The organism is Streptomyces sp. adm13(2018) (assembly GCF_008042145.1).
Taxonomy (GTDB): Bacteria; Actinomycetota; Actinomycetes; order Streptomycetales; family Streptomycetaceae; genus Streptomyces.
In genome coordinates, this window is record NZ_RDBH01000129.1 from 567,501 (window position 1) to 610,329 (window position 42,829).

Below are 42,829 nucleotides of genomic sequence, written 5' to 3' on the forward strand. Positions count from 1 at the left end.
GTAGCCGCCGGGGCCCTGGGGGGCGCCGTACTGCGGCTGCTGGCCGTACGGGCCGGGCTGCTGGGGCTGCTGCGGGTAGCCGTAGGGGGGCTGCTGCGGCGGGACGCCCTGCGGGGCCTGCTGGGGGTAGCCGTAGCCGGGCTGCGCGCCGTACGGGCCCGGCTGCTGCGGCTGCTGGCCGTACGGTCCCGGCTGCTGGCCGTAGGGCCCGGGCTGCTGCGGCTGCTGGCCGTACGGGCCCGGCTGGTTGTAGCTCATCGACTGGTTCCCCTCACAGGATGTTTATGCCTCCGAACATCCTGGCGGAACGTCGGGGGCCTCAGTGCGGCGGGGGCCACACCGTTACCGAACCAAAGCGTTTCAGGACAAGGCGAAGACACCCCTAAACTGGGCCCGTGACCGAGAACACTCAGCAGCAGACAGCGCCCACCACCGAACTGCCGACCCAGTACGCGCCGGCCGAGGTAGAGGGGCCGCTGTACGAGCGCTGGGTAGACCGGGGGTACTTCGAGGCGGACGCGAAGAGCGAGAAGCCGGCGTACACCATCGTCATCCCGCCGCCGAACGTCACCGGGTCGCTCCACCTGGGCCACGCCTTCGAGCACACCCTGATCGACGCCCTCACCCGCCGCAAGCGCATGCAGGGCTTCGAGACGCTGTGGCAGCCCGGCATGGACCACGCCGGCATCGCCACCCAGAACGTCGTCGAGCGCGAACTCGCCAAGGAGGGCAAGTCCCGGCACGACCTGGGCCGCGAGGCCTTCGTCGAGCGCGTCTGGGAGTGGAAGGCCGAGTCCGGCGGTCAGATCGCCGGTCAGATGCGCCGCCTCGGCGAGGGCCTGGCGTGGAGCCGGGACCGCTTCACCATGGACGAGGGCCTGTCCCGCGCCGTCCAGACCGTCTTCAAGAAGATGTTCGACGACGGCCTGATCTACCGCGCCGAGCGCATCATCAACTGGTGCCCGCGCTGTCTGACGGCCATCTCCGACATCGAGGTCGACTACCAGGACGACGACGGCGAGCTCGTCTCCATGCAGTACGGGGAGGGCGAGGACACCATCGTCGTCGCCACCACCCGCGCCGAGACGATGCTCGGTGACACCGCCGTCGCCGTCCACCCGGACGACGAGCGCTACGCGCACCTGATCGGCAGGCGGATCAAGCTGCCGCTGACCGACCGGACCATCCCGGTCGTCGCCGACACCCACGTCGACCCGGAGTTCGGCACGGGCGCGGTCAAGGTGACCCCCGCCCACGACCCGAACGACTTCGCGATCGGCCAGCGCCACGACCTGGAGTCCATCGAGGTCCTCGACGAGCGCGGTGTCATCACCGTCCACGGCCCCTTCCAGGGCCTGGACCGCTTCGAGGCCCGCTCCGCCATCGTCGCCGCCCTGCGGGCCGAGGGCCGGATCGTCGCCGAGAAGCGTCCGTACTCCCACTCCGTCGGGCACTGCTCGCGCTGCAAGACGACGCTGGAGCCCCGGCTGTCCCTCCAGTGGTGGGTCAAGGTCGAGACGCTGGCCAAGGCCGCCGGTGACGCGGTCCGCGACGGCCGGGTCGACATCCACCCGGCGGACATGTCGCAGCGCTACTTCGACTGGGTCGACAACCTCAACGACTGGTGCATCTCGCGCCAGCTGTGGTGGGGCCACCGCATCCCCGTCTGGCACGGCCCCGACGGCGAGCTGGTCTGCGTCGGCCCCGACGACGAGCCGCCGACGGGCGAGGGCTGGACGCAGGACACCGACGTCCTCGACACCTGGTTCTCGTCCGGCCTGTGGCCGTTCTCCACGATGGGCTGGCCCGAACAGACGCCGGACCTGGAGAAGTTCTACCCGAACTCCGTCCTGGTCACGGGCTACGACCTGATGTTCTTCTGGGTCGCCCGCATGATGATGTTCGGTCTGTACGCGATGGACGGCCAGCCGCCGTTCCGCACGATCGCGTTCCACGGCATGGTCCGCGACGAGTTCGGCAAGAAGATGTCGAAGTCCTTCGGGAACACCGTCAATCCGCTGGACTGGATGGACAAGTACGGCTCGGACGCCCTGCGGTTCACCCTGGCCAAGGGTGCCAACCCGGGCGTCGACGTCCCGATCGGCGAGGACTGGGTCCAGGCCTCCCGGAACTTCGCCAACAAGATCTGGAACGCGACCCGCTTCGCCATGATGAACGGCGCCACGGTCGAGGGCCCGCTGCCGGCCGTCGAGGACATGTCGGCGACCGACCGCTGGATCCTGTCGCGGCTCAACAAGGTCGTCTCCGAGGCCGACGCCTTCTACGACGACTACCAGTTCGCGAAGCTCGCCGACGCCCTCTACCACTTCGCGTGGGACGAGGTCTTCGACTGGTACGTCGAGCTGTCCAAGACGACCTTCTTCGACGGCGGCGAGCAGGCCAAGGTCTCGGCCCGGGTCCTCGGCGAGGTCCTCGACGTGACCCTGCGCCTGCTGCACCCGATCGTCCCCTTCGTCACCGACACCCTGTGGACCACCCTCACCGGCGGCGAGTCCCTCGTCGTCGCGGAGTGGCCGAAGGACAGTGGCTTCCGCGACGAGGCCGCCGAGAAGGAGATCGAGCTCGTCCAGCGGGTCGTCACCGAGGTCCGCCGGTTCCGTTCCGACCAGGGCCTCCAGCCCGGCCAGAAGGTCCCGGCCCGCCTCGACGTGACCGGCACGGCGCTGGCCCCGCACGAGGCCGCCATCCGCCAGCTGCTGCGCCTCCAGCCGGAGGGCGAGGGCTTCTCCGCCACCGCCTCCCTGCCGGTCGCCGGCGCCACCGTCGCGCTCGACCTGTCGGGCACGATCGACGTCGCCGCCGAGCGCAAGCGCCTCGCGAAGGACCTCGCGGCGGCGGAGAAGGAGAAGGCCCAGGCCAACGGGAAGCTCGGCAACGAGGCGTTCCTGGCCAAGGCCCCGGACAACGTGGTCGACAAGATCCGCGGCCGCCTCGCCAAGGCGGACGAGGACATCGCCCGCATCCAGACGCAGCTGGCGAACCTGCCGCAGGCGTAGCCCGCACGGAGGGGCCCGGAACCGCAGGTCGGTTCCGGGCCCCTCCGCGTATCCGCCGGGGACGGGGACTTCGCGCCCGGCCGGACCCGCCCCGGGGCAGATACGGACGAAGTGCCCGATGTCACATCAGACGGGACTTCAGGTCCCCGTCGTCGGGACGAAAGACCCTGGATGATGGAACGCATGCTCCGCCTCCCCACCGTCCCCGCGTTCCGCCGTTGCGTGGACCGGTGGGCGGGGTCGGCCCGCGCCCTCGACGTCGTCGCCGCGCTCAGCGCCTTCGGCCTCATGTGCCTGGACGTGCCGGGGCTCGCCCGCGCCGACAACTCCCTGACCGGCGTCACCGCCACCCTGGTCCTCGCGGCCGGCGCCGCCACCCTGGTGCTCCGCCGCCGGCTGCCCTGGGTCCCGTACCTGGTGGCGCTCGTGCTGATGGGCTGGCTGCACGAACTCACCATGATCCAGTTCGCGCTGTACTCGATCGGCCGGTACCGGGGCCGGCGCGCCGCCGTCCTCGCCACCCTGCTGTACGTCGGTGTCGCCTACGGACTGTTCCAGACGCCCGGCTGGCCGGCCCGGCACGGCGACACCCTCAGCGACTTCCTGAGCCTGGTGGTCCCGATCGGGGTCCTCGCCGCGGGCGTCGGCATCGCCGCGTACCGGCAGGACCTCGTCCGGGCCCTGGAGGCCCAGCGGCGCGAGGCGGCCGCCTCGCAGGCCGTCCAGGAGGAGCGGATCTCCGTCGGCCGGGACGTCCACGACCTGGTCGGCCGTGAGCTGACGGTGCTCGCGGTGCGCGCCGAGGTCCTCGCCGTACGGGCCAGGGGAGAGGCCCACCGGAAGGACTTCGAGGAGCTGGCGGACACCGCCCGGCGCGCCCATCTGATGCTGAACGAGACGATCGTGCGCCGTGCCGACCGGGACGCGGCCACCCCGGGTCTCGAAGGGCTCGCCGAACTCGCCCGGGAGAGCGAGCGGATGGGCAGCGCCGTCGAGCTGGCCGTGGCCGTGGAGGCCAAGGCCCTCTCGCCGCTGCGGCAGGCGGCCGTCCACCGGGTCGTACGGGAGTGCCTGACGAACGCGGCGAAGCACGCCCCTGGGCTGCCCGTGACGGTCGCGATCACGGTGGAGGGGCCCGATCTGCGGATCGAGGTCCGCAACCCGCTGCCGAAGAGCCCGCCGGACCCGGCACCGGTGTCCACCGGCACCGGTCTGTTCTCGATGGGGGAGCGGGTCACCAGCATGGGCGGCACCCTGGAGGCCCGCCGCGAGAACGGGACCTACCGGGTGACAGCCCTGCTGCCGGCCGGCCTGCCGCACTGAGTCCGCCGCGCCTACGCCCTGCCGGGAGCCCCCGCCGCGCCGACGCCCCGCCGGGAGCCCGCGCGCCCGCGCGAGAGCCGCGTCACCCGGCCCGGGGCCCTCCGCCCTCGGTCCGGGACCCGCGCCCCCGCGGAGCCCGCGCCGTCGGCCCGGGCGCCTGGGTCCCGCCCCTCACCGCACCGTCTCCGCCTTGCCCAGGATCCGCTGCAGGCCGTCGAAGTCCTCCACGCAGCGGCCCGATCCCAGGACCACGCAGTCCAGCGGACGGTCCGCGACGAAGACCGGGATGCCCGTCGCCGAGGCCAGCCGCAGGTCCAGCCCCGGCAGCAGCGCCCCGCCGCCGGTCAGCACGATCCCGCGTTCCATGACGTCGCCGGACAGCTCGGGCGGGCACTCCTCCAGCGTGGCCCGTACCGCCGCGATGATCGCCTCGACCGGTTCGTCGAGCGCCTCCCGCACCTCCGGCACGGTCAGCTCCACCGTCCGGGGCAGCCCGCCGACCCGCTCCCGCCCTCGCACGGTGAAGGTCCGGCCCTCCCGCTCCTCCTCGCCCGGCACCGGCCAGGCCGTGCCGATCGCGATCTTGACGTCCTCGGCGGTGCGCTCGCCGACGAGCAGCCCGTACTCACGGCGGACGAAGTCGGTGACGGCCGCGTCGAACCGGTCGCCACCCACCCGCAAGGACTGMGCCGTGACGATRCCMCCGAGCGAGATSACGGCSACCTCGGTGGTACCGCCGCCGATGTCGACGACCATCGAGCCGCGCGGGTCGGAGACCGGCAGCCCGGCCCCGATCGCCGCCGCCATCGGTTCCTCGATCAGATGGACCGCCCGCGCGCCCGCCGCGAGGGAGGCGTGCACGATGGCCCGCCGCTCGACCTGGGTCACCCCGCTCGGCACGCACACCACCATCCGGGTGCGGGGCCGCCGCCGGCCCGGGACGGCCTTGCGCACGAAGTGCCGGATCATCTCCTCGGCCGCCTCGTAGTCGCTGATCACCCCGTCCCGCAGCGGACGGATCGCGGTGATCGAACCCGGCGTGCGTCCGATGGTCTCCTTCGCCTCCGTGCCGACCGCGAGCGCCTGCCGCGAGCCCTCCTGGACCGCCACCACGGACGGTTCGTCGAGCACGATGCCCTGGCCCTGCGCGTAGAGGAGCGTGTTGGCCGTGCCGAGGTCGATCCCTATGTCCATGATCGCCAAGTTTGCCCGGCCGGTACCGCGGACGGTGGACCGAAGGTCCCGAAAGGGCGGGTCCATGGTCCTGTCGGTCGTGGCGCCGGAGGCCGTCCGTAGACTGGGCCCGTGAGTGAGCCGAGCGACCAGAGCGACGAACAGTTCGACGAGATCGTCGACACCGAGACCCAGCGCGACCCCGACCTGGCGGTGATCGAGGCCGGCAGCCGCACCCTGCGCACCCAGGGCGGCCGGCCCCAGGGCGACCCGGTGCCGAGCCGCCCGGAGGACCCCGAGCTCGACAAGGCGCTGCGCGAGGTCGAGACGGAGCTGTCCACCCGCTGGGGCGAGACCAAACTGGAGCCCTCGGTCGCCCGGATCGCGGCCCTGATGGACGTCCTCGGCGAGCCGCAGCGCGCGTACCCCTCGATCCACGTCACCGGCACCAACGGCAAGACGTCGACGTCCCGCATGATCGAGGCCCTGCTCGGCGCCTTCGAGCTGCGCACCGGCCGGTACACCTCGCCGCACGTGCAGACCATCACCGAGCGCATCAGCCTGGACGGCGCCCCGATCTCCGCCGAGCGGTTCATCGAGACGTACCGGGACATCGCGCCGTACGTCGAACTGGTCGACGCCCGCGAGGAGTACCGGCTCTCCTTCTTCGAGGTCCTCACCGGAATGGCGTACGCGGCCTTCGCCGACGCCCCGGTGGACGTGGCCGTCGTCGAGGTCGGCATGGGCGGCACCTGGGACGCCACGAACGTCATCGACGGCTCCGTCGCCGTCGTCACCCCGATCGACCTGGACCACACGGACCGGCTCGGCGGGACGCCCGCCGAGATCGCCGGGGAGAAGTCCGGCATCATCAAGCAGGGCGCGACCGTGATCCTGGCCCAGCAGCCGGTGGACGCGGCGCAGGTCCTGCTGAAGAAGGCCGTCGAGGCCGACGCCACCGTGGCCCGCGAGGGCATGGAGTTCGGCATCGTCGCCCGCGAGGTCGCGGTCGGCGGCCAGCTCCTCACTCTGCGGGGCCTGGGCGGCGAGTACGACAACATCTTCCTGCCGCTGCACGGCGCCTACCAGGCGCACAACGCGGTCGTGGCGCTGGCGGCCGTCGAGGCCTTCTTCGGCATCGGCTCGGAGCACGCCCGCACCCTGGACCTCGACACGGTCCGGCAGGCGTTCGCCCAGGTGGCCTCACCCGGTCGGCTGGAGATCGTCCGCTCGTCCCCGACGGTGATCCTGGACGCCGCGCACAACCCGCACGGCGCGCGGGCGACGGCGGAGGGCGTCAGCGAGGCCTTCGGCTTCTCCCGGCTCGTCGGCGTGGTCTCCACGAGCGGCGACAAGGACGCCAAGGGTCTCCTTGAGGCCTTCGAGCCGATCTTCGCGGAGGTCGTCGTCACGGCGAACTCCAACCCCCGCGCCACCGACGTGGACGCGCTCGCCGCCCTCGCGGTGGAGGTCTTCGGCGAGGACCGGGTCGTCGTGGAGCCGCGGCTGCCCGACGCCATCGAAACGGCCATCACCCTCGCGGAGGAGGAGGCCGAGTACGGCGGTGCCGGAGTCCTGGTGACCGGTTCGATCTTCACGGTCGGCGACGCCCGGCTGCTGCTGCGAAGGGGCTGAACCCGATGCGTACGCTCTGTTCCTCGACACTGATCGGCGAGTTCTTCGTGATCGGCTTCGCCGGTCTCGTCGCCATGAAGGACGACAGCCTCGCGATGTCCACCGTCTGGTGGGTCTGCGGTGTCGCGATGGTCTTCTCGGTGCTGCTCTGCGGCATGGTCACCCGCCCCGGCGGCGTCCAGCTCGGCTGGGCCCTCCAGATCGCGCTGATCCTGAGCGGCTTCATCGTGCCCACGATGTTCTTCCTCGGGGCGGTTTTCGCCGGTCTGTGGTGGGCCTCCGTTCACTATGGGCGACGGATCGACGACATCAAGGCACGGTGGGCCGAGGCCCAGGCCGCAGGGGCCTCGGCAGGGCCTGACGCTGCGTAATCGAGGGGCGTGCGGGGCCTGTAGCCTCGGAGGCCCGCACACCGCTTTTCCGAAGGAGTTCCCCCGTGAGCCAGCGCACGCTCGTCCTGCTCAAGCCCGACGCCGTCCGCCGTGGCCTGGTCGGCGAGATCATCGGCCGCATCGAGCGCAAGGCCGGCTGGACCCTGGCGGCCCTGGAGCTGCGCACGCTGGACCAGGAGACGCTGGAGCAGCACTACGGCGAGCACAAGGGCAAGCCCTTCTACGAGCCGCTGATGGGCTTCATGTCCTCCGGCCCCGTCGTCGCGCTCGTCGTCGAGGGTGAGCGGGTCATCGAGGGTGTCCGCCAGTTGGCGGGTCCGACCGACCCGATCGCGGCCGCGCCCGGCTCGATCCGCGGCGACTTCGGCACCATCGTCCGGGAGAACCTGATCCACGCCTCCGACTCGGAGGAGTCGGCCCGGCGCGAGCTCAAGATCTTCTTCCCCGGTCTGGTCTGAGCCGCACCCGGATGCGCACCCGGTCGCGCACCCGGATCCGCTGACCCGGCGTCAGCCGAACGCAGCAGCCTGTGGGGCGACCGAAGGAATTCGGTCGCCCCCAGGCATATGAACGCCGATCCCGGGAACGGATCGCCGCGTCCTACCGTCACCTGTACAGAGGTGGACCACCGCGCGGTATCCGGGCGGGCGGCACTACGATGGAAAACTCCACGCCGCACCACCTTCAGCCACCCACTTCAGCCAACGTTTCGCCTGCCTGAGAAGCCGTCAACGCTCGCTGGGGAAGGCCCGAAGCATCCTCATGGGAAACAAGGGGAACTCAATGTCGTTCATCGGCCGTGACATGGCTATCGACCTCGGGACTGCCAACACGCTGGTGTACGTCAGGGGGCGCGGCATCGTCCTCAACGAGCCGTCCGTCGTCGCCATCAACACCAACACCGGCGGCATCCTCGCGGTCGGCGCCGAGGCGAAGAAGATGATCGGCCGGACGCCCGGCAACATCGTGGCCGTCCGGCCCCTGAAGGACGGCGTGATCGCCGACTTCGAGATCACCGAGCGGATGCTCCGCTACTTCATCCTCAAGATCCACAAGCGCCGCTACCTGGCCCGCCCCCGGGTCGTCGTCTGCGTGCCCTCCGGCATCACCGGAGTGGAGCGCCGCGCCGTCATCGAGGCCTCGACGCAGGCCGGCGCCCGCCAGGTGCACATCATCGAGGAGCCCATGGCGGCGGCCATCGGCTCGGGCCTCCCGGTCCACGAGGCCACCGGCAACATGGTGGTGGACATCGGCGGCGGCACCACCGAGGTCGCCGTCATCTCCCTCGGAGGAATCGTCACGGCACAGTCGATCCGGGTCGCCGGCGACGAGCTGGACAACGCGATCATCCAGCACATCAAGAAGGAGTACTCGCTCCTCCTCGGTGAGCGCACCGCCGAGCAGATCAAGATCACCATCGGCTCCGCCTACGACCTCGACAAGGACGAGCACACCGAGATCCGCGGCCGCGACCTCGTCTCCGGCCTGCCGAAGACCGTGGTCATCTCGGCCGCCGAGGTCCGCAAGGCGATCGAGGAGCCGGTCAACGCCATCGTCGACGCGGTGAAGACCACCCTCGACAAGTGCCCGCCGGAGCTCTCCGGTGACGTCATGGACCGCGGCATCGTTCTCACGGGTGGTGGCGCGCTGCTCCGCGGCCTCGACGAGCGCCTCCGCCGCGAGACCGGCATGCCGATCCACATCGCCGAGGACCCGCTGGACTCGGTGGCCCTCGGCTCCGGCAAGTGCGTCGAGGAGTTCGAGGCCCTCCAGCAGGTCCTCGACGCCCAGCCGCGCCGCTAGCACCACCCGCACAGCCCCACGAGAGCACCACCGCAGAGCCGAACAACCGAACTCCGAGGAAAGGCACGGCCGCCGCACGTGAGGGACACACGAGAGAGCCGGCTGCTCCTGGTGCTGCTGATCGCCATCGCGTTCGCACTGATCACGGTGGACATCCGCGGCGGCCAGGAGTCACCCGTCGACGGTGCCCGACAGGCCGCGGCCGCGGTCTTCGGGCCGGTCGAGAACGGTGTGGCGGCCGCCGTCGACCCCATCGGCAACGCCATAGGCGCGGTCAGGGACTCCGGCGAGCGGCACACCCGGATCGCCGCCCTGGAGAAGGAGAACGCCGAACTCAAGGCCGAGCTCGGCAGCGACGACCGCAACCGCAACCGGCTGCGCGAGCTCGACGCCATGCTGAAGACCGCCGGCGCCGGGCAGTACGGCATCAAGGGCGCCCAGGTCATCGCCATAGGAGCGGCCCAGGGCTTCTCCTGGACCGTCACCGTCGACGTCGGCGCCCGCGACGGCATCAAGCGCGACATGACCGTGCTCAACGGCTCCGGACTCGTCGGCCGCGTCACCACCGTCGGCCCGTCGACCTCCACGGTCCTGCTCGCCAACGACCCCGACTTCACCGTCGGCACCCGCATGGAGAAGTCCGACGAACTCGGCTTCGCCACCGGGCAGGGCGACCGCCCGCTGGTCGTCCAGCTCCTCAACGGCAAGGCCAAGGTGAAGCCCGGCGACCGGCTCGTCACCTTCGGCTCACGCGCCGACAAGCCCTTCGTCCCGGGCGTCCCGGTCGGCGAGGTCGTCCGCGTCGACCCGGCGGGCGGCGGCCTGACCCGCAACATCTTCGTCCGCCCGTACGTCGGCTTCACCAAGCTCGACATCGTCGGCGTCGTCGTCCAGGCACCCCCCGCCGACCCGCGGGACATGGTCCTGCCCCAGAAGCCCAAACCGGCGCCGACCGTCACGGTCACGGTCACGCCGAAGCCGGCCGACGGACAACAGGCCGCCGACGGACAGCGGAACCAGCAGGGCCAGAACCAGCAGGGCCAGGACCAGGGGGACACCACACCGTGAAGTTCAACCGGATCCTCCTCTCCGCCGCCCTGATCGTGGTGGCCCTCGTCGTCCAGGTCTCCGTCCTCGCCCGGCTCCAGCTCCCCGGCGCCGTCCCCGACCTCGTCCTGCTCACCGTCGTGGGCCTGGCCCTGGTCTACGGACCCGTCAGCGGCTCGCTCATCGGCTTCGCCGCCGGGCTCCTCGCCGACCTGGCGCCGCCCGCCGACCACGCCGCCGGCCGCTACGCCCTCGTGCTCTGCGTCATCGGCTACCTGGTCGGCCTCGCCCGCCCGGAGAACGGCCGGCTGACCTCGGCGACCGGCCCGATGGCCGTCGTCGTCGGGGCCGCCGTCGGCTCCACCCTGCTGTACGCGGGAGTCGGCGCCCTCGTCGGCGACACCGCCGCCCGCCATGTCGGCCTGGGGTCCCTGCTGTTCACCGCGGCCGTCTACGACCTGCTCCTCGCGCCCTTCACGGTCCCGCTCATCATGGCCCTGGCCAGACGCGCGGAGAACGACCCGCTCGCCGACGCCGGCGGCGGCAACGGCGCCGACGTCGCCTCCGGCTGGCTCTCCTCCGGCACCGGCCTGAGGATCGGCAGCCAGCGCGGCGGCCTGCGCGTGAAGACCGCCCGCAACCGCGCCGCACGGGCCGGACGCATCAAGGGAGTCAAGCGACTGTGACCGAGGGGGCCCCGGCCGTATGAGCAACATCCCCGAGACAGGGCGGACCCCCCGGGTCCAGATCCGGCTCGTCGTCATCCAGATCCTCGTCTTCTCCCTGCTGCTGACCCTGGGCGGCCGGCTCTGGTACCTCCAGATCCGCAACGGCAAGGAGTACACGGACGAGGCGAAGAACAACCACGTCCAGCAGGTCGTGCAGCCCGCCGTGCGCGGCTCCGTCCTCGACGCCCGCGGCGTCCCGCTCGCCGACAACGAGACCCGGCTCGTGGTCTCCGCGTCCCGCACCGAGCTGATGAAGATGAAGGACCGCGGCAGGACCGTCCTCACCCGGCTCGCCGACGTCCTCGACATGAAGCCCGACGACGTCATCAACAAGATCCGGCTCTGCGACTCCAAGACCCCGAAGCCCTGCTGGAACGGTTCGCCCTACCAGCCGATCCCGGTCACGGACGAGGCCACCACCCAGCAGGCCCTCCAGATCCGCGAGCGCGCCGAGGACTTCCCCGGCATCACCGCCGAACCCACCGCCGTACGCCGCTACCCGGCCCCCGGCAAGGCCCGCACCTCGCAGGTCCTCGGCTACCTCTCGCCCGTCACCGACGCGGAGATCGAGAAGGCCAAGGACACCGACTCGCCGTTCCTCCGCTCCGACCAGATCGGCCGGTCCGGCATCGAGCGCACCTACGACAAGGAACTGCGCGGCAAGGCCGGCGTCACCCGCTACGAGGTCGACAACCTCGGCCGGGTCATCGGCCAGGCCAAGAACGACCCCGCCGTCCCCGGCTCCAACGTCGTCACCTCCATCGACGCCCGCGTCCAGGCGGTCGCCGAATGGGAGCTGCACAACGCGATGGTCGAGGCCCGCAAGGTCCACGACAAGAACACCAGCGAGAACTACAAGGCCGACTCCGGCGCCGTCGTCGTCATGGAGAACAAGACCGGCCGGATCGTCGCCATGGCCTCCCAGCCCGACTACGACCCCAACGCCTGGGTCGGCGGCATCTCGGCCAAGGACTACGCGGCCCTCACCGGCAAGAACTCCAACTTCCCGCTGCTCAACCGCGCCATCCAGGGCCAGGCCGCCCCCGGCTCCATCTTCAAGGTCATCCCGACCACCGCCGCCGTCAACGCCGGCTACGACTTCAACGGCCGCTACCCGTGCCCGTCCTCGTACTCCATCGGCAACCAGGTCTTCAAGAACTTCGAGTCCCAGGGCCACGGCTCCATCACCCTCGGCCAGGCCCTCGAAGTCTCCTGCGACACCGTCTACTACGCCCTCTCCCACCAGCAGTGGCAGAAGGACGGCGGGATGAAGCCGAAGAAGAACGCCAACGACTGGTTCTACAAGACGGCGCACCAGTTCGGCCTCGGCGCCGAGACCGGCATCGACCTCCCCAACGAGGTCACCGGCCGGGTCCCCGACCGGAAGTGGAAGCAGGACTTCTGGTCGGCCAACAAGGACTACTGGTGCAAGATCGGCAAGCGCGGCGGCACCTACGTGCAGCAGCTCTCCTACGAGAACTGCCTCGAAGGCAACCTGATGCGCGCCGGTGACTCGGTCAACTACTCCATCGGACAGGGCGACACCCTCGTCACCCCCATCCAGATGGCCACCATCTACGCCGCCATCGCCAACGGCGGCACCCTCTGGAACCCCACCGTCGGCAAGGCGGTCATCAGCCCCGACGGCAAGAAGGTCACCGAGATCAAGCCGAAGTCCCACGGCAAGCTGCCCATGAACAGCAAGACGCAGGCGTTGATAGAGGAGGCCCTCGCGGGAGTCGCCACCCGCGGCACCGCCGCCTGGAGGTTCGGCGGCTGGCCGCAGGACAAGATCCCGATGCACGCCAAGACGGGCACCGCCGAGGTCTACGGCAAGCAGACGACCTCCTGGTTCGCCACGTACACCAAGGACTACGCGATCGTGATGACGATCGCCCAGGGCGGTACGGGCTCCGGCGCCTCGGGCCCCGCCGTCCGCAACATCTACGACGCGCTCTACGGACTCGACGACGCCGGGAAGCAGGACCTCAAGCGGGCCCTGCTGCCCCAGCCGCAGAAGAACCTCCCGAAGATCGAGGCCGACGGCTCCATCGACGCCCCGAAGGTCACGCCGTACGACCCGGAGGTCGGCAAGATCGACCCCGACGCCCCGGCGGACACGCCGGACGGCACCGGGCCGGCCGACCCGGCCGACCCCGGCCAGAGCGCCGACCCCGACAAGCCCGACCAGCAGGAACTCGCGGGCCCGCCCGCCACCTGGCGGAGGGACTGAACCGATGACCGCACCCCACGGCTTCTCCGTCTCCCGGTACGCCCCCGAACGCGGCACGCTCGCCAAGCTGACCGCCCGCGACTCGGTGATCCGCCGGCTCGACTGGCCGATGCTGCTCTCCGCGCTCGCGCTCTCCTTCCTCGGGTCGCTGCTCGTCTGGTCCGCCACCCGCGGCCGCACCGAGCTCAACCAGGGCGACCCGTACTACTTCCTCTTCCGGCACGTGCTCAACACCGGCATCGGCGTCGCCCTGATGATCGGCACGATCTGGCTCGGCCACCGCACCCTGCGCGGCGCGGTCCCCGTGCTCTACGGCCTCTCGATCCTGCTGATCCTCGCCGTCCTCACCCCGCTCGGCGCCACCATCAACGGCGCCCACGCGTGGATCGTCGTCGGCGGCGGCTTCTCGCTCCAGCCCAGCGAGTTCGTGAAGATCACGATCATCCTGGTGATGGCGATGCTGCTGGCCGCCAAGGTCGACGCCGGCGACCAGCTGCACCCCGACCACCGCACCGTCGCCAAGGCCCTCACCCTGGCCGCCCTCCCCATGGGCATCGTCATGCTGATGCCGGACCTGGGCTCGGTCATGGTCATGGCGGTCATCGTGCTCGGCGTGCTGCTCGCCTCCGGGGCCTCCAACCGCTGGGTCCTCGGCCTGATCGGCGCGGGCGTCCTCGGCGCCGTCCTGGTCACCGCGCTCGGCATGCTCGACGAGTACCAGATCAACCGCTTCGCGGCCTTCGCCAACCCCGACCTCGACCCGGCCGGCGTCGGCTACAACACCAACCAGGCCAGGATCGCGATCGGCTCCGGCGGCCTCCTCGGCGCCGGGCTCTTCAAGGGCTCGCAGACCACCGGCCAGTTCGTGCCCGAGCAGCAGACCGACTTCGTCTTCACGGTCGCGGGGGAGGAGCTGGGCTTCGTCGGCGCCGGCCTCATCCTCGTCCTCCTCGGCATCATCCTCTGGAGGGCCTGCCGCATCGCCCGCGAGACCACCGAGCTCTACGGCACCGTCGTCGCGGCCGGCATCATCGCCTGGTTCGCCTTCCAGTCCTTCGAGAACATCGGCATGACGCTCGGCATCATGCCGGTCGCCGGTCTGCCGCTGCCGTTCGTCTCGTACGGCGGTTCCTCGATGTTCGCGGTGTGGGTGGCGATCGGACTCCTCCAGTCGATCAAGGCCCAGCGGCCGATGACGGCATAGGGACCACGGCGACCGGCCGGTTTCCGGCCAGGCCGCCGTGCGTACTCCCGCCACGTTCACATCCCGTCTAGATTCGACGCATGGCGGACACGGAGCGAGAGATCGAGCGGAAGTACGAAGCCACCCCCCGGACCGGCCTCCCGGACCTCACCCGGGCGGCCGGGGTGGCCGCGGTCACGGACGAGGGCGTCACCGAACTCGACGCCGTCTACTACGACACCCCCGACCTGCGGCTCGCCGCCGGCGCGCTCACCCTGCGGCGCCGCACCGGCGGCGCGGACGCCGGCTGGCACCTCAAGTTCCCCGTCGCCCCCGGCGTCCGCGACGAGATCAGAGCCCCGCTCTCGGACACGCTCCCGCGTGACCTGGCGGGGCTCCTGCGCTCCCGGGTCCGGGACGCCGAGGTCGTCCCCGTCGTCCGCCTCCGCTCCGAGCGGGACGTCCGCCACCTCCTCGACGGCGACGGCACCCTCCTGGCCGAACTCTCCGTGGACACCGTGCACGCCGAACGCCTGACCGGCGAGGGCTCCGCCGCCTGGACCGAGATCGAGGTCGAGCTCGCCGACGACGCCGACCCGGCCGTCCTCGACGCCGTCGAGAAACGCCTCAGGAAGGCCGACATCCGGCCCGCCGGGGCCGCCTCCAAACTGGCCAGGGCCCTCGACGAGACCGGCGGCGGCCCCGGGACCCCGCCCGCCCCGGCGAGGACCGGCACCGCCGGAGCCGCCGTCCTCACCTACGTCCGCGCACAGGTCGACYCGATCGTCCTCCACGACCCCGCCGTCCGGCGCGACCTGCCCGACGCCGTCCACCAGCTGCGCGTCGCCTGCCGACGGCTGCGCAGCGCCTTCAAGACGTACCGCCGCGTCCTCGACCGGGAGGTCACCGACCCGCTCGGCGAGGAGCTGAAGTGGCTCGCCGGGGAGCTCGGCGTCGCCCGCGACCAGGAGGTCCTCGACGCTCGGCTGCGCGCCCGCGTCACCGAGCTGCCCCGCACCCTCGTCCTCGGGCCGGTCAGGGCCCGGCTCCGCCGCCGCGACGCCGCCCACGGCAAGCGCGCCCGCCGCCAGGCCCTCGCCGCCCTCGACTCCGACCGCTACCTCGCCCTCCTCACCGCCCTCGACGCCCTCCTCACCGACCCGCCCTTCCGCGAGGACGCGGACCATGACGCCCCCGCGGTCCTCGCCCGCGCCGTCCGCAAGGACCACGACCGGCTCGCCGASCGGGTCGGACACGCCCTCTCCCTCGACCCCGGGCACGAGCGGGACCTCGCCCTCCACGAGGCCCGCAAGGCCGCCAAACGGGCCCGGTACGCCGCCGAGGCCGCCCGCCCCACCCTCGGAAAGCCCGCCAAGCGGCTCGGAAAGAAGGTCAAGGCCGTCCAGTCCCTGCTCGGGGAACACCAGGACGCCGTCGTCGCCCGCGAGGCCGTCCGCGAACTCGGTGTCCAGGCCCACGGCGTCGGTGAATCGGCCTTCACCTGGGGACTTCTGTACGGCCACGAGGAAGCCGCCGCCGCGGCCGCCGAACGCGCGCTGCCCGAGCTCTGGGCGGCGGCCTCCGCCCCGGAACTCACGGCGGCTCTGACGCGCTGAGCACCGGGGTACGCTTGAGAGTCGCCCCCCTGCCAGCTCACGAAGGTTCGAGATGTCTGCTGCCGAGTCTGTCTTCCCGCAGCTCGAAGCTCTGCTCCCGCACGTGCAGAAGCCGATTCAGTACGTCGGTGGAGAGCTGAACTCCACGGTCAAGCCGTGGGAGTCCGCCGATGTCCGCTGGGCGCTGATGTACCCGGACGCGTACGAGGTCGGTCTGCCCAACCAGGGCGTCATGATCCTCTACGAGGTGCTCAACGAGCGCGAGGGCGTCCTCGCCGAGCGCACCTACAGCGTCTGGCCGGACCTCGAGGAGCTGATGCGGGAGCACAAGGTCCCGCAGTTCACGGTCGACAGCCACCGCCCCGTCGGCGCGTTCGACGTGTTCGGCCTGAGCTTCTCCACGGAGCTCGGCTACACGAACATGCTCACCGCCCTCGACCTGGCCGGCATCCCGCTGGAGGCGAAGGACCGCACCGTCGACCACCCGATCGTGCTCGCGGGCGGCCACGCGGCCTTCAACCCCGAGCCGATCGCGGAGTTCATCGACGCGGCGATCATCGGCGACGGCGAGCAGGCCGTCCTCGACATGACCGAGATCATCCGCGCCTGGAAGGCCGAGGGCAGGCCGGGCGGCCGCGAGGAGGTCCTCTTCCGCCTCGCACGGACGGGCTCCGTCTACATCCCGCGGTTCTACGACGTCGAGTACCTGCCGGACGGCCGCATCGGCCGGGTCGTGCCCAACCGGTCCGGCGTGCCGTGGCGGGTCTCCAAGCACACCGTCATGGACCTCGACGAGTGGCCGTACCCCAAGCAGCCCCTCGTGCCGCTCGCGGAGACCGTCCACGAGCGCATGTCCGTCGAGATCTTCCGCGGCTGCACCCGCGGCTGCCGTTTCTGCCAGGCCGGCATGATCACGCGCCCCGTGCGGGAGCGAAGCATCACCGGGATCGGCGAGATGGTCGAGAAGGGCCTCAAGGCGACGGGCTTCGAGGAGGTCGGCCTCCTCTCGCTGTCCTCGGCGGACCACACCGAGATCGGTGACATCGCCAAGGGCCTCGCCGACCGGTACACGGAGGACAAGGTGGGCCTGTCCCTCCCGTCCACCCGTGTCGACGCGTTCAACGTCGACCTGGCCAACGAGCTGACCCGGAACGGTCGCCGCTCGGGCCTCACCTTCGCCCCCGAGGGCGGCTCCGAGCGCATGCGCAAGGTCATCAACAAGATGGTCTCGGAGGAGGACCTCATCCGGACCGTCTCCACCGCGTACGGCAACGGCTGGCGCCAGGTGAAGCTGTACTTCATGTGCGGCCTGCCGACGGAGACCGACGAGGACGTCCTCCAGATCGCCGACATGGCGATGAACGTGATCGCCGAGGGCCGCAAGGTCTCCGGCCAGAACGACATCCGCTGCACCGTCTCCATCGGCGGTTTCGTCCCCAAGCCGCACACCCCGTTCCAGTGGGCCCCGCAGCTGTCGGCCGAGGAGACGGACGAGCGGCTGCGCAAGCTCCGCGACAAGATCCGCGGCGACAAGAAGTACGGCCGCTCGATCGGCTTCCGCTACCACGACGGCAAGCCCGGCATCGTCGAGGGCCTGCTGTCCCGCGGCGACCGCCGCATCGGCTCCGTCATCCGCGCGGTGTACGAGGACGGCGGCCGCTTCGACGGCTGGCGCGAGCACTTCTCGTACGACCGCTGGATGGCCTGCGCCGAGAAGACGCTCCCCGAGTTCGGCGTGGACGTCGCCTGGTACACGACCCGCGAGCGGACCTACGAGGAGGTCCTGCCCTGGGACCACCTGGACTCCGGTCTCGACAAGGACTGGCTCTGGGAGGACTGGCAGGACTCGCTCGACGAGACCGAGGTCGAGGACTGCCGCTGGACCCCGTGCTTCGACTGCGGCGTCTGCCCGCAGATGGACACCCAGATCCAGATCGGCCCCACCGGCAAGAAGCTGCTGCCGCTGACGGTCGTGAAGTAGCCCCCGGTCCCGCGCGGGAACGACGAAGAGGCGCCCGGAGCGAATCCGCTCCGGGCGCCTCTTCCGTCCGTACGGCCCGTGGCCGGCCGCGAGGACCGACCGACCCTAGTGGTCGGCCCGTGCCACCGGGCGGTCGTCCGTGTCCGCCTGGGCGTCCGCCTGGCGCGGCACCGATGCCTCGGCCACCCGCGGCGACGGGGCCGGAGTGCGCTCGGGCACGGGGACCACGGCCGGCCGCGGGCGCTCCTCGCCGAGGAAGACCCGGCGGACCACCCGCTCGGCGGCGAAGCCGTCGTCCCAGGAGCAGAACCGCTCCCGGAAGGCCTGCCGCAGGGCCGCGGCCGGCTCGCCCTCCCAGGCGCCGCCGCGGAAGGCCTCGATCAGCTCGTCCTCGGTGGTGGTGATCACACCGGGGGTGTCGCCCGGCTTCCCGGAGAGCAGGTCGAAGGTCACCCCGCGGCAGGTGCGGTACATCTCCCAGTCGTCGGCGTACGTCACGATCGGCCGGTCGAGGTTGGCGTAGTCGAACATGATCGACGAGTAGTCGGTGATCAGCGCGTCCGACGCCAGGCAGAGCTCCTCCACCGACGGGTGCCCCGACACGTCGATCAGCGCGCCCCGCTCGGCGAGCGCGTTCAGCTCCGGGTCGCCGCCGTAGAAGTAGTGGGCGCGGACCAGCAGCACGAAGTCCGGGCCGAGTTCGCGGGCGAAGCGGGCGAAGTCGAGGCGCGGGACGAACGCGTCCTTCTGGTGGTCGCGCACGGTGGGGGCGTACAGCACCGCCTTCTTGCCCTGCCCGATGCCGAGTTCCCCCCGGATCCGGCGGACGTCCGCGGCGGTGGCCCGGTAGTAGACGTCGTTGCGGGGGTAGCCGGTGTTCAGGGTCTTGAAGGCGGCCGGGTAGACCCGCTCCCAGTGCTCGGTGGAGTGCAGGTTCGACGAGACGCTCCAGTCCCAGCGGTCCACCCGCTCCAGGAGCTTGTCGAAGTCCATGCTCCGGGCGACGGCCGGGTACTGCTGCTGGTCGAGGCCCATCCGCTTGAGCGGGGTGCCGTGGTGCGTCTGGAGGTGCACCTGTCCGGGGCGCTTGACCACGGAGTCCGGGAAGTTCACGTTGTTGACCAGGTACTTGGCCCGGGCCAGCGCCTTCCAGTAGCCGAAGGTCGCCGGGGCGATCCGGGTCAGTCCGGCCGGCGTGCCGGCCGCGTACGCCTGGTTCACGACCCACACGCCGCGCAGGGCGGGCGCGAGCTTCTTCGCGGCCTCGTGCACCGCGAGCGGGTTGCAGCCGGGGGTGCGCCCCCAGTACGCCGAGTAGACGGCGAGGTTCTCGTCCAGCGGGAGGCGGCGCTGCACGCCGTAGTAGGCGCGCAGGGCCTTGCGGCCGCCCCAGCGCTTCGTCCGGCCGAGCGCGCCGAAGGCCGTCTCGCGGGTGCCGTTCACCGTCTTGAGGGCCTCGAAGGCGGCGTACGAACCGGTCCGCACCACCTTGAACTTCAGGCCGAGCATGCCGGGCGGCGGGGTGAAGCCCGCGGGCTCGTTCCGGCGGTAGGTCTTGCCGGCCTGCTTCAGATAGGCGCGCCGGTGGCTGCGCGGTATTCGGAAGCCGCGCGCGAAGGTGAAGAGGAAGTGGGCGACCATCCGCTCGAAGACGAGCCGGCGGTACGCGTCGAGGCCGGGCCGGCCCTCCAGGTAGTCGAAGACCCGCTGGTACTGGTCGAAGATCACGAAGTGCTTGCGCGGGGAGCTGCTCCGCATCGAGCTGCCCTGTCGGCGCTGGCGGTACTCGACGACCACGTACTCCAGGCCCGCGACGCGCTCGGCGGCGGCCATGGTCGTGTAGACCATGAGCGCGTCCTCGTAGAGGCCGTCGGTGAAGGCGAAGCCCTCGCCCGTGAAGAAGTCGCGGCGGTAGACGCGGTTCCACACCACGGCGAAGATCCGCAGCAGTTCCAGCTCGTCGACCGGGCGGACCACCCGGTCGCGGATCGCGGCCAGGTACGGGCCGGTCTTGCTGGCCTCGACGCTGCCGTCCACATGGGTGCGGACGTGGTCGAACAGCAGGATCTCGGGGTCCTCGGCGGCGTCGAGGCGGTCGGCCATGGCCTGCAGGGAGCCGGGGCGGATCGAGTCGTCGCCGTCGACGAAGAGCAGGTAGTCGCCGCGGGCGTGCTCCACGCCGGTGTTSCGGGCGGCYCCGAMMCCGSCGTTCTCGGCGCGGTGGACGGCACGGACCCGCGGGTCGCGGGCGGCGAACTCGTCGACGATGGCGCCGCTGCTGTCGAGGGAGCAGTCGTCGACCGCGATGACCTCGAAGTTCTCGTAGCCCTGTGACGTCACCGACTCGAGGCACTCACGGATGTAGCCCTCGACCCCGTAGACAGGGATGATCACGCTGAATCTGGGGGTAGCTGCAGCCGGCATGCCTTGTTGTCTCCTCAGTCGAACCGCTCAGATGAAGTATGACAGGAGCCCTTCCGCGGCCTCCGGAGCGCGGGTGCCCGCCCCGGGGCCGCTCCCGCCCACGTCAGCGCCGTTTTCACCCCCTGCGGGACCCTCTGTCCGATCGGTGGTATGGCGTCGCGGGGGTGATGCCGGACACAACGGCGGGAAAACGCCTGTGGTACGGATCGACTATTCTGGAGCGCTGCGGCGGCCGGGGGGTCGCCGCAGAGTCGTATAGGCCGAGCGGAACCAGGTCTTGCCGAGGGCTGGGCGGGTTTTTCCCGGAGGGCGGAGACGTCCTCGTCGGTCCGCAGGAAAACCGAAGAGCACGCCCCGTCATCCCTCAGGCCTCGCGTTCGTCGAGCGGGTCTGAAACGGAAAGGAACGCAGAACTACATGGCACCCCGGCTCAGCGTCATCGTCCCGATCTACAACGTGGCGCAGTACCTGCCCGCCTGCCTCAACTCGTTGGCCGTGCAGACCTTCCAGGACCTGGAAGTCCTCATGATCGACGACGGCTCCACGGACGAGTCCCACGCGATAGCCGCGGAGTTCGCGGCCAAGGACTCCCGCTTCCGGCTCATACGCAAGGAGAACGCCGGACTCGGTGCCGCCCGCAACACCGGCCTCGACAGCCTTGCCCCGGAGAGCGAGTTCCTGGCGTTCGTCGACAGCGACGACATGATCCCGCCGGACGCCTACCGGATGATGATCAGCAGCCTGGAGGAGACCGGCTCCTCCTTCGCCACCGGCAACGTCGAGCACATCAACTCGACCAAGGTGTGGCAGTCCCCGATGCACCGGTTCCTCTCCCGGGGCGCGGTCAAGCGCACGCACGTCAGCAAGAAGCGCCAGCTCCTCACGGACCGGATCGCCTGCAACAAGATCTTCCGGCGCGACTTCTGGGAGCGCCACGCGTTCCGCTTCCCCGAGGGCGTGCTGTACGAGGACACCCCGGTCATCGTGCCGGCCCAGTACCTCGCCGAGTCCGTCGACATCATCAGCCAGGCCACGTACTACTGGCGGCTGCGCGAGGGCGAGGCCAGCCCCTCGATCACCCAGCGCCGCAACGAGCCCAAGGCCGCCCGCGACCGCGCGTCCGCCGTGGAGTCCGTCAGCCGCTTCTTCGCCGAGCAGAAGGAGCCCGTCGCCGACTCGCTGAAGCGTGAGTACGACCACACCGTGCTCACCGGCGACCTGCGCATCTTCCTCAACGTGCTGCCCGACGGCGACGAGGAGTACCGCACCGAGTTCCTGCGCGTGGCCAACAAGTACCTCGACCAGGTCGACCTCAAGACCCTCGACCGGCTGCCCACCGCGCTGCGCGTCAAGTGGCTGCTCGTCCGCAAGCACGCGATGGCCGAGATCCTGGAGTTCATCGAGGCGGAGCGGCTCGGCGAGCCCGTCGAGCTCGGCGGCGTCATCCGCAAGTACGCCAAGTACCCCTCGCTGGAGTCCCACGGGGACCTGGTGCCCAAGAAGGTCCTGCGCGTCGACCGGGACCTCCAGCTGCGCTCCCCGCTGAAGGAGCTGTCCTGGGAGGACGGCAAGCTGCGGCTGGCCGGCCACGCCTGGATCGACCACGTCGACCAGACCGGCAAGCGCAGCGTCGTGAAGCTGCTCCAGCTGAAGAAGGACGGCACCCAGCGCCGCATGCTGCTGCCCCTGGGCAACGTCTTCAACCCCGAGGCCACCACCGGCTCCGGCCACAAGGGGCGCGGTCACAGCTTCGACTGGGCCGGCTGGGAGACGGTCATCGACCCGGCCCGCTTCCGCAAGGGCGACGGCTGGCAGGAAGGCCTCTGGCACGTCGGCATGCGCGTGCTGTCCGGCGGTCTGGTGCGCTCCCGCTCGGTGCACTCGTACGGCTCCGACCGGCTCACCTACCCGCCCTACCAGTGGCTCGACGAGAACTACCGGATGGTCCCGGAGATGCGGCGCGCGGCCCTCAAGCTGCGCATCGAGAAGGTCCCCGTCCTGATCACCGGCTTCGAGCAGGACGGTGACACCATCCTGCTGGAGGCCGACCTCCGCGAGACCGTCGTACCGGGCACCGAGATCACCCTCCGGGTCAGCAACCAGAACAGCGGCGAGGAGCTCGAGTACCCCGTCGAGACCCTGCTGGCCGCCGGCGGCCGCACGCCGCTGCGGGTCCGCGTGCCGCTGCGCGACATCGCCCTGCTGCCGGAGCACCTGGACACCGCCGAGGCCCGCGCCGCCGGCGGCGCCGACCCGGCGAAGCTGATGCGCCGCAACTGGAGCACCCAGATCCAGATCGCCGTGCCCTCGCAGGAGGAGCCGCGGAAGGTCCGGGTCGTCGTCCGGGACGGCCTGGAGGACCTCCAGATCCGGTTGCCCGAGTCGTTCGGCGAGGACGCCTCGCTGAACGAGGTCGCCGTCCTCTCCGGCGCCAACGGCTACCTGAAGTTCTCCGGCCGCCCGCTGCGCGCCAAGATCACCGGCATCTCGGAGTCCGAGGGCACGTTCACGATCCGCGGCACCGCCGCCGTCGACCTGTCGGGCCACCACCTGGTGGTCAGCGCCAAGAACCGCTTCGACGAGAAGACGGTCCCGCTGACCGCCCTCCCGGACGGCGGCTTCGAGGCCTCCTTCCGCCCCGCCACGATGTCGGGCTCCCACGGCAGGCTGCCGCTGAAGGCCGGCCGCTGGGTGTTCCGCCTGGACGGTGCGGGCGACGAGCCGTCGATCCCGCTGGTCGTGGACCGCCTCGCCGCGGCCCAGTTCCCGCTGGAGAGCGCGTACAACGGCCGCGAGTACCAGCTGGAGGTCCACTGGCAGGACCACCCGCAGCTCAACTGCATGACCGACCTCACGGCCATGGAGAAGGGCGCGAACCGCCAGTACCAGCTGCGCCAGGAGGTCTACGAGGCCGGCCGCGAGCTGCCGCTGCGCGACTCGGTGCTGTACATCAGCTACAACGGCAAGCAGTACTCGGACAGCCCGCGCGCCGTCCACGAGGAGCTGCTGCGCCGGGGTGCGGACGTCGAGCACCTGTGGCTGGTACGGGACGGCCAGGTCGAGCTGCCCGACACCGTCAAGGCCGTCAAGTTCCAGGGCCGCGACTGGTACGAGGCGCTGGCGCGCTCGCGCTACATCGTCACCAACGCGCACCTCCCGCACTGGATCAAGCGGCGCGAGGGCCAGGTGATCGTGCAGGCCTGGCACGGCACGATGCTGAAGAAGATCGGCCTGGACATCGACGCGCCGAAGTTCGACCCGAACTACCACGAGCGGCTGGTCCAGGAGGCGGCGAACTGGAACATCCTCGTCTCGTCGAACCGTTTCAGCACCCCCATCCTGAAGCGCGCCATGGGCTACGACGGGCTGATCGCCGAGACGGGCTACCCGCGCAACGACTACCTCTACGCCGACGACCGCGACGAGCGGGCCCGTGAGGTGCGGGAGAAGCTGGGGCTGCCCGAGGGCAAGAAGGTCGTGCTGTACGCGCCGACCTGGCGCGACGACCTGTCGCACAGCCGCGGCCAGTTCAAGTTCGACCTGCGGGTCGACCTGGAGGACGCCCGCCGCCGCCTCGGAGACGACCACGTCTTCCTCATCCGGCGCCACTCCAACATCGTGGACAGCATCCCCGGTGCCGGGAACGGCTTCGTCTACGACGTCTCCGAGTACCCGGACATCGCGGACCTCTACGTGGCCGCCGACATCATGATCACGGACTACTCCTCGGTCATGTTCGACTACGCCCACCTGCGTCGTCCGATGCTGTTCTTCACGTACGACCTGGAGCACTACCGCGACAAGCTCCGCGGGTTCTACTTCGACTTCGAGAACGACGCGCCGGGTCCGCTGGTCGACAACTCCGACGACCTGATCAAGGCGATCCGCGGGATCGACGAGGTGGCGGCCGAGTACCAGGAGAAGTACGACGAGTTCCACCACCAGTTCTGCGACCTGGACGACGGCCACGCCTCCGCCCGTCTCGCCGACCTGATGTTCCGGATCGCCGAAGAGGGCGCGCCGCTCTAGGCGGTGCCCCCGGGCAGCCCCCCCGGGCACACCCGGACAGAACGGAAGAGCCCCGGTCCGCAGGTCTCCCTGCGGGCCGGGGCTCCGTCGTGCGGGCCGGGTGCTCCGTCGTGCGGACCGGGCCCGGCTACCGCGCGCCGGTCACTTCTTGTCGATGATCTTCAGCGAGAGCTGGCCGTTGCTGGAGAAGTACGGGCGGAGCTCGTGCTTCACGCCGGTGACGGCCGCGGGGACGGACGCGGACAGGCGGCCGCGCCAGCCGCTCTTCGCCTTGGGCTGCGGGGCCGCGACCGGGGCGCCGGAACCGTTCACCACCGGGTACGGGTAGGTGAAGACGGCCATCGGGGTGAGCACGTCCGTGGCCAGCTTGCAGACGCGGATCCGGGCCGCGTCGCGGTCCGGCAGCAGCCAGAGGTCCCAGATGTCCTCCCCGCCGGGCTCGTGCAGGCGGGCCGCGGCGGCGTTGTCCAGGGAGGCCGTGAAGCGGCCGTCGGCGCCGGCCTTCACCGGGACGCTGAAGTTCTTGTCGGCCTGCTTGCGGTGGACGGCCTCGATCACGCTGCCCTTGCCGGGCTCGACGCCCCAGGCGGCGGCGTCGACGACGATCTCGGTGGCGCCCACGTTCAGCGCGGCGACCTCGACGTGCTGGGCGCGCACCCGGCTCTGCACCCGCAGGGTGCCGTCCGTGTGGTCGTGCGGCAGCAGCAGGGACAGGGCGGGGCCCTCGGTGCGGGGCTTCTGCAGCGCCAGCATGTGGAGGGTGTCGCAGCCGGCCGAGCGCAGCGGCAGGTCGAAGCCGGCGGCGCGGACGGCCAGTTCCCAGTCGCCCTCGACGAGCTTGCCGACGGAGCCGATCAGGGCCTCGCCGCCGATGAAGGGGAGGACGACCTCGTCGGCCTTCTTGCGGATGTCCTTGCAGACCAGCTCGGCGTCGCTGCCCGCGGGCAGTCCCTCGACCCGCACCCGGACGTCGCCCTGCGGGGTGACCACGGCGGCGGCCGTGCGGGGGACGGCCCGGCGGGCGCGCATGGTCTCGACGAGCTGCTCGAAGCGGGCGACGGTCGCGGCCTCCTGGAAGCGGACCACGTTGGCCACGGCGGCGGCCGCCATCTTCCGGCGCAGGTCCTCGTCGGAGATCAGCTTCTCGATGTGCTCGGCGAGCGCCTTCTTGTCGCCGAGCGGGACGACGTAGCCGTCCTCGCCCTGCGTGATGATGTTGCGCGGGCCGTGCGGGGCGTCGTACGCGACCACGGGCAGTCCGGCCGCCATCGCCTCGACGGTGACGTTGCCGAAGGCCTCGAGACGCGAGGGGAGGACGAAGACGGAGGCCTTGGCGAACTCCGGGGTGACCGGGGTGGCCGGGCCCATCAGGAAGACCTGGTTGTTGCTGCCCGAGTCGTTGATCTTCTTGCGCAGCTTGCCGTGCTCGGGGCCGGATCCGTAGATCCGCAGGCTCCAGTCCGGGTGGCGCGGTGCCACGGAGGAGAAGGCCTCGATGAGGTCGTCGAAGCCCTTGTGCGGCTTGAGCAGGCCCGCGGTGACGACGATCTTGTTGTCGCCGGTGGACATCTGGCCCTCGTGGGCCGGGATGCAGTTGGGCATGGGGGAGAGCAGGTGGCTCACCCCGGGGACGACCCGGGAGATCGTGCCGCACTCGTCCGGCGTGGGCGCGGTGATGGCGTCCATCTTCGGGTACGCGTCCCGGAAGAGGGCGTCCCGGATGTGCGGGCCGTACTGGGCGGGGCGCGAGTGCTCCATGGCGACCTTGAGGAAGTCGCGGTCCGCGTACGCCAGCATGATGGTGATCTTGGGGTTGTTGCTGACCACGACGTCGGCGTCGGTGGTGGCCAGGTACTCCATCAGGCGCCGCTCCGCCAGGCGGCTGATCCACGGCTTCTTGTCCGTGGGCTCGTTGGGGTAGATGTGCGGGAACGCCTCGATCATCGGGTCGTCGCCGTCGTACGTGTGCGAGTGCTTCCGCATGTCGCTGAGCGCGAGGGTCTTCACCCGGGGGTCGAGGGGGAAGAACGCCTGGTCGCGGTTGCGGCGCAGGGAGACGAGCTCGACCTCGTGGTGGTCCGCGAGTGCCTTGGCCAGGTTGTGGATCGCGCTGACCACGCCTCCGATGTGGCAGCGATCGACCAGAAGAAAGGATATTTTCATACCAAGCCTCAGCGTGTCGGGGTATGCGGGACGGGCGTACGGACTCAGGCTACGGGGCCAGCCCCCACAGGCGGTGCCCGTCCGTCCGGTTACCGGGGGCGCCCGGGCCGCGCCGCCGCGGGCGAACCCCGGATGGACCCGGACGAAACCACAGGTGACCCGCCCGCGTCTCCCCGCACACGCAACCGGAGAAACCAGCCCGGCCGACGGAGCCCGAGGGCTGCCCGGCTGCTCACCCCGCTCGGCCGCGGCGCCGGAGCACTGCTGCGTGCGGTGCTCGTCCTGCCCCGGGTCGCCCTGTGGCGTTACGTGGCCGTGCCCGTCGCGGCCGCGAACGTACCGCTGGGTCCTCACCCCGGTCGGCCACGGCCTCGCCCGGCTCGCCAGGGGCGCCGGGAAGGTGCTCGGGACGGCGTTCGTCCTGCTCGACCGGGGTCTCCTGCTCCTCGCCCGGGGCATCGGACGGCTGCTGCGCGTCCTCCTCCTCACCCCCGCCGTCTTCCTGTACCGCGCCGTCCTCACCCCTCTCGGCCGGTTCCTCGCCGCCGTCGGCCGCGAACTCGTCGACGCGCACGCGGTCGCCTGGCGCGTCGCCGGACACGTCTCCCGCGCCGTCGGCCGCGTCCTGCGGCTGCTCGCCCACCACCTGATCGGCCGACCCGCGGCCTGGTTCTACCGCGGCGTCTGCACCCCGGTCGTACACCTCGTCCGCGACGCCCTCTGGCGCCCCGCGCGGAAGGCCGCCGCCGAGGCCGCGCGGGCGGTGTCCGCCGCCCTCGCCGCCGCCCGCGCCATCGTGTCCGCCGCCCGCATCGACGCCCGGCGCGCGCTCTTCGGCGGGCCCCGGGAGCCCGAGCCCGTGCCCGGTCTCCCGGGTCGGGCGCGTAACCTGGGAGGTGCTGCATCACGACAGACCGTTCCCGGCGCGGCGGCCGAGTCCGAGATCTCCCCGTAAAGGGGCGACGAGCCGGCTGCCCCCGAGAGAGCCCCCGTACATTCGAGGGCGGCGCGCCCCCCGCGCCCGCCCCGCACCGAGGAGAAGAACCACTGGGCAAGCGACAGCCCGAAGGCCCGCCGCCCGCACCGGCGGTGCAGCGCATCCGACTGCGCTACACCAAGCGCGGCCGCCTCCGGTTCACCAGCCACCGTGACTTCCAGCGCGCCTTCGAGCGCGCGCTGCGCCGTGCCGAGGTGCCCATGGCGTACTCGGCCGGCTTCACCCCGCACCCCAAGGTGTCGTACGCCAACGCCGCCCCCACGGGAACGGGCTCCGAGGCCGAGTACCTGGAGATCGCGCTCACCGCGACGCGCGACCCGGAGACCCTGCGGGCCCTGCTCGACGAGTCCCTCCCGGCCGGCCTCGACATCACCGACGCCGTCGAGGCCCGCACCTCGGGCCTCGCCGACCGGCTCACCGCCTCCGTGTGGGTGCTGCGCCTCGAAGGCGTCACCGTCGAGGAGGCCGAGAAGGCCGCCGAGGCGTTTCTCGCGGCCGAGACCGTGGAAGTACAGCGCAAGACCAAGAACGGCGTCCGCACCTTCGACGCGCGCTCCGCGGTCACCGAGCTGACGGCAGCCGCTCCCCAGGGCGATCCCCAGGGTGATAGGCCGCTGGACAGCGCCTGTGCGATACTGCGGCTGGTTGTTCGGCACGTGACACCTGCCGTGCGACCCGACGACGTCCTGTCCGGTCTCCGAGCTGTGGCCGACCTGGCGCCGCCGGTCCCCGCAGCGGTGACCAGGCTGGCGCAGGGGCTCTTCGACGAGGAGTCCGGCACGGTGACCGACCCGCTCGCGCCCGACCGCGAGGCAGTCAAGGCCGCATCTACCACGGCCGCCGCGACCGCCTCAGCGACGGCGCCGGGTACCGGCACCGCGTAGGGAGCGGTCGTCGTAGCGCCGCCCTGGTACTCGGGAGCCACCTGGGTCGGGCAGCGCACTGACCAGAAGACTTTCGCCAGGCCGTCCGCACCGTGCGGACGGAACCGGCGAGCCAGACACAGAGCTCCCGTGCGGCGCCCGCGCCCCGGACGGCGGCACCGCGCCCCAGGCGCGGCCGTGCCACCGGACCGGACCAAGACGCGGCGCCCGGGAGCGTGACGGGAGAACCCCGCATGCTCGAGTCCAACGAAGACACCAACGCCCCCGGTGACAAGCTGCCGCCCCGCCGCAGGCGCCGCGCAGCCTCCCGCCCCGCCGGTCCGCCGGTGACGGGCACCACCGCCGAGGCCGCCGAGAGCGCCCCGGCCACCGAGACCGCGGCACCCGCGGCCGCCGAGAGCGCACCCGCCGAGGCCGCCCCGGCCGAGGCCGCACCCGCGCCCCGCACCCGCCGCCGGGCCACCCGCAAGACCGCCGCACCGGCCGCCGAGACCGCGGCACCCGCCGCGCAGACCTCCGAGCCCGTCGTGGAGACCCCCGCCGCCGAGGCCGCCGCACCCGCGCCCGCCGAGGAGGCCTCCTCTGCGGCGGCCGGCCCGTCCGCGCCGCCGTGCCACCCGTAAGGCCACCTCGCCGGTGACCTCCCCGGCCGCCGCCGAGGCCCCCGAGGAGACCGCCCCGGTCGCGCAGGCCGAGCCGGCCGCCGCAGAGGAGGCCCCCGAGGCCGCCCCGGCCCGTCCGCGCCGTCGCGCCACCCGTAAGGCCACCTCGCCGGTGACCTCCCCGGCCGCCGCGGAGGAGCCTGTGGCCGCGCCCGCCGCCGAAGTCGCCGCGCCGGCCCCGGCCGCCGAGGCCGCTCCGGCCGTGGAGGAGACCGCCGCGCCCGCGCCGCGCACCCGCCGCCGCGCCACCCGCCAGACCACCTCGCCCGAGACGGCCCCCGAGGCCGCCGCCACCGGCGAGACCCTCCCGACGGCCGCCGTCGCGCAGATCACCGCCGACGAGGCCGAGGTCGCCGCGGCCGAGACCGCCGCCACCCGTGGCCGCGGCCGCCGCCGCGCGACCTCCCCGCAGTTCACCTCCGAGGCCGCCCCGGCCCGCGAGTCGCGCCGTGCCGCGCGTCCCTCGGTCGCCGTCTTCCAGGCCCCGGTCTTCACCGAGCCGATGTTCCAGACCCCGGAGACCGCCGCCGCGGCCGCCGCTGCCGCCCCGGTCGAGCCGGAGGACGAGGAGACGGTCGAGGAGACCGAGCTCGTCGAGGCCACGGCCGACACCGAGGCCGAGGAGACCCCCGAGCCCGCCGAGCGTCCCGAGGGCTCCCGCCGTCGCCGCCGCCGCCGCGGTGAGCCCGTCGCCGTCGAGCCCGTCCCGGCCACCGTCGCCGACGAGCCCGAGGTCGAGGCCGCCGCCGACGAGGTCGAGGAGGCGGACGAGGCCGAGGAGAACGACGAGTACGAGGACCGCCCGTCCCGGCGCCGCCGCCGTGGCGGCCGTCGCCGTCGCCGCGGTGAGCTCGCCGACTCCGAGGACGGCGACGAGCCGCACGCGGAGGACGAGGGCGACGCCCAGGCCGCCGAGAGCGCTGACGACGCCGAGGACGGCGAGGACGAGGAGGCCGAGGCCTTCGGCGGCGGCTCCAGCAGCTCCCGCCGTCGCCGTCGCCGCCGCCGTCGCAGCGGGGACGCCTCCGCCGACGCCGAGGGCGCCGAGGAGGAGGGCGTCCGCACGGTCGTCAAGGTCCGCGAGCCCCGCCCGGCCCGCGAGAAGGCCGAGCCCGGCACCGGCGTCGACGAGGTCCAGTCCATCAAGGGCTCGACCCGTCTGGAGGCCAAGAAGCAGCGCCGCCGCGAGGGCCGCGAGCAGGGCCGCCGCCGCGTCCCGATCATCACCGAGGCCGAGTTCCTGGCCCGCCGCGAGGCCGTCGAGCGCGTCATGGTCGTCCGCCAGAGCGGCGAGCGCACCCAGATCGGCGTCCTGGAAGACAACGTGCTCGTCGAGCACTACGTCAACAAGGAGCAGGCCACCTCGTACGTCGGCAACGTCTACCTGGGCAAGGTCCAGAACGTCCTGCCGTCGATGGAGGCCGCCTTCGTCGACATCGGCAAGGGCCGCAACGCCGTCCTGTACGCCGGCGAGGTCAACTTCGAGGCGCTCGGCATGGGCCATGGCCCGCGCCGCATCGAGTCCGCCCTCAAGTCCGGCCAGTCCGTCCTCGTCCAGGTCACCAAGGACCCGATCGGCCACAAGGGCGCCCGCCTGACCAGCCAGGTCTCGCTGCCCGGCCGCTACCTCGTGTACGTCCCCGAGGGCTCGATGACCGGCATCAGCCGCAAGCTCCCGGACACCGAGCGCGCCCGCCTCAAGACCATCCTCAAGAAGATCGTCCCCGAGGACGCGGGCGTCATCGTGCGCACCGCCGCCGAGGGCGCGAGCGAGGACGAGCTGCGCCGCGACGTCGAGCGTCTGCAGGCGCAGTGGGAGGACATCCAGAAGAAGGCGAAGAGCGGCAACGCCCCGACCCTGCTCTACGGCGAGCCGGACATGACCGTCCGGGTCGTCCGCGACATCTTCAACGAGGACTTCTCCAAGGTCATCGTCAGCGGCGACGACGCGTGGGAGACCATCCACGGCTACGTCCACCACGTCGCCCCGGACCTGACCGACCGCCTGTCCAAGTGGACGAGCGAGGTCGACGTCTTCGCGACGTACCGGATCGACGAGCAGCTCATGAAGGCGCTCGACCGCAAGGTCTGGCTGCCGAGCGGCGGCTCGCTGGTGATCGACAAGACCGAGGCGATGATCGTCGTCGACGTCAACACCGGCAAGTTCACCGGCCAGGGCGGCAACCTCGAAGAGACCGTGACGAGGAACAACCTCGAAGCGGCCGAGGAGATCGTGCGTCAGCTGCGGCTGCGCGACCTCGGCGGCATCGTCGTCATCGACTTCATCGACATGGTCCTGGAGTCCAACCGCGACCTGGTGCTGCGCCGCCTCCTGGAGTGCCTGGGCCGGGACCGGACCAAGCACCAGGTGGCCGAGGTCACCTCGCTCGGCCTGGTGCAGATGACCCGCAAGCGGGTCGGCCAGGGCCTGCTGGAGTCCTTCTCCGAGACCTGCGTCCACTGCAACGGCCGCGGTGTCATCGTGCACATGGAGCAGCCGACCACCGCCGGTGGCGGGGGCGGCGGCAAGCGCTCGAAGAAGCGCGGCCGCGGCGGCGCCGAGCACGTCCACGAGCACGAGCACACCGAGGCCCCGGAGACCGGCGGCGAGACCGCCGAGACCGAGACCGAGGCCGAGGTCGCCGCGGAGCTGGCCGCCCCGGTGGCCCTGCCCGAGCCGATCGCCGCGGACGAGGAGCTGTACGGCTCCGTCGCCGAGGCGGAGGCCGCCGCGACGCGCGGCCGCGGCCGTCGCCGGGCGACCCGCCGGGTGTCCGCGCCGGCCGCCGCGCGGCCGGTCGTGGAGACCGAGGCCGTCGAGTACGAGGCGAAGCCGAAGGCCGAGCCGAAGCCGGAGCCCGTGGCGGAGCCGGAGCCGGCCGTGGAGCCGGTCGCCGAGGCCGCCGCCGAGCCGGTGGTCGAGGAGACCGCCGCCCCGGCCCCGCGCGCCCGTCGCCGGGCCACCCGCCGGGTGACCTCCCCGGTCGTCTCGACCACGGAGCCGGCCGCCGGGCCGACCGTCGTCGAGCCGGTCGCCGAGGCCGCGCCGGAGCCGGAGCCCGTCGTGGCGCCGGTCGCCGAGGCCGCCGAGCCGGTCGCCGAGCCCGTCGCCGAGGAGGCCCCCGTGGCCGCCCCGCCGCGGGCCCGCCGCCGGGTGGTCCGCAAGGCCACCGCTCCCGCCGGTTCGCCGTCGGGCGCCGAGGACGCGGCCGTCGTCGTGGTGACCGCGACCCCGGCCGAGGCCCCCGCCGAGGCGACCGACGCCGAGGCCGAGCCCGCCCCCGCCAAGAAGACGGCGGCGCGCAAGACCGCGGCGAAGAAGGCCACCACGGCCAAGAAGGCCGCCACCAAGAAGACGGCGGCGACCAAGAAGACCGCGGCGAAGAAGACCACCACCAAGAAGGCCACGGCCAAGAAGGCGGCCGAGAAGACCGCCGCCCCGGCCCAGGACTGACCGGTGGGTACGGGCCGCCGCTCCGCACGCCGGGGCGGCGGCCCGTACCGAACGGGCGAATTTGACCCTCCGAGGCAGCCGCCCGTAACCTAGACCGTCGGCGTGTCTATCGACGCGCCGCGCCTCTGAGCACCTCCCTCCCGCTCGTCGGGAGAGGCCGCTCGTCCGATTCCGGAACGCCGCGGGCCCCCGGGCCCGTGTGAGCGGCTGGCTTCAGAGGTTTCGATCCCGAGTGAGAGAGAGATCCGCGTGTACGCCATCGTGCGCAGCGGTGGTCGCCAGCACAAGGTTGCTGTCGGCGACATCGTTGAGGTTGACAAGATTTCCACTGCCAAGGTTGGCGACACGGTCGAGCTCTCGACCCTGCTCGTTGTCGACGGCGACGCCGTGACCAGCGACCCGTGGGTCCTGGACGGCATCAAGGTCACGGCCGAGGTCGTGGACCACCACAAGGGCGCCAAGATCGACATCCTGCGCTACAAGAACAAGACCGGCTACCGCCGTCGCCAGGGTCACCGCCAGCAGTACACGGCGATCAAGGTCACCGGTATCCCCGCGGCTGCGAAGTAAGAGGGACTGAGACATGGCACACAAGAAGGGCGCATCGTCCACCCGGAACGGGCGCGACTCGAATGCCCAGCGGCTCGGCGTGAAGCGCTTCGGCGGTCAGGTCGTCAGCGCCGGTGAGATCCTGATCCGCCAGCGTGGCACGCACTTCCACCCGGGCTCCGGCGTCGGCCGTGGCGGCGACGACACGCTGTTCGCCCTGCAGGCCGGTTCGGTGCAGTTCGGCACCCACCGTGGCCGCAAGGTCGTGAACATCGTTCCGGTCGCCTGATCGGTTCAACTGCGGAGGCGGACCTCACTTCCCGTTCGGGAAGCGGGTCCGCCTTTCGCGTGTTACTAGATAGACATTCCGCACGTATCTGATGGAGGCACACCCATGACCACCTTCGTGGACCGCGTCGAGCTGCATGTCGCCGCGGGTAACGGAGGCCACGGCTGCGCCTCCGTTCACCGGGAGAAGTTCAAGCCGCTCGGCGGCCCCGACGGCGGCAACGGCGGCCGTGGCGGCGATGTGATCCTGGTCGTCGACCAGGCGGTCACCACGCTGCTCGACTACCACCACTCGCCGCACCGCAAGGCGACCAACGGCCAGCCCGGCGCCGGTGACAACCGCTCCGGCAAGGACGGCCAGGACCTCGTCCTGAACGTGCCCGACGGCACCGTCGTCCTCGACAAGGAGGGCAACGTCCTCGCCGACCTCGTCGGCCAGGGCACCACCTTCGTCGCGGGCCAGGGCGGCCGCGGCGGCCTCGGCAACGCGGCGCTGTCCTCCGCCCGCCGCAAGGCCCCCGGCTTCGCGCTGCTCGGCGAGCCGGGCGAGGCCCGGGACATCGTCCTGGAGCTGAAGACCGTCGCCGACGTGGCGCTCGTCGGCTACCCGAGCGCCGGCAAGTCCTCGCTCATCTCGGTCCTCTCCGCCGCCAAGCCGAAGATCGCGGACTACCCCTTCACCACCCTCGTCCCGAACCTGGGCGTCGTCACGGCCGGCTCGACCGTCTACACGATCGCCGACGTGCCGGGCCTGATCCCGGGCGCCAGCCAGGGCCGCGGCCTGGGCCTGGAGTTCCTGCGCCACGTCGAGCGCTGCTCGGTCCTGGTGCACGTGCTGGACACCGCGACCCTGGAATCGGACCGCGACCCGGTCAGCGACCTCGACATCATCGAGGAGGAGCTGCGGCAGTACGGCGGTCTCGAGGACCGGCCACGGATCGTCGTCCTCAACAAGGTCGACATCCCCGACGGCCAGGACCTCGCGGACATGATCCGCCCTGACCTGGAGGAGCGCGGCTACCAGGTGTTCGAGGCCTCCGCCGTGGCGCGGCTCGGCCTCAAGGAGCTCTCCTTCGCCCTCGCCGGCATCGTCGCCGAGGCGCGTGCGGCGAAGCCCCAGGAGGAGGCGACCCGAATCGTCATCCGCCCGAAGGCCGTCGACGACGCGGGCTTCACCGTCACCTACGACGAGGCCGAGGACGTCTACCGGGTACGCGGCGAGAAGCCGGAGCGCTGGGTCCGCCAGACCGACTTCAACAACGACGAGGCCGTGGGATACCTGGCCGACCGCCTCAACCGCCTCGGCGTCGAGGACCAGCTGATGAAGGCCGGCGCCCGCGCGGGTGACGGCGTCGCGATCGGCTCCCTGGAGAACGCGGTCGTCTTCGACTGGGAGCCGACGATGATGGCCGGCGCCGAGATGCTCGGCCGCCGCGGCGAGGACCACCGTCTCGAAGCCCCGCGTCCGGCCGCGCAGCGCCGCCGCGACCGCGAGGCCGAGCGGGACGACGCCCAGCGCGCGTTCGACGAGTTCGACCCCTTCTAGCCGGACCGTTCCGCGCCGGCTTCCGGCGGGACACCGCGTCAACCCCACGGCCTCTGCTCACCCGTCCTGTTGGACGGGCCCGGCAGAGGCCGTTCGGCCGTCCGGGGGCCCGTAGCATCCTCGGTGTGAGCAGCATCACGTCCACTGAGGTGGCAGGAAAGCTCGGCGTCGTCGTCATCGCGCACAACGACGAGGCGCTGGTCGGCGACGCGATCCGGTCCGTGCTCGACCAGGGACCGGTCGTCGCCGAGGTCGTGGCCGTCGACGACGGATCGAGCGACGGGACGGCCCGGGTCCTCGACGAACTCGCCGCGCTCCACCCCCGGCTGCGGGTGGTCCACCGCACGGTCAACAGCGGCGGCTGCGGCACCCCCCGCAACGACGGCGTCCGGGCGGTCACGGCGCCCATCGTGATATTCCTCGACAGCGACGACGTGCTGCCCGAGGGCGCGGCCGAGACCCTGGTGGCGGCGGCCGAGCGGCACGGCGCCCCGGTCGCGGTCGGCGCCTGCGTCCGGCGCGAGCTGCCCGAGGGCCGCGACGTGCGCTGGCAGCCCGCGCTCTACCGCGAGCCCGCCGTTCTGGAGTCCTCGGACGACCTCCTGCCGCTCGTGCACGACACGCTCTGCGTCAACAAGGTCTACGACCGGGCGTTCCTCTCCGAGCACGGCATCCGGTTCCCCGAAGGACGCTGCGTCTACGAGGACTTCCTCTTCACCGCCCGCGTCCTGGCCGCCGCGCCCCGGGTCGCCGTCGTCCCCGACACCGTCTACATCTGGCACGTGCGCCGCGCCGGCGCCCGGCTCTCGATCTCCCTGGACCGGGACGCCGTCGCGAACTGGGAGGCCCGGATCGCCGCCCACCGCACCGCCGTGGAGACCTTCGAGGCAGCCGGCCGCAAGGAGCTCGCCGCCGCCTGCCGCACCAAGTTCCTCGAACACGACCTCCGCCTGTACGCCCGCGACCTGCGGGAGCACGACGCCGCCTACCGGGCCGCGTGGTGGGAGCTGACCCGGGCCTACCTCGGCACCTTCGGGGAGGGCGAGATCGCCGCCGCGGCCGCGCCCGCCCGCTGGGCCGCCCGGTTCGTGCTGGCCGCCGCGGAGCCGCGCGACCTGGAGCGGCTGTCCCGGCTCACCGCGGACCCCGCACGGCTGCTGCCGCCGTACGCCCTGGGCGGCGACGTCCCCGTCTGGTCCGAGGACCTCCCCGTGGAGCTGGACGGCGTGGACACGCTGCCGCTCGACAGGCTTCCGCTGCTCGTCGACGGCGACCTGCGGGCCGGGACGACCGGCGGCGCGGGCGCGGGGATGGGCGGCTCGCTGCGGCTCACCGTCCGCGACCTGTACGGCCGGCTGAGCGTCGCCGTTCCCCGTACCGCACGGGTCGACTTCGTGCCCCGGGGGGCCGACGCGCCCGCCCGTACCGAGTGGACCGAGCTGACCGAGGGGCCGGCCGGATGGTCCGGCCGGGTCCCCGCCGGGCTCACCGGCCTGGCCCGCGAGGGCCGCCGTTCGGGGAACCGGGGCGTCCAGCTCTGGGACGTCCGGGCGACGGTGACCTGTGCGGACGGCTCCGCCGTCACGACGGCGCTCCGGCTGCCGACGCAGCGGCAGCGTCGGTCGCTCGTGCCGAGCAGCCGGTACGGTGTACTGCTGGTGCGGCAGTACACGACGGCGAACGGATCGCTGGCGGTGCGGCTCGCACCGGGTGTCCGTGACGGGCTCCGGGCGATCGGGGCGAAACTCCGAAGGATCTCCCGCAGCTCTCATTGAAAGGGGTTTGGGGCAGTGACTTATCTGATCACCGGTGGCGCCGGATACATCGGCTCCCACGTCGTCCGTGCCATGACGCAGGCCGGCGAGCGGGTCGTCGTCCTCGACGACCTGTCCACGGGCTACGAGGAGCGCGTGCCGGAAGGCGTCCCCCTGGTGGTCGGCTCCACGCTCGACCGCGAGGTCCTCGACCGCGTGATCGCCGAGCACGGGGTGACCGGGGTCGTCCACCTGGCCGCGAAGAAGCAGGTCGGCGAGTCGGTCGAGCTGCCGCTGCACTACTACCGCGAGAACGTGATCGGCCTCACGGTCCTCCTGGAGGCCGTCGCCGCCGCGGGCGTCCGCAACTTCCTCTTCTCGTCCTCCGCCGCCGTCTACGGCATGCCGGACGTCGACCTCGTCACCGAGGAGACCCCGTGCCTGCCGCTCAGCCCGTACGGGGAGACCAAGCTGGCCGGCGAGTGGCTGGTGCGTGCCGCGGGCGCGGCGCACGGCATCTCCACGGCCTGCCTGCGGTACTTCAACGTGGCCGGCGCGGCGACGCCCGAGCTCGCCGACACCGGGGTCTTCAACCTGGTCCCGATGGTCTTCGAGCGTCTGGACGCGGGGGAGGCCCCGCGGATCTTCGGCGACGACTACGCCACGCCCGACGGCACCTGCATCCGTGACTACATCCACGTCGAGGACCTCGCCGACGCGCATCTGGTCGCCGCGCGGAAGCTCGCGGAGTGGGCCGAGGCGGGCGAGCCGCGCGACCTCACGGTCAACATCGGCCGCGGTGAGGGCGTCTCCGTCACCGAGATGGTCCGGCTGATCAACGAGATCACCGGTCACACCACCGAGCCGCTCGTCACCCCGCGCCGCCCCGGCGACCCCGCCCGGGTCGTCGCCGCGGCCGACCGCATCGCGTCGGAGCTGGGCTGGAAGGCCCGCCACGACGTGCGCGACATGATCACCTCGGCCTGGGACGGCTGGGTCGCCCGCCGCGGCGCCGCGGTCTGACCCACCAGGGGCCCGACGGGCGCCCGACCGGCGGCACGGACCGCCGGAGGACCACACGGAAGGGCCCGGGAGTCACGACTCGACTCCCGGGCCCTTCCGTGCCGTCCGGTGGCGCTTCGGCGCGGGCTCAGCGCTCCAGGAAGGCGAACAGCGCCTCCCAGCGATCGGTGATCCGGTCGGCGGAGTACCGCTTCACGTTCTCGAAGGCGGCGTCGCCCATGCGGTCCCGCAGTTCCCCGTCGCTGATCAGGGTGCTGATGCGGCCGGCGAGTTCCACGGTGTTCCCGAGCCGGGCCAGCAGGCCGTCCTCGCCGTCCCGGATGATCTCGCGGACCCCCGGCGCGCAGTCGAACACCGCGCAGGGCACCCCGGCCGCCATCGCCTCCAGGAGGGTGATGGGAAAGCCCTCGGCGCGGGACGCCTGGGCGAAGACCGAGGCTCCTTCGAGGGCCCCGAGGACGTCGTTGGTACGCCCCCGCCACTCCACGGAGCCGTCGAGCCCCAGCTCGGTGGTGCGCCGCCGCAGCGACTGCTCCTCGTCCCCGGCGCCGTAGATCCGCAGCGTCCAGTCGGGGTGGCGGTGCGCGACCTCGGCCCAGCTGTCGAGCAGTATGTCCACGCCCTTCTCGTGCGAGAGGCGGCCGACGGAGACGACGGCCTTCGCGGTGCGGCGCACCGGCTCCGCGGGCATGAAGGGCAGGGCGTTGGGCATGTGGCCGACGTTGTCCATGCCCGCCCGGATCCAGCGGTCCGCGTCGCCGGGGGTGAGGACGAGCAGCCGGTCGACGTCCCGGTAGTGGCGCTTGACCCGGGCGAGCCGGGAGGCGGCCGCGCTCGCGGCGTACGACTCGTGGCTCATGCCGATGACGACGAGGCCCTTGGTGTCGGCGAGGGCCACCCACTCCATCGCCCAGACCTGGGTCACGATCACCACGGCACCGGGGCGGGCGGCGGCGAACAGGGCCGTCATCCGCTCGGCCCGCTCCCGCATCCCGGCGGCCCGGAGCGCGTGCCGCCGGCGCTCGGCGGCGTTCAGCCTGCCCCGCAGGCCGCGCAGCGAGCGCAGCTGCGGCGGGTGCGCGTCGTACAGGGTGGTCGTGGGGTACGGCAGGGGCTCGGGGAACTCGTGCTCGCGCCCTGCGGGGGCCGGCCGGATGCCGATGACGTGCACCCGGTGGCCCCGGTCGGTGAACGCCCGGGCCATCTGGTGCGTCCAGGTCGTGACCCCACCCATCTCGTCCACGCTGTTGGACACGATGAAGAGATCACGGCCGCCGCCCGCGGGCCCCTCGGGGATCTCAGGGATCTCGCGCATCCCGTGCATCTCGCGGATCTCATGGGTCTGGTGGGTCACTTCCCGCTCCCGGTGAAGAACGTGCTGACGATCCGGCGGGCCGCGTCGCCCCGGTCGTACTCGCTGAAGTCCGCGTTGAACCGCTGCCGGGCCGCCGCGTACTTGGCGTCGGCCTCGTCCGGCAGGTTGGCGATCACCCCGAAGAGCTCCTCCTCGGTGGCCACGACCGGACCGGGGGCGTGCTCCTTCAGGTCGAAGTAGGTGCCCCGGTTCTCCTCGGCGTACTCGTCGTAGTCGTACGCGAAGAAGACCATCGGCCGGTCCAGCAGCCCGTAGTCGAACATCACGGAGGAGTAGTCGGTGATCAGCCCGTCCGCGAGGGCGAGCAGCGGGGTCACGTCGTGGAGGCGGGACACGTCGACGACCCGCCCGCGCACCGACGCCGGCAGCGACACGCTGTTCAGGTAGTGCGTCCTGATCAGCAGGGTGTGGGTGTCGCCGAAGCGGTCCGCGAACTCCTCGATGTCGAAGGGGGCCTCGAAGGCGCGGACCTTGCCGCCCGGCGCCGCGCGGAACGTCGGCGCGTACAGCAGGACCTGCTTCTCCGGATCGATGCCCAGCTCGGCGGCGAGCGGCCCGCGCTCCCGGCGGCCGGTCCGCTCCTCCGCGCGCCGCGCCTCCACGAGGACGTCGTTGCGCGGGTAGCCGACGGGCAGCAGCACCTCGTCGCGGAGCCGGAAGGCCCGCGCGAGGGTGCGCCGGTCGTGCTCGCCGCGGATCAGGAAGTGGTCGAAGCGGTCCAGCGCCTGCTGGAAGGAGGTCTGCGCGGCGAGGCCGCGGGACTTGGTGTGGGGCTCGTCGAAGCCCATCCGCTTGAGGGCGGTGCCGTGCCAGGTCTGGATGTACGTGGTCCCCGGACGCTTGGCGAGCCGCAGCGGGAAGCCCTGGTTGTCGATCCAGAACTCGGCCTGGGCCAGCGCCCGCAGATACGCCCAGCTCCAGCGCCTCACCAGGGTGGCGTCCTCGGGGAAGCCGGTCGGCGTGCCGCCCGCGTACGACCAGACGGCGCCGAAGGAGACGCCCTGGCGCCGCATCTCCTCGTACACCGCCCGCGGGCTGTCGCTGTACTGCTTGCCGAGGTGGCTCTCGAAGACCACTAGGCCCTTGCGGATCGGCAGCCGGCTGTACACCTCGTGGTAGACCCGCAGCTTGGTCTCGCCCGAGTTCAGTTCCTTCCTCGCCCGGAGCAGGCGGCGCAGGCCGGTCTTCGCGAGCCGGGCGGCGCGGCCGTGCATGGCGCCCTCGATCATCGCCGTGGTGTGCACGGCGGCCCTGCCCTCGGCGGTGAGGACGTAGGACAGGTTGCCCTTCCGGGTGACCTGGGGCATGAAGCGGTCGGAGACCAGGGTGGTGAGCCGGGGGCGGATCCGGAGGCTGCCGGCCTCGTCGACGGGCGTGCCGCCGGCGGACACCCGGGTCCGGAGGGTCTGCCCGTCGACGGTGAGGATCAGCCGGACGTCCCAGACGGCGTCGATGACGCCGAGCGGGCGGACCGCGCGGGCGATGTCCGCCTCGCCCTCCCACTCGATCCAGGCGCCGGCGTGCCGGAGCGTCGTGATGGGGATGCGGGCCGTCCGGCCGCCGACGCTGCGCCGGGCGGCGAACTCGAGGACGGCGCCGAGTTCCGCCTCCGGGCGGATCCGGCCCAGCGGGTTGACCACGCGCCCGGCGAGACGGACGATCCCGGCCGTACTGGAATAGGAGGTCAGCCGGTTGCCCAGGGCGAGCGCGGTCAGCGGCTTGGAGTCGTAGCGGGAGGAGGAGACGTCCAGGATCTGGCGCCCCTGCTCGGTGTCCAGGTGCTCGGCGCACCAGTAGACCTGGCCGTCCCGCTCGGCGAGCGGGGCGGTGAGCCGGCCCGGGTTGGTGAGCGCGTCGGTGGCCGGGAGGAGGTTGGCCCAGTCCTCCTTGCTCAGGAGGTACGCGCAGATCGCGTGCATGCGCTGCACCTCCTCGTACGCCCGGGGGTCGATCTCGGCGAGGTAGCCGTTGGCCAGCGCGGCGAACTCGCGCCGGTAGTCGTCGCCGAGCAGGTGCAGGTCGCGCAGGTGCAGCACGAGGTCGTGCTTGAGGAACTTGATGTCCTTGCGGTACTTGAGCTCGTCGTACCCCCTGCTCTCCAGGAGGGCGTCCACCCGTCGGTGGATCTCCATGCGGTGCACGAAGTTGGCGATCTCGTGGCGCCTGTTGCTGATCGACTTGGCGGCGGCGCTCTCCTGCACGTTCCAGTAGTAGACGTGGTTGGGGATGAGCGTGATCCGGCGCGCGGCGACGTAGGCCTGGGCCGAGAAGAGCAGGTCCTCGTAGTGGATGCCGACCGGGAACTCCAGGCCCTGCTCGAGGAGGAAGGCGCGCCGGTAGCACTTGTTCGTCGACAGGGTGTCGAAGACCAGCAGGTCGGACAGCTCGGTGATCGACTCGATCGTCCGGGTCCGGGCGTACAGCCAGGGGTACCACTCGGTGGTCTTCTTGCGCCGACTGTCGAGGTGGACGCGGACGCAGAGGCCGGAGACCAGGTCGGAACCGGTGCTCTCGGCGGCGTCGAGCATGTTGCGGCAGGCGTTGCGCTCCAGCACGTCGTCGCTGTCGAGGAACATGACGTACGTGCCGGTGGCCTGCCGGATGCCGTGGTTGCGAGGGGCTCCGCAGCCGCCGCTGTTCTGCGGCAGCTGGAAGGCCCGGACCCGGTCCGGGCTCTCGGCGGCGAGAGCCTGGGCGACCGTGAAGGTGTCGTCCTTGCTGCAGTCGTCGACGATGACGACCTCGACGCCGTGCAGGGTCTGCTCCAGCACCGACCGGACGGCCGTCGGCAGACGCTCTGCGTCGTTGTAGGCGATGACGATCACGGAGACGTCAGGCACGTGCACCTCGATTCACTTGTCGTGCGTCCACTCCTCCTCAAACTACCTGGGGTTCACTATCCGTTACGCAATGTCACCCATCGCAGAGCTGTTCGATCAGGATCGGGTGATCCGGTCCACGCCGTAGTACTCCGCCGTACACCGCGCGGCCCAGTCCTTCTCGTACACCTTCGTGAAGAACGGTTCGGCGAGGCTGCCGATGTGCAGCGGCCGGTACCCGACCTCGCTCCGACCGGCCGCCACCTCCGCCCGGATCCGGGCGTCCTGCCGGTCCCAGGCCAGACTGCGCGCCACCGTCTGCGTCGTCAGCGTCCGCACCGCGGGCACCAGGGCCGCCGTGCTCGCCACCGCCACCGCCCCGGTCGCCACCAGGGCCGCCAGCCGGGAGGCGCGGACCCCGGGCGGCGGCGCCGCGCGCCCGGCCCCGTCCTCCTCCCCGTCGACCGGCGGGGCGGCCAGGCCGCGCCCCAGGCGGTAGCCCAGCCAGGCCCCGTAGCCGCAGAGCGCGAGCAGGAACGGCACGACGAAACTGGTCCACGTGCGCGCGTACGTCCAGCCGTCCACCCCGTAACCGCTGCGCAGCCCGTACGCGGCCACCAGGCTCCCGAGCGCGATCAGCGGCAGCGGCAGGGCCAGGACGGCGACCCGGAACGTTCCGCCCGAGGCCCGGCCGGAGCCCGCGTCCTCCCCGTCCGCCCCCGCGCCCCCGC

The 42,829-nt window shown here is 71.9% G+C and carries 26 protein-coding genes and 2 pseudogenes; 21 read left to right on the forward strand and 7 right to left on the reverse strand.

Features of this window, described 5'->3' with window-relative positions; all coding sequences use genetic code 11:
* Positions 1-258: hypothetical protein (locus tag EAO70_RS19185; protein ID WP_187283950.1), on the reverse strand; the 258-nt coding region annotated here is incomplete at its 3' end.
* A gap of 137 nt (positions 259-395) precedes the next feature.
* Between EAO70_RS19185 and EAO70_RS19190 the strand changes: the two genes are divergently transcribed.
* Positions 396-3,017 carry a valine--tRNA ligase gene (locus EAO70_RS19190; RefSeq protein ID WP_148004122.1) on the forward strand — a complete coding sequence of 874 codons (2,622 nt, stop codon included), beginning with the start codon at positions 396-398 and terminating at the stop codon, positions 3,015-3,017.
* A 183-nt stretch (positions 3,018-3,200) separates the two neighbouring features.
* Positions 3,201-4,340 carry a sensor histidine kinase gene (locus EAO70_RS19195; RefSeq protein WP_261992946.1) on the forward strand — a complete coding sequence of 380 codons (1,140 nt, stop codon included), beginning with the start codon at positions 3,201-3,203 and terminating at the stop codon, positions 4,338-4,340.
* 171 nt (positions 4,341-4,511) lie between these two features.
* Here EAO70_RS19195 and EAO70_RS19200 read toward each other — a convergent pair whose 3' ends face one another.
* Positions 4,512-5,534 (reverse strand): rod shape-determining protein, encoded by a 1,023-nt coding sequence (locus EAO70_RS19200; protein ID WP_148004124.1) that lies wholly within the window; start codon positions 5,532-5,534, stop codon positions 4,512-4,514.
* Between the two features lie 111 nt (positions 5,535-5,645).
* Here EAO70_RS19200 and folC point away from each other — a divergent pair, with 111 nt between their 5' ends.
* The 10 genes from folC to EAO70_RS19250 all read left to right on the forward strand — a co-directional run bounded on the left by folC (position 5,646) and on the right by EAO70_RS19250 (position 18,131).
* Positions 5,646-7,148 carry a bifunctional tetrahydrofolate synthase/dihydrofolate synthase gene (folC, locus tag EAO70_RS19205; protein WP_148004125.1) on the forward strand — a complete coding sequence of 501 codons (1,503 nt, stop codon included), beginning with the start codon at positions 5,646-5,648 and terminating at the stop codon, positions 7,146-7,148.
* Between the two features lie 5 nt (positions 7,149-7,153).
* Positions 7,154-7,519: a DUF4233 domain-containing protein gene (locus EAO70_RS19210; protein ID WP_148004126.1), complete on the forward strand. Its 366-nt coding sequence runs from the start codon at positions 7,154-7,156 to the stop codon at positions 7,517-7,519.
* Positions 7,520-7,584: 65 nt separating this feature from the next.
* Complete coding sequence (ndk, locus tag EAO70_RS19215; RefSeq protein ID WP_148004127.1) at positions 7,585-7,998, forward strand: nucleoside-diphosphate kinase; 414 nt, start codon at positions 7,585-7,587, stop codon at positions 7,996-7,998.
* A 325-nt stretch (positions 7,999-8,323) separates the two neighbouring features.
* On the forward strand, positions 8,324-9,343 hold the full coding sequence (locus EAO70_RS19220; protein WP_030317599.1) for a rod shape-determining protein: 1,020 nt from the start codon (positions 8,324-8,326) through the stop codon (positions 9,341-9,343).
* A gap of 78 nt (positions 9,344-9,421) precedes the next feature.
* Positions 9,422-10,411 (forward strand): rod shape-determining protein MreC, encoded by a 990-nt coding sequence (gene mreC / locus EAO70_RS19225; RefSeq protein ID WP_148004128.1) that lies wholly within the window; start codon positions 9,422-9,424, stop codon positions 10,409-10,411.
* Complete coding sequence (gene mreD / locus EAO70_RS19230) at positions 10,408-11,076, forward strand: rod shape-determining protein MreD (RefSeq protein WP_148004129.1); 669 nt, start codon at positions 10,408-10,410, stop codon at positions 11,074-11,076. Before mreC ends, mreD begins: the two co-directional genes overlap by 4 nt.
* A 19-nt stretch (positions 11,077-11,095) precedes the next feature.
* Positions 11,096-13,351, forward strand: coding sequence for a penicillin-binding protein 2 (gene mrdA, locus EAO70_RS19235; RefSeq protein WP_148004130.1), 2,256 nt, complete (start codon positions 11,096-11,098; stop codon positions 13,349-13,351).
* 4 nt (positions 13,352-13,355) lie between these two features.
* A complete protein-coding gene (gene rodA / locus EAO70_RS19240; protein ID WP_148004131.1) occupies positions 13,356-14,555 on the forward strand; it encodes a rod shape-determining protein RodA in 1,200 nt (399 codons plus the stop codon).
* A gap of 80 nt (positions 14,556-14,635) precedes the next feature.
* On the forward strand, positions 14,636-16,150 hold the full coding sequence (locus EAO70_RS19245) for a CYTH and CHAD domain-containing protein (RefSeq protein ID WP_148004132.1): 1,515 nt from the start codon (positions 14,636-14,638) through the stop codon (positions 16,148-16,150).
* Positions 16,151-16,202: 52 nt separating this feature from the next.
* Complete coding sequence (locus EAO70_RS19250; protein WP_148004133.1) at positions 16,203-18,131, forward strand: TIGR03960 family B12-binding radical SAM protein; 1,929 nt, start codon at positions 16,203-16,205, stop codon at positions 18,129-18,131.
* Positions 18,132-18,236: 105 nt separating this feature from the next.
* On the opposite strand, the gene EAO70_RS19255 is transcribed toward EAO70_RS19250, so the two are convergent.
* Positions 18,237-20,555: a bifunctional glycosyltransferase family 2 protein/CDP-glycerol:glycerophosphate glycerophosphotransferase gene (locus EAO70_RS19255; protein WP_148004134.1), complete on the reverse strand. Its 2,319-nt coding sequence runs from the start codon at positions 20,553-20,555 to the stop codon at positions 18,237-18,239.
* Positions 20,556-20,972: 417 nt separating this feature from the next.
* On the opposite strand from EAO70_RS19255, the gene EAO70_RS19260 reads away from it, so the two are divergent.
* The gene (locus tag EAO70_RS19260) at positions 20,973-24,584 is read left to right on the forward strand and encodes a bifunctional glycosyltransferase/CDP-glycerol:glycerophosphate glycerophosphotransferase (protein WP_148004135.1); all 3,612 of its coding nucleotides are present in this window, start codon (positions 20,973-20,975) and stop codon (positions 24,582-24,584) included.
* Positions 24,585-24,725: 141 nt separating this feature from the next.
* Here the strand turns inward: EAO70_RS19260 and EAO70_RS19265 are convergent, their stop codons facing one another.
* Complete coding sequence (locus tag EAO70_RS19265) at positions 24,726-26,702, reverse strand: glycosyltransferase (RefSeq protein ID WP_261992947.1); 1,977 nt, start codon at positions 26,700-26,702, stop codon at positions 24,726-24,728.
* A 445-nt stretch (positions 26,703-27,147) separates the two neighbouring features.
* On the opposite strand from EAO70_RS19265, the gene EAO70_RS19270 reads away from it, so the two are divergent.
* The 8 genes and pseudogenes from EAO70_RS19270 to galE all read left to right on the forward strand — a co-directional run bounded on the left by EAO70_RS19270 (position 27,148) and on the right by galE (position 37,904).
* Entirely contained in the window at positions 27,148-27,702 is a 555-nt protein-coding gene (locus EAO70_RS19270; protein ID WP_148004137.1) for a hypothetical protein, read from the forward strand.
* Positions 27,703-27,836: 134 nt separating this feature from the next.
* Positions 27,837-28,628 (forward strand): TIGR03936 family radical SAM-associated protein, encoded by a 792-nt coding sequence (locus EAO70_RS19275; protein ID WP_148004138.1) that lies wholly within the window; start codon positions 27,837-27,839, stop codon positions 28,626-28,628.
* Positions 28,629-28,861: 233 nt separating this feature from the next.
* Positions 28,862-32,744 (forward strand): annotated as a pseudogene (locus EAO70_RS19280) (Rne/Rng family ribonuclease).
* A 249-nt stretch (positions 32,745-32,993) separates the two neighbouring features.
* A complete protein-coding gene (gene rplU, locus EAO70_RS19285; protein ID WP_018487143.1) occupies positions 32,994-33,314 on the forward strand; it encodes a 50S ribosomal protein L21 in 321 nt (106 codons plus the stop codon).
* A 13-nt stretch (positions 33,315-33,327) separates the two neighbouring features.
* Entirely contained in the window at positions 33,328-33,582 is a 255-nt protein-coding gene (gene rpmA, locus EAO70_RS19290; protein WP_073914109.1) for a 50S ribosomal protein L27, read from the forward strand.
* 105 nt (positions 33,583-33,687) lie between these two features.
* Positions 33,688-35,127 carry a GTPase ObgE gene (gene obgE / locus EAO70_RS19295; RefSeq protein WP_148004139.1) on the forward strand — a complete coding sequence of 480 codons (1,440 nt, stop codon included), beginning with the start codon at positions 33,688-33,690 and terminating at the stop codon, positions 35,125-35,127.
* Positions 35,128-35,252: 125 nt separating this feature from the next.
* Positions 35,253-36,902, forward strand: coding sequence for a glycosyltransferase family 2 protein (locus tag EAO70_RS19300; RefSeq protein ID WP_261992948.1), 1,650 nt, complete (start codon positions 35,253-35,255; stop codon positions 36,900-36,902).
* A gap of 15 nt (positions 36,903-36,917) precedes the next feature.
* Complete coding sequence (galE, locus tag EAO70_RS19305; RefSeq protein ID WP_148004140.1) at positions 36,918-37,904, forward strand: UDP-glucose 4-epimerase GalE; 987 nt, start codon at positions 36,918-36,920, stop codon at positions 37,902-37,904.
* A gap of 127 nt (positions 37,905-38,031) precedes the next feature.
* Here the strand turns inward: galE and EAO70_RS19310 are convergent, their stop codons facing one another.
* From EAO70_RS19310 to EAO70_RS38015, 3 genes and pseudogenes are all read right to left on the reverse strand, one after another.
* The gene (locus tag EAO70_RS19310; protein WP_148005240.1) at positions 38,032-39,219 is read right to left on the reverse strand and encodes a glycosyltransferase; all 1,188 of its coding nucleotides are present in this window, start codon (positions 39,217-39,219) and stop codon (positions 38,032-38,034) included.
* A gap of 35 nt (positions 39,220-39,254) precedes the next feature.
* Positions 39,255-42,125, reverse strand: coding sequence for a bifunctional glycosyltransferase family 2 protein/CDP-glycerol:glycerophosphate glycerophosphotransferase (locus EAO70_RS19315; protein ID WP_148004141.1), 2,871 nt, complete (start codon positions 42,123-42,125; stop codon positions 39,255-39,257).
* A gap of 90 nt (positions 42,126-42,215) precedes the next feature.
* Positions 42,216-42,829, reverse strand: a pseudogene (locus EAO70_RS38015) (hypothetical protein); the annotation flags it as partial.

Bases quoted from the DNA above. Each gene is read 5' to 3' on its own strand.
- EAO70_RS19195 (WP_261992946.1), top strand. From the start codon at position 3,201: ATGCTCCGCCTCCCCACCGTCCCCGCGTTCCGCCGTTGCGTGGACCGG.
- EAO70_RS19210 (WP_148004126.1), top strand. From the start codon at position 7,154: ATGCGTACGCTCTGTTCCTCGACACTGATCGGCGAGTTCTTCGTGATC.
- EAO70_RS19220 (WP_030317599.1), top strand. From the start codon at position 8,324: ATGTCGTTCATCGGCCGTGACATGGCTATCGACCTCGGGACTGCCAAC.
- mrdA (WP_148004130.1), top strand. From the start codon at position 11,096: ATGAGCAACATCCCCGAGACAGGGCGGACCCCCCGGGTCCAGATCCGG.
- rodA (WP_148004131.1), top strand. From the start codon at position 13,356: ATGACCGCACCCCACGGCTTCTCCGTCTCCCGGTACGCCCCCGAACGC.
- EAO70_RS19250 (WP_148004133.1), top strand. From the start codon at position 16,203: ATGTCTGCTGCCGAGTCTGTCTTCCCGCAGCTCGAAGCTCTGCTCCCG.
- EAO70_RS19260 (WP_148004135.1), top strand. From the start codon at position 20,973: ATGGCACCCCGGCTCAGCGTCATCGTCCCGATCTACAACGTGGCGCAG.
- rpmA (WP_073914109.1), top strand. From the start codon at position 33,328: ATGGCACACAAGAAGGGCGCATCGTCCACCCGGAACGGGCGCGACTCG.
- obgE (WP_148004139.1), top strand. From the start codon at position 33,688: ATGACCACCTTCGTGGACCGCGTCGAGCTGCATGTCGCCGCGGGTAAC.
- EAO70_RS19310 (WP_148005240.1), bottom strand. From the start codon at position 39,219: ATGCGCGAGATCCCTGAGATCCCCGAGGGGCCCGCGGGCGGCGGCCGT.